Here is a 57,288-nt window from a genome sequence, read left to right on the forward strand (position 1 = left end):
GCATATTCCTTTAAGCTTGGTTGACACCGCTTTTGTTCATCTCATACCCCCTATAAAATTTATCGTAATATCATTTAATATAGTTTTATTAGCTAAAGCACTTGCTGGATATTTCAAATAATTCTCTCGATTATATTCCCGTAAATACATATTTATAAGTTCCGATAGTCTGTCCATTAATTGAATCAATCCATTGCGGATAGCCATCTTGCTATCAAACATATCCTTCGAATGATGGTCATATTTATTATATAAGTCTTGGAATAATTCTGGTAGAAAATCGAGAATATTATATAGTTTGCTAAACTCCTTAATCCACCTTTCTCTATGGCTTAGAAATAAACTAAATCCATTAAATATTGAAAGTCTATCAATTTCAAGAATTCTAGAGTAATTTTTTAAAGGGGATTTTATAAATAAATTTCTCTGAAAAGGTGACTTCTTTTCACTTTCAAAATATTTTTTTAAATTTTCAGCTTTCGATTTGATATCTGATTCTATATCGGCTAAATCAACTTTCAACAAAGTTAGTTTGTTAAAATAATCTTTTTTTTCAATTAATAGTCTTAATTCCTTCTCTTTTATTAATCCTTGATTGAATTGTGTTATTTGGATTTGGTTAGCTTTTATTTGCATATAAAAAGCTAAAAAAGTAAGTAAAACACCTGCTAAAGCAATAAATGGATTGACAATTCCACCTATTGTATCACCTATTTGCCCAGTTTCAGTAAAATCATATGCATAAGAAATAGAAGTTGATGTGAAAATTATTGGCGAAACAAAGGAAAATATAATTACAGAAATCGAAATTCCTAAAATCAATTTAGTAATACTGTCCCAATTTTTTATTTTAGTCTTTTCTTTATCGTTCATGAATTCTCAAATGTTACACAACTAGTTTCTAATAAAAGAACCATACTTCTTACTATTTGCTATATGGTTAGATATGGCTTAATAATTCTACAAAATTATACTTTATCAAGTCTTCCCCGGAAGGGCAAACTGCCAGCATAGCAGCCCTTGCCTCATCTAAGATATAAAACTTACAGTTGTATTTTCTAGTGGAGCCAATTATATATACCTCCTCTATATAGGAGATAGTTACAAGCTATCTTGCACGAGGGGTAATGCGTTTTAGCCGAAGAAAATAACGAGGATGAGGATGAAGAGGATGAAGAAGCTATACATGATCAGGTCGAGGGAGTAATTTTTATACTTTTCAAAAAGTTCTTTGAATCGTTTCATGTCCTAGCCTGTTGTATCCCTGCAAAAGTACGAAATTCGGGGCAAAGGCAAACGGGACACTTTGAGGTCTTCCCTCAAAAAAACCTTTTAAATAGCTACCTTTGCAGCCAATCGTTTGACGTGTAGCAGAAGCATATGGAGAAAAGGTGGGTATACAGCCAGGAGGCACCAGCAGAGGTAGTAGCACAGCTTTCGGAAAATCTCAAGATCAGCCCGACCCTGGCTGGCATCCTGTGCCAACGCGGCATCTGCACCTACGACGAAGCCAAACACTTTTTCCGCCCCAGCCTTGCTGACCTGCACGACCCTTTCCTGATGAAGGGAATGGACAAGGCCGTGAACCGCCTGAACGAGGCCCTGCACAAGAGCGAGAAGATACTCGTGTACGGCGACTACGACGTGGACGGCACCACCTCGGTGGCCATGATGTATGGTTTCCTGCGCGGCTATACCCACCAGATCGACTTTTACATTCCGGACAGGTATAAAGAGGGGTATGGCGTGTCGCAGCAGGGTATAGACTGGGCGGCAGAAGAAGGTTTTTCCCTCATCATCAGCCTCGACTGCGGCATCAAGTCGGCGGATAAAGTAGCTTATGCCTCAGAAAAAGGCATCGACTTCATTATCTGCGACCACCACCTGCCCGATGAGGACGTGCCGCAGGCCGTGGCCGTGCTCGACCCCAAGCAGGTAGACTGCCCATACCCCTTCAAAGAGCTCTCGGGCTGCGGCGTGGGCTTTAAGCTGATCCAGGCGTTCTGCATACAGAACGGGATAGACCAGGAGGAGGCCTACAAAATGCTGGACCTGCTGGTGGTGAGCATCGCGGCCGACATTGTGCCGATCGTGGACGAGAACCGCATTCTGGCCCACTTCGGCCTGCGCCACCTCAACGGGCCGCAGCCGATGCGCCCGGGCATTGAGGCGCTGAAGGAGCTGGCCGCTATCAACTACGACATGGACATCTCTAGCATCGTGTTTGGCTTTGCGCCCCGCATCAACGCGGCAGGCCGTATGGGCGATGCCAAAAACTCGGTGCGCATGCTGCTGGCCCAGACCAAGGATGAGGCCTTCCGGATGGCCAGCATCATCAACGAATCCAACAAAGAGCGGCGCACCAAAGACTCCAACATTACTAAGGAGGCGCTGCAGATGATCGAGGAGGACGATTTCCTGAAATCAGCGAACTCCACAGTCCTTTTTAAAGACAACTGGCACAAGGGGGTGATCGGGATTGTGGCCTCGCGCTGCATCGAAAAGTATTACCGCCCCACCATCATCCTCACGCAGTCGAACGGCAAGGCGTCCGGGTCGGCGCGCTCGGTGCATGGCTTTAACGTGCACAACGCCATCGAGAGCTGCTCGGATTTGCTGGAGCAGTTTGGGGGGCACATGTATGCCGCAGGCCTTACGATGCCCGTAGAGAACGTGCCAGCCTTCCGGGAGCGCTTTGAGGAGGTGGTAAGCAAGACCATCACCGAGGAGCAGAAGATTCCGCAGATACAGATCGATGGCGAGATCAAGCTGAACCAGATCACACGCAACTTCTACAACATCATTAAGCAGATGGAGCCTTTTGGGCCGGGCAACATGGGTCCGGTGTTTGTGTCGGAGTGCGTGTACGACACGGGCAGCGTGCGCGTGGTGGGCGAAACGCACCTGAAGCTGCGCCTGACGCAGGACGGTTCGCAGAGCATCGACGCCATCGGCTTTGGCCTCAGCGATTATTACAAGTCTATCTCCAAGGGCATCCCGTTCGACATATGTTATACAGTGGAGGAAAACATCTACCGCGGCGTCATCACGCTGCAACTCCGCATCAAGGATATCCGGATAAAGTAAGAGAGGCTCCTGAACGGGAGCCTCTCTTGCGGATTATACCATTATCAATTGAACATTGCGCAATGAAGCCGTTCAATATTTTACGCACTACGAAAACCCACCCCTACCCCTCCGAGGAGGGGAATTTTCAATAGGTGTATAAAATTGAATGCGCACGAACCAACTGATATGGGTATTATAGTGAGTTTGTGCAGAATAACCCAACCCTGCCCAAAGGGAATAGCACCAATAAAAGGCAGGGCTGTATACACTCATCAGTTGATAAAGGCATTGTAAGTCACAAGCGGACGCTTGCGCCATAGAGAGGCGCTATGATTTGTACCGCTTTTTCCGAAAAACAATCAACGATCAACGAAAAACGATTCTAAGGAAGCGGGTACATGTGCTTGAGTTGCTGAAGCGGACTTACCTGCTCCTGGGCCATCAGGTCGGGGATGCAAAGCTGGTTCAGGGTCTCGTAATCTCCGGCGAAGAAGTTCATGTCCACAGCTGTTTTGATGCCGGTAATCTTTCCTCTGTCGGTGTGTTGCCAGAACATCCAGCTGTCAGTATGGTGTACTTCGGGCTGCACCGCGCTGTAGCGGGCAATCCAGAAGTGATAGTCCTGAAAGTGGCCCTGCAGGTAGCGGCGGTAGTAATTTTGGCTGGTATAGATGATGGGTTTCACGCCATAATGCGCGGTTACAGCCTCCAGCCAGGTTTTGATGCCCTGGCGCAGCTGCGTGGCGCTTACGGTAGGGTCTGATACCTCCACATCCAGCACCGGAGGCAGGTCGCCGGGTTCCAGCACCACAGAGTTCGTGAAAAGCTCTATCTGGCACTGCACAGGCGCCTCGGGCTTATAGAAATGGTATGCGCCGCGCTTGATGCCATGGCGCTTTGTCTCTTCCCAGTTGCGCGAAAAGTAGGGGTCCTGCCGGAAGTCGCCCTGTGTGGCTTTCACAAAGGCAAAGGACACTTCATCCTCGCTCACCAGCGCCCAGTTCACCTCTTTCTGCCACCGCGACACATCCACGCCCTTGATTACCTTTGCGGCAGAAGTGGTGGAAGCGGTTTTGGTTTCGTCGTTCGCATCGTCGTGAGGGGCAACAGCGTCAGCGGCTGGCGCAAGCCCGGCATACCCTGCCAGGAGCAGCATACCTGAAAAAGCCAATTTTTGAAAAGCCGATAAAAGAAAGGGCAAAGGCATATAAAACACGATTAGAGGTGAAGCGAGTTATAAGTTAAATATTAAAACGCGCATATACAAGCCCTTGCCCTGAGGTTTGTCCAGAAAACAAAAGTTTTTTTACATAGGCCGTAACTTTGCCAGCGGTATTACGTGCAGCCTCGCTGCAGGAGGCTCAAACCAGGCAGCACCACAAGCGTTGGAGCCTGGGAAAGGGCTGGGCTGGCACCCGTTGCAGGATGCCGCCTTTATGCGTAAATTAGCCACAATGATACTAAGAGCAGAGAACCTGATAAAAAAATACAAATCGCGCACCGTCGTGAACGATGTGAGCGTGGAGGTGAACCAGGGGGAGATTGTGGGGCTGCTGGGGCCAAACGGTGCCGGTAAAACCACTTCGTTCTATATGATTGTGGGGCTCGTGAAGCCGAACACCGGCAAAATCTTCCTCGACAAGGAGGACATCACCAACCTGCCCATGTACAAGCGCGCCAAGCGCGGCGTGGGCTATCTGGCGCAGGAAGCCTCGGTGTTCCGGCAACTGACGGTGGAGGAGAACATTCTGGCGGTGCTGGAGATGACGGACCTCCCGCGGAAGGAGCAGCACGAGAAAGTGGAGGCGCTGCTGGAGGAGTTCTCGCTGACGCACGTGCGCAAAAACAAGGGCATCGTGCTGTCGGGGGGCGAGCGCCGCCGCACCGAGATTGCCCGCGCCCTGGCCGTAGACCCGAAGTTCGTGCTGCTGGATGAGCCTTTCGCCGGTGTAGACCCCATCGCGGTGGAGGAGATCCAGAGCATCGTGGCCAAGCTTAAAAGCAAGAACATCGGCATCCTCATCACCGATCACAACGTGAACGAAACCCTCTCCATCACCGACCGCGCCTACCTGCTTTTCGAAGGCAAGATCCTCAAATCCGGCACCGCCGAAGAACTTGCCGCCGACGAGCAGGTGCGCCGTGTATACCTCGGCAAGCACTTCGAGCTGAAACGGAAAGTTTGAGCAGGTAGCAATTATCAGTATTCAGTAATCAATTGTACAACTTTCCGCTGTTTATTCAGGTAGGTATAGCTTATCATATATGGACAGCAACAATCTTTATAAAAAGTGCTATGCTTTTGCTATTAGAATCGTAAAGGCACATCAGCACCTAAGCACAGAGAAAAGAGAATTTACGCTATCAAAACAGCTCTTGCGAAGTGGTACATCCATTGGGGCCAATGTGGCAGAAGCTAACGACGGAATCTCTGTTGCAGACTTCTCATCCAAAATATCATTGGCTTATAAAGAGAGCTTGGAAACAAAGTATTGGCTAAGTTTATTGAGAGATACGGGCTATCTGGATATCTCGGTTGCCGAAAGTATGTTAGGAGATGCCGATGAACTTAGTAAGATTTTATTCTCTATACTGAAGTCTACAAGGCTTAAAGCTAAAGATAGTGGGAAGTAGACTCCGCATCTGTTTACTGTTTATTGTTAACTGTTAACTGCAAAAGTGGAAATTATAAACTCAATCGTGACGTGGGTGATGAAAAAGCGCATCCACGACATTGATCTGTTCCGGAAATACCCGCACGAAGTACAGGCAGAGCTGTTTCAGAACCTGATCAGCACAGCCAAAGACACAGAATGGGGCAAGAAGTACGGCTACGGGGACAGCCTTTCGGTGCGCGAGTTTCAGGAGCGAGTGCCTATCTGCGATTATGAGGGGCTATATCCATACCTGGAGCGTGTGATGATGGGCGAGCAGAACCTTCTGTGGCCAAGCAAAATCGAGTGGTTCGCCAAATCATCGGGCACCACCAACGCCCGCAGCAAGTTTATACCGGTAAGCCCCGAGTCGCTGGAGGATTGCCACTACAAAGGCGGCAAGGACATGCTGTCGATCTACGTGAATCTATACCCCGAAACCAAGCTTTTCTCCGGCAAAGGCCTTTCTATTGGCGGCAGCCACCGCAAAAGCGAGCTCAACTCCAAAATGTCTTACGGCGACGTGTCGGCGGTGATTATGCAGAACCTGCCCATTTGGGCCGAGGCTATCCGCACACCGCCGCTTAAAGTGGCCCTGATGGACAATTGGGAGGAGAAGATAGAGAAGATGGTGGAGATAACCGTGGAGGAGAACGTGACCAGCCTGAGCGGGGTGCCCACCTGGACCTATCTGCTGCTGAAACGCATTCTCGAAGTAACGGGCAAAGACAATATCCTGGAGGTATGGCCGAACCTGGAGCTCTTTACGCACGGCGCTGTGGCCTTCGGCCCATACCGCCAACTGTTCCGCGACATCCTCTCGTCTGACAAGATGAACTACCTGGAGGTATACAATGCCTCCGAAGGATTTTTCGGGATACAGGACCAACTGGGCACCGAGGATGAGATGCTGCTGATGCTGGACTACGGGGTATACTACGAGTTCATCCCGATGGATCAGTTTGAGGAGGAGAACCCTAAAACCCTGACGCTGGACGAGGTGGAGCTCGACAAGAACTACGCCCTTGTTATCTCGACCAACGCCGGTTTGTGGCGCTATAAGATCGGGGACACTGTGCGTTTTACCAGCCTCAGCCCATACCGCATTAAAATTTCGGGCCGTACCAAGCACTTCATCAATGCCTTTGGCGAAGAGGTGATTGTGGAAAACGCCGAAGAGGCCATCACCAAGGCGTGCCAGGCCACAGGTGCCGTGATTTCGAACTTCACAGCGGCCCCCATGTACATGGAGAGCGGCAAGCGCGGCGGCCATGAGTGGCTGATTGAGTTTGAGAAGGAGCCCAATAACCTGGCCCGCTTCACGCAGGTGCTCGACGAGACCCTGCGGGAGGTAAACTCCGACTACGATGCCAAGCGCCAAAACGACATCGCCCTACAGGAACCGATCGTGCACGCCGCCCCCAAAGGCACGTTCATGAACTGGCTCCGGGACAAAGGCAAGCTAGGCGGCCAGAACAAGATTCCCCGCCTCAGCAACTCCCGCGAGTACCTGGAAGAGATTATGCAGGTGAGCGGGCTGTAGGAAGGTAGAAAGTTTGGGAGTTTGGGGGTTAAAGAGTCAGAAAAATTCCAACCACCCCCTGCCCCCTCCTTTTCTAAGGCGGGGAGTTTTCTTACTGCTTTCACCGACATAACATTTAGCTGTAGTCCTTGCTTTAATACAGAATTTAAAACCAAGATTATCTAATAGCTATATCACTTCTACCGTCAAGGTAGCAAAAGCAGACTCCCCGCCTTAGAAAAGGAGGGGGCAGGGGGTGGTTGGATAGCAGAAGCTTCAGAAAAGCGAGCGTCCCCGGCAGAATCATACCTGCCGGGGACGCTCGCTTTATACCTCCTCCTCAAAACCACAATCTCCTAATTCACAATTCGGAATTCGGAATTCGGAATTGGGAATTGGGAGCGAAGCGACCACCGTCTATTCCAGGAAACTACTCATAAAGCCGCCTTCCTTGTTGGCGTTCTCGCCGCGCGGCATCAGAGCTTCGATCAGTTTCTTCACCGGCATCGACTGAAGCCATACCCGGCCGGTGCCGCGCAGGGTGGCCAGGAAAATACCCTCGCCGCCAAAGATCATTGACTTCAGGCCACCGGCGCGCTGCACGCTAAAATCGATGCCCTCTTCAAACGCCACCACGCAGCCCGTGTCTACGCGCAGGGTTTGGTTGTTGAGTTGTTTCTCCACCACGGTGCCACCGGCATGTATAAAGGCCATACCGTCTCCCTGCATCTTCTGCAGTATAAAGCCCTCGCCGCCAAACAGGCCGGAGCCGAACTTCTGGTTGAAATGAATGCTGAGTTTCGTGCCCAGGGCGGCAGCCAGAAAAGCGTCTTTCTGGGCGATGAGGCTGCTGTTGCGCATCTGGCGCAGGTCGATGGGGAGGATGGTGCCGGGGTATGGCGCTGAGAAAGCCACACGGCTTTTGCCATGGCCACGGTGCGTGAAGTGCGTCATAAACAGCGACTCGCCCGTGATCATGCGGGAGCCGGCCGAAACCAGCTTGCCAAAAAAGCCCTGGTTGGGGTTAGAGCCGTCGCCCATCTTGGCCGCAAACTCGATGCCCTCTTCCATGTATACCATAGCGCCCGCCTCAGCAATTACCGTTTCCTGCGGATCGAGTTCTACCTCGAGTACCTGTATGTCGTTTCCGAAAATCTTGTAATCTATCTCGTGTGAGTTTATCATAGTTTTAGGTATGGATTAAACAATGGCGTATGTCGCACTGGGTATAGAACGCAATATTTCGTTGATTCTATATAAGTAGGGTATGGGTATTGAGCCGGGGAAAGGTTTTAAGGTATAAAACTCCATAATTCGGTTGCCTGGCGGAGGTGTTAGTCCTCCTCCTCAACGTCCGCTTCCTCGCCTTTTTTACCGCGTCGGCGGGCTTTAGGCAGGCTCTTGTCGTCTTCGTCATCGGATACCTCGGAGGTGCCGCGCACAAAGTCCTCGTCAGTTTCCTCTACTTCCTCGCCCTCCTCTATGTGGTAGGCCTCCTCTTCCTCGCGCTTTGCCTTTTCGGCGGCGTCGCGCTTCACCAGCTTCTTGTCTTCCACGTTGCGGTTCAGGAACTCGTTGATCTTGTCGATGCTGTAGTTGGAGATGATCTCCCCGTGCTCGTTCACTTTTATCTCGAAGCCCTCCAGGTCTTTGTGCACCTTGGACTTTTTGCTGCTGCTTTTGCTTTCTTTTTTATTCTTCGCCATGATAGTTCGGGTTTATACCTTGTTGTATAAGTATGCAGGGGCAAATTGTTGCATGGCCAATCCAAAGCGGGCAATAAAAAAGGCTAGCCGGTATGGCTAGCCTTTTGGGTATGGTATAGGAGCTGCGGTTAGGTGGTTGCGTAGCCGCTCAGCTTGTCGATGGCTGCGCCAAGGCGCTGTGCCGTCTCCTCACGGCCGATCACCTCGATGATGTGCATCAGGTCCGGGCCCGCCTCTGCGCCCGTCACGGCAAGGCGAAGCGCCTGCATGACCTGGCCCAGCTTCATGCCGTGGCGCTCCAGTATGGCGGTCAGCAGTTCTTTCACAGTGTCGGCGTTGAAGTTTTCCAGCGTAGGCAACTCGTTCTTGAAATCCTCGAAAACGGCAACCGAAGGGCTGTTCCACTTCTTAGACGCTACTTTCTCGCTATACTCAGTCGGGGCGATGAAAAAGTACTTCGCCTCTTGCCAGAAATCCTGCGGGAAGCTTACGCGCTCCTTCATCAGGCCAGCGATCTTCTCCGCCTTCTCATGCGTGGCGGTGATGTCGTGCTCGGCCAAGGCCTGCAGCAGGTAATCGGCCAGCTCGCTGTCGGGCTTGGCGCGCAGGTACTGCTCGTTAAACCAGCGGGCTTTCTGAATATCGAAACGCGTACCGGACTTGCCGATGCGCTCTACGGAGAATTCCTGGATCAGCTCGTCCATCGAGAAAAGCTCCTGCTGTGTGCCCGGGTTCCAGCCCAGAAAGGCCAGAAAGTTGGTGAAGGCCTCCGGCAGGTAGCCCGCCTCACGGTATCCTGACGATACCTCGCCTGTGTTCGGGTCGGTCCAGCGCAGCGGGAACACCGGGAAGCCCAGCTTATCGCCATCGCGCTTGCTCAGCTTGCCGTTTCCGTCGGGCTTTAGCAGCAGCGGCAGGTGGGCAAACTCAGGCATGGTGTCTTCCCAGCCCAGGTAGCGGTATAGCAGCACGTGCAGGGGCGCAGACGGCAACCACTCTTCCCCCCGGATCACGTGGGTGATGTTCATCAGGTGGTCGTCCACTATGTTGGCCAGATGGTAGGTTGGCATCCCGTCCGACTTCATCAGCACTTTGTCATCAATGGCGGCAGAGTGCACCATAACCCATCCCCGGATCATGTCTTTCAGGCGCACTTCCTCTTTACGCGGCACCTTCAGGCGGATCACATACGCCTCGCCGGAGGCCAGGCGCTGCTTCACCTCGTCTTCGGGCAGCGTGAGCGAGTTCTTCATGGTGGCGCGGGTGATGGCGTTATACTGCGGCGTGGCCACTTTAGCGGCCTTCAGGCGCTCGCGCATCTCGTCCAGTTCCTCGGCAGTGTCAAAAGCATAGTACGCGTGGCCACTCTCGATCAGCTGCATGGCATACTGCATATACATCGGCTTGCGCTCCGACTGGCGGTATGGCGCGTATGGGCCGCCTTTCCAGGGGCTTTCGTCCAGCTCAATGCCGCACCACTCCAGCGACTCGCGGATATAGTCTTCGGCGCCCGGCACAAAGCGGTTCTGGTCGGTGTCCTCGATGCGCAGGATCATTTTGCCGCCCGTTTTGCGGGCCAGCAGGTAGTTGTACAGGGCAGTGCGCACACCACCGATATGGAGAGGCCCGGTTGGGCTGGGGGCAAAGCGTACTCTAACTTCTCTTTCCATGTATAGTTGTCTGATTCAGATCGTTCAAATGAGGCACAAAGGTACGAAATAAAGTTCTATTCGGTAAGCCCTGCGGCGGCAAAGCCCATTTGCCTGTAAACAAGCAAAGCCCCTCTGGGTTAATTGCTTAGAAACATAATCGGATATTTGCGTATCTGCTTAGTAAAGAAGCCCCCGGGGAGTTATGGTAAAGAGCCGATTGACAATTGTGTGGTGCCTGTTAAAGGAGACGTGGCTGGAGTTTATGGAGAACAACTCCTGGCAAAAGGGCGCGGCACTGGCCTACTATACCATCTTTGCCCTGCCGCCCATGCTCATCATCATCATCAGTGCCGGAGGCTACTTCTTTGGCCGGCAGGCCGTGTCCGGCGAGATTTACTACCGCATCAAAGAGCTGATCGGGTCGGAGGGGGCATACTCGGTGCAGAAAATGGTCGAGAACGTGAACCAGTTCTCCGATGTCAGTGTGGCGGCGCTGGTGGGTGTGATTGCCCTCTTTGTGGCAGCCACGGGCGTTTTCATCTCGCTGCAAGACTCCCTGAACGAGATATGGTACGTAAAGCCCAAGCCCAAGCACGGCTACGTAAAGCTGGTGCTCGACCGGTTTCTGTCCTTCGGTATGATCCTGACCATCGCTATTGTGCTGCTGCTCTCGCTGCTGGCCAACGCCATCCTGGTAGCCATCGGCGACTTCCTGACATCGCGCTTCTCAGACTGGATCCTGTACGTTATCCACGTTGCCAACCTCATCTCAGCGCTTGTGCTGATGACTTTCCTGTTCGCCTGCATCTACAAGTTCCTGCCCGACGCCAAGATAAAGTGGCGTGATGTATGGGTGGGGGCGGTGGTAACGGCCCTGCTCTTCGTGCTGTTCCGGGGCCTGATCGGGTTTTACCTGGGCAAGAACGATGTCGGGTCGGTGTATGGGGCAGCGGGCTCTGTGGTGGTGATCCTGACGTGGGTGTTCTTCACGTCGCAAATCATCTTTTTCGGGGCCGTGTTCACCTTTGTGTACTCGCGCAAGTACGGCTACAACATCTACCCCTCAGAGTATGCCGTGCGCGTGATCCGCAAGCAGGTAGAGGTCGGAAACACAGCCGTTAACACCGATCCGGAGTTGCTGCAGACAGACAAAACGCCAGATATGGCAGAAGTAACAGAGGTGCCCGAGCCGGTGGAAGAGGAGAAGGAGGACACAGACGCTGCCTCGCAGGGATCGAATATTTAGAGCGAGGCGGGTGAGCGATGTATTTTGAAAGGCAATCAGGGAAAAGACAACGGAAGCAGAGGGTATACAGCGCTCCTGCTTCCTTTGTCTCCCGTCAAAAAAGATTCTATCAGGGTTTACTTTGCCGCGATGCAGGAAATCTCCACGTTCACATCCTTTGGCAGGCGGCTTACCTCCACGGTTTCGCGGGCAGGCGGGTTGCTGCTGAAATAGCTGCCGTAGGTTTCGTTGATGCGGCCGAAGTTGTTGAGGTCTTTCACAAAGATGCTGCACTTTAGCACATGCGTGAAATCCATACCTGCCTCGGATAAAATGGCCTGCAGGTTTTTCATCACCTGGTGCGTCTCGCTTTCGATGCTGTCGTTGATCAGGTTGCCGCTCTCCTGGTCCAGCGCAATCTGGCCGGATACATATAGCGTGCCGTTGGCTAAAGTCGCCTGGCTATAAGGGCCGATAGGAGCCGGGGCCTTGGAAGAGGTGATAATGGTATGTGCCATATATGGATTCGTTTAAAATTGTATCTTTACTAGCAAAAGTACTCAAAATTTATGCACATAGTTGTTTTGTCGGGGCCCGAAATGGCCGCAGAGTTTCAGCAAAAGTTCCCGGAGGGTAAGGAGGATGTCTCGTTTACCTTTCTGAGCAGCCTTAGTATGCAGGATGAGCTATGCCAGCCAACCGATGTCATTTTCGACTTTACCCTGCACCAGCACCCTGAGCGCCTGACCCAGTATGCGCCGGAGCAGGTGGTGTTCTGCCACGCTCCCACCGTGCAGCTGGCGGCACTGGTTAACGAAGTGGAGCTGGACCAACCCTGCACCCTGATCGGCTTTAACGGGCTGCCAACCTTGTTTAACCGCCCCGTGTTGGAGGTGAGCCTGCTGCGGCCGGAGCACGAGGAAAAGCTTCGGGAGGTATGCGCGGCGCTAGGCACCGAGTACCTGCTCGTGGACGACCGGGTGGGTATGGTAACGCCCCGCATCATCTGCATGATCATCAATGAGGCCTGCTATACCCTGCAGGAGCAAACCGGCAGCGTGGCTGATATTGACCAGGGCATGAAGCTTGGCACTAATTACCCGAAAGGCCCTTTTGAGTGGGCAAAACAGCTGGGTATACGCCATGTGTACGAGGTGCTGCAGGCCGTTTACGAAGACACAAAAGAGGAGCGTTACAAAATCTGCCCGCTACTGAAGACGAAATACCTGAAAGGAGAGGAGTTCTGAGGGTAACCAGACCTGGCTGTGCGGCACTGCCGCAGCGACTGCTTATTGCTAAAGCGACTGCTTATTGCTAAATTGTTAAATGGTTTAATTGTTGAAAAATTATCAGACATGAGGCCATTTAACAATTGAGCCATTTACCCATTTATTGACTGACTGGCTCTTTATTCCTTTTTGCGAAAGTCCATATATAAAACAGGAAAGGGCACCTCTTGAGGTGCCCTTTCCTGTTTTATATGGTATGGCCGTGCCTTACTCTACCGTCACAGACTTGGCCAGGTTACGCGGCTGGTCTACGTTGCAACCGCGCATCACGGCGATATGGTATGAGAGCAGCTGCAGCGGAATAACCGATAGCAACGGCATCAGCGGTTCGCTTGTCTCCGGAATCTCGATCACGTAGTCTGCCATGGATGGGATGGTGGTGTCGCCTTCGGTTACCACCGCGATCACTTTCCCCTTGCGGGCCTTTACCTCCTGCACGTTCGACACGATTTTCTCGTACGAGCTGTCCTTCGTCGCGATTACCACTACCGGCATGTGCTCATCAATCAGGGCGATCGGGCCGTGCTTCATTTCTGCGGCAGGGTAGCCTTCGGCATGGATATAAGAGATCTCTTTCAGTTTCAGGGCGCCTTCCAGGGCTACCGGGAAGTTATAGCCGCGGCCCAGGTACAGGAAGTTCGTCGCATCCTTGAACACCTTTGCAATTTCCACGATCTGGTCGTTCAGTTGCAGGGCAATCTCTACTTTAGCAGGGATATTCTCCAGTTCTACCATTAAACGGCGGAGGGCTGTTGTCTCCAGCATACCACGCTTGCTGCCGATGATCATGGCGATCAGCGTGAGCACGGTTACCTGTGCCGTAAAGGCTTTGGTACTGGCTACCCCGATCTCCGGGCCAGCGTGGGTATAGGCACCCGCATCAGTGGCACGAGCGATAGAAGAACCCACCACGTTGCAGATACCAAATATGGTAGCGCCTTTTGACTTGGCCAACTCCAGTGCCGCCAGCGTATCAGCCGTCTCGCCGGATTGGGAGATGGCGATCACGATGTCTTTCTCGTTGATAATCGGGTTGCGGTAACGGAACTCAGAGGCATATTCTACCTCCACCGGTATGCGTGCCAGATCTTCGAGCAGGTACTCGGCCACCAGGCCTGCGTGCCACGAGGTGCCACAGGCTACGATGATGATGCGCTTGGCTTTGGTGAACTTGTTTTCAAACTCACGGATGCCGCCCATCATCAGGTGGTTGTTCTCCGCGATCATACGGCCGCGCATGCTGTCCAGGATAGAGCGGGGCTGCTCAAAGATCTCCTTCAGCATGAAGTGCTCGTAGCCGCCTTTCTCAATCGACTCGAGGGCCATCTCCAGGCGCTGCACATAAGGGGTCTGCTTCACATCCTCGCGTGTGCGGATATCCAGCTCGCCGTTGTTGATTACGGCCAATTCGTAGTCGTTCAGGTACACCACCTCATTGGTATACTCGATGATCGGCGTGGCGTCTGAAGCCAGAAAGAACTCGCCTTCTCCAATGCCCACCACCAGCGGGCTGCCTTTGCGGGCCGCTACCAGTTGGTTCGGGCTATCCTGTGCCAGCACCACAATGGCGTAAGCCCCTACAACCTCGTGCAAGGCAAGGCGCACAGCCTCCGGCAACGTGCAGTGGCTGTTTGTACGGATATCCTCGATCAGGTTGATGAACACCTCTGAGTCAGTATCAGACTGGAAGGTATGGCCCTTCTCGAGCAGGAGCTTCTTGAGAGAGGCGTAGTTTTCGATGATGCCGTTATGGATGATCGCGATGTTTCCGGAAGTAGAGTAGTGGGGATGCGCGTTTGCGTCGTTCGGCTCTCCGTGCGTTGCCCAGCGCGTGTGGCCCATACCTATGTTGCCGTGCGTATCCACGCCAACCAGAGAGGCCTCCAGGTCTGCCACTTTCCCCTTCTTCTTAAAAACATTCAAAGAGCCATTCATCAGCGCCACTCCGGCGCTGTCATAGCCTCTGTATTCCAGGCGCTTCAGGCCTTTTATAATAACGGGGCAAGCTTCGCGGTGCCCGACGTATGCAACAATTCCACACATAATTCTATTATGAATATGAACAAAAAACAATAGGTACCACAAAAGTACCTATTATTTGAAAAAACCTATAATAATTATTTTATATAATTCAGATCATACCCGAGGCGCTACTGGCCAAGGCGATTATATAACTCATAGTAAGAATCCAGAAGGGTTTCGTCGGCACTTACCGTGCTGATATCCTTGGTTTTCATGTACTCGTTGAAGGTGGCGTTCATGCTGTCGCCAAAGTCCTCGTTGGTCTTGATTACAGAATCGGCGTACTTCATGCCACACTTCACGAAGCCGTCGCAGTCAGAGGATTGCAGGTCGGTCAGCATGCTGTCGTCAATGTCGAGCATCTTCACTTTCTCCAGCAGGCCCTCGTCGAACTTCTGCGTATAGTTGTGGTTGTAGACCGTGAACATCGACTTGGCATCCTTAAAAATTGGATCTTTTTTGTAAGTCGTCTTCAGGTACATCGGGATCAGGCCCGTCATCCAGTCGTTGCAATGTACAATATCTGGAGCCCATCCCAGTTTTTTCACTGTTTCCAGCACGCCCTTGCAGAAAAAGATCGCGCGCTCGTCGTTGTCTGCATGGAACTTGTTGTTTTTATCAACAAACACAGATTTTCTATGAAAATAATCCTCGTTGTCGATAAAATAAACCTGCAGCTTTGCATTTGGTATAGAAGCTACCTTAATTACCAACGGTTTCTCGTCTTCGCCGACAGCGATGTTGATGCCAGAAAGGCGTACCACCTCATGCAAGCGGTTCTTGCGCTCGTTAATCAAACCAAACCGCGGCACGAAGATGCGGATTTCCATCCCGCGCTCCTGCATCCCCTGTGGCAGCGTCTGAAGAAACTCGGCTACTTTGGTGGTCTGTAAGAAAGGGTTGATCTCGGTGGCGGCGTATAAGATTCGCAATTTTGACATGGATATGAGGTTAAAATTTAAATAGCAACAGTAATGGGACGTGCAAAATTAGTATTTTTTATTCTAATTTTCAATTTAAAACGTTATAACTTACTTTTGCCGGCTTTGAGCAATCCCAAATGTAAACAACACCGACATGGAAGTTATAGAGCAGGTTCATACCATCCGGGAGCGGGTGCAGGCATTACGCTGTAGCGGCAAGACCATAGGCTTCGTACCGACCATGGGTGCCTTGCACGAAGGCCACCTGCAATTGCTCCGGGCCTCTGCCCGGGAGAATGACGTCACGGTCTGCAGCATTTTCGTGAACCCGACGCAGTTCAACAACCCCGACGACTATACCCTTTACCCGCGCACGCTCACCCAGGACACTGAGCTGCTGCAAACTGTTGGCTGCGACATTCTGTTTGCACCGGCTGCAGCGGAGATATATCCACAACAACACGCGCTGCTGCAGTTTAGTTTCGGGCCGCTGGAGGCCGTGATGGAGGGCGCCAACCGCCCGGGGCATTTCAACGGGGTGGCCATCATCGTCAGCAAGCTGTTCCATCTGGTGCAGCCGCACCGGGCGTACTTCGGGCAGAAGGACCTGCAGCAGGTGGCCATTGTGCGGCAGCTTATACAGGGCCTGAGCTTCCATGTGCAGCTGGTCTGCTTCCCGACGGTGCGGGAGGAGGACGGCCTGGCGCGCTCGTCGCGCAACACGCGCCTGAGTCCGGCGCAGCGGCAGGCGGCCCCCAGCCTGCACAAGGCTCTGAAGATGGCGGAGACGCAGCTAAAGCACCTGACCGTGGCAGACATCAAGGCCCAGGTATCCGATTTGCTCGGGCAGGTAGACGGCGTGGAGCTGGAGTATTTTGAGATCGCCGACCCGGCAACGCTTCAGCCAATAGCTGACTTACGCGACGTGCAGGAAGTGGCCCTTTGCGTGGCGGCGGCGGTAGGCCCCGTGCGCCTGATCGACAACATTCTGGTGAATTTAAACGAAGGGTAGCTTGTTGCTTTGGTAGTGCGCAGGCGGGCGCCCGGGCGTGGGTAGTATATCTGCCGTCAATTCCATAACTTTGCGCATTATTACAAAGCAAGCCATGTATATCGAGGTTTTAAAATCCAAAATCCACCGTTGCAAAGTAACGCAAGCTGAGTTGCACTACGTAGGCAGCATCACCGTCGACGAAGACCTGATGGACGCCGCCAACGTGGTGGAGAATGAGAAAGTGCAGATCGTGAACATCAACAACGGCGAGCGCTTCGAGACATATGTGATCAAAGGTGAGCGCGGCACGGGCACGATTTGCCTCAACGGCCCCGCCGCCCGCAAGGTGCAGGTAGGGGATGTGGTCATCATCATCTCTTATTGCAGCATCAAGTTCGAGGATGCCAAATCCCATACCCCCACGCTGGTGTTCCCTGACCAGCACAACCGCCTGGTGTAGCCTTCCTGCATGAAAAAACTGCTTTCCGTCTTAAAGCCTGCCGCGCTGCTGGGTGTGTCCGCGTTCCTGATGTGGTATGCCCTGAAGGAGCTGGACTTTGAGAAGATGTGGGCAGAGTTCCTCCGGGCGGATTACGCGTGGGTGCTGGTGTCGCTGGTGATGGGGGTGCTGGCCTACGTGAGCCGCGCCATCCGCTGGCAGATGCAGATCCGGCCCACCGGATACCGGCCCTCGCTGCGCCATACCTACAATGCCATGATGATCGGCTACGTGGCCAACCTGGTGCTGCCCCGCGCAGGCGAGGTGGTGCGCTGCAGCGTGCTCAGGCGCACCGACGGCGTGCCCGTCAACACCGGCTTCGGCACCGTGATCGCGGAGCGGATGATCGACGGCGTGATGCTGCTCCTGGCCATCGGGATAGCCTTTTTGCTGGAGTTTGGCCGTGTGCAGGAGTTTTTGCTCCGACTTTTTTCTGACAAGTACAATTCACTGGAGCACGGCATGAGCTCGCTCTATTGGCTGTTCTGGGTACTGCTGGGCTCTGTGGCTGTGGTGCTCTTTTTCGGGCTGCGCTACCTGAGCCGCCTGCGCAAGAACGCGTACTTCCGGAAGACGATGGCCTTTGTGCGAGGCATGCTGAAAGGCGTGTTCAGCATCACGAAGCTGGACAACCCGGCAGCCTTCTGGGGCCACACCGTTTTTGTGTGGAGCATGTACTATGGCATGAGCCTGGTGGTGTTCTTCGCGCTTCCGGCCACGGCGGGCCTGTCGTGGGGCGCGGCTTTGTCGGTGCTGGTGATAGGCAGCCTGGGTATGGCGGCGCCGGTACAGGGCGGCATCGGGGTATACCACCTGCTGGTGCAGGCCACGCTGCTGCTGTATGGCGTGCCCAAAGAGGCCGGCATGGCGTATGCCCTGCTGGCGCATACCTCGCAAACACTTTTGGTTGTTCTGATGGGAGTGCTTAGTTTTATGGGAAGCATGCTGCGGCGCAACGGCGTGGGCATGCGGCTAACCCAAACCAAAGCAGAACCCCATGAACTCAACAGATAAGATTTATACCCTCCCGCAGCTGCAGGAGCAACTGCGCCGCTGGCGGAGCCAGGGCCAGAAGGTCGTTTTCACAAACGGCTGTTTCGACCTGCTTCACCTCGGCCACGTCGATTACCTGGAGAAAGCCCGCCACCTCGGCGACAGGCTGGTGCTGGGCCTGAACACCGACGCCTCCATCAGCCGTATAAAAGGCCCGGACCGCCCCCTGCAGGACGAAATGTCACGCGCCCGGATTATGGCATCCCTTTTGTTCATAGACGCTGTGGTGCTGTTCGACCAAAACACCCCGCTGGAGCTGATTGAGGCCGTGCAGCCAGACATACTAGTGAAAGGAGATGATTATTCCGTAGAGAGCATTGTGGGCCACGAGGTGGTGCTGGCCAAAGGCGGCGAAGTGAAGACGGTGCCGCTGGTGAAGGGCTATTCCACAACCAATATCGTAAAGAAAATAGAGAAGCAGTTTAACCAACAATAAAGGATAAATTAACCATGATCGGGATATATTTCATAGGTATAGTTTTCATGCTCATCAGTATGTGGGTGAGCAGCAAGTTAAAGAGCAAGTTCAAAGAATACTCCCAAACGCCGCTAAGCTCCGGGCTGAGCGGCCGCGAGATAGCAGAAATGATGCTGGCAGACAATGGAATCACGGATGTGCGCGTTATATCTGTAGCGGGCCGCCTGACGGACCACTACAACCCCGCCGACAAGACCGTAAACCTGAGCGAGTACGTGTACGAGGCGCGTAGTGCCGCCGCCGCAGCTGTGGCAGCTCACGAGTGCGGGCACGCCGTGCAGCATGCCAAGGCATACAGCTTCCTGAAGTTCCGCTCGGCGATGGTGCCAGCGCTTAGCATCGCCTCGCGGTACATGCAGTGGATCATCCTGATCGGGATCCTGCTGCTGCAGACAACACCGTTGCCATTAACCATAGGCGTGGTTCTGTTTGGGCTTACAACGATTTTCAGCTTTGTAACACTGCCTGTAGAGTTTGACGCCAGCAAGCGTGCCCTCGCCTGGATCGACCAGCGCGGAGTGGTAACGCCGCAGGAGCACGGTATGGCCAAGGATGCCCTCAAGTGGGCCGCTCTGACGTATGTGGTGGCAGCCTTAGGCTCATTAGCGACACTTTTATACTATGTTTCGCTGCTGATGGGGCGACGCAACTAAATTGCCTCAACCTGCCTGATTAAAAAGCGCTGCTTGTACTGTGTGTATGGGCAGCGCTTTGTTTTTTCATAAAATTGGCCGAAACCAGCCAAAACACATGCTCTAAGTGCTATAAAAGCAGCAGAACTTGACAATTAACGGTATATTCTGTATAGTTAATGCAGCAGATTCCTTAGTTTTGTACCAGATAACATAAATAGGACATTTCTATATATAACTACCATGAACTTTCAATTCACAGAAGAACAATTGGCCGTGCAGGCTGCCGCCCGCGACTTTGCACAGACAGAATTGCTGCCCGGCGTGATAGAGCGCGACGAGCACCAGAAGTTTCCTGCAGAACAGATTAAGAAGATGGGTGAGCTGGGGTTTCTGGGCATGATGGTAGACCCCAGGTATGGCGGCGGCGGAATGGACGCTGTGGCTTACGTGCTGGCCATGGAGGAAATCTCGAAGGTAGACGCCTCTGCTTCGGTCGTAATGTCTGTGAACAACTCCCTGGTGTGCTGGGGCATTGAGAATTTTGGCACAGAGGAGCAGAAGCAGAAGTACCTGACGAAACTGGCAACCGGCGAGATCATCGGCGCGTTCTGCCTCTCAGAGCCGGAGGCTGGCTCCGACGCCACCTCGCAGCGCACCACCGCCGAGGACAAAGGCGACCATTACCTGCTTAACGGTACCAAAAACTGGATCACGAACGGCAGCACCGCCTCTGTGTACATTGTAATTGCCCAGACCCACCCGGAGAAAAAGCACCGGGGTATAAACGCCCTAATTGTGGAGCGCGACATGGAGGGTTTTGTGGTAGGGGCGAAGGAGAACAAGTTGGGTATCCGCGGCTCCGACACCCACTCCCTCATGTTCACGGATGTGAAGGTGCCAAAGGAAAACCGTATCGGAGAAGACGGCTTCGGGTTTAAGTTTGCGATGGCCACCCTGGCGGGCGGGCGCATCGGTATCGCTTCGCAGGCGTTGGGCATTGCATCCGGTGCCTATGAGCTGGCAGTAAAGTATGCCAAAGAGCGCAAAGCTTTCGGTGTGGAGATTGCCAAGCACCAGGCGATTCAGTTTAAGCTGGCCGATATGGCCACAAACATCGAGGCTGCCCGCCTGCTTTGCCTACAGGCCGCCTACGATAAGGACACCCATCAGGACTATGCAAAATCCGGGGCCATGGCCAAGCTTTTTGCCTCTAAAGTAGCCATGGACACCACGATTGAGGCAGTGCAGGTGCATGGCGGATACGGCTTCGTAAAAGAGTACCATGTGGAGCGCCTGATGCGCGATGCTAAAATCACACAGATATATGAGGGTACTTCGGAGATACAAAAAATAGTAATATCAAGAGAATTGTTGGCGTGATAACATGGTTAAAACACTGTGCATCTGTTGTTTAGCCTTTAGATATGCTTTTTCTAATTTAAATTTAAATTAATATTTTTTTTGAATTTTATAAAGATAAATCTTAGCTTTAGGCCAAATTTAAGGGTTTTATAGTATAAAAGTAAGTAGGTAATATACATGGAAGATTACAATAAGATTATTGAGTCGCTTGGGGTGCGATTCATTAAAGCTAAAAATCTGGTGTTGCAGCAGCCGTTTACGGTGCGCAATTACTACGATGTTGGTAACAATTTGATTCTGCTCCATAAGGGCAGCATCTTTTTCGGCAACGAGGAACAGATGGTAGATGAAGGGGAACTTCTATTCATCCCGGGCGGCCGAAGCACAAAAGTTACCTATGGGCCGTCAGGCGATGGAAAATCCATCACAAACGACGACCTGATCACGAACCGCGAGAAGTTCTTCAGAAGCAACAACGATCTTGATCTGATCGGTGATGCAGAGGAGAGCCACAGCTACGTGAGCTTCGAGGCCAAAGTGTTCGACTCGGTTAACTTTTTCGCTTCGCTGGACCTGCCAGCGTTCCTGATCTCTAACAACAGCAAGCTTGCCAACCTGGTAATCAAAGTGGTGGAAGAGAACATGCAGGAACTGCCGGGCAAGGAGCGCCTGATCACGCTGTATACCGAGCAAATCGTGGTAGAGATCGTGCGCCATATCCTGCGCAACCGTATGTTTGTCGAGCAACTGGCCACAAACAGCACCTACTTCAAAGATCCTCGCCTCATCGACCTGTTCAACTACATCAAGGAGAACATCGGCGGCGACCTTTCCAACAAGGTGTTGTCTAACGTGGCCAACGTATCGGAGGACTATGTGGGCCAGTACTTCAAAATGCTGACCGGCATCAACCCGCAGGATTATATTGAGTACCAGCGCATGGAGCGCGCGGTGTTCCTGCTTCGCACCACGAAGAAGAGCATTCGCGAGATCGGCAAGGAAGTGGGCTACAAAGACACCGCTTACTTCTGCCGTCGTTTCAAGATGATGTTTGGTATACCAGCCGGCAAGATGCGCCGTCGCGAATCAGCGATGAACATCTAAGGCAACATTGTAAGAAGAGACAAGTGAAGAAACCTCGGCCAGAAAGCCGGGGTTTTTTTCAATGTGGTTCCCGATCACGATCACGTCGGCACCAGCCTCTAAAGCAGCCTTTGCTTTCTCGGTCGTGTTGATGCCGCCTCCCACCACCACAGGCACATCTACCGCCTCACGCACGGCAGCAATCATCTCGGGGGCCACGGGCCTGTGCGCGCCACTGCCGCCATCCAGGTAAATATACCGCAGCCCGAGCAACTCGCCGGCCAGGGCCGTGCAGGCCGCAATGGCAGGCTTGTCATACGGAATCGGGATGGTACCGCTCATATAGGACGCCGTGGTCTGGCGGCCGGTGTCTATCAGCATATAGCCGGTGGGGTATACGCGCAGCTTGCTGGCCTTTAGTGTAGGGGCGGCAAGCACGTGCTGGCCGATCAGGAAGTCTGGGTTGCGGCCTGAGATGAGGGAGAGCAGCAAAATGCCATCCGCCGCCTTGTCGATGTGCTGACTGTTACTCGGGAAAAGAATGACGGGGGTAGAAGTGTGCTCTTTCAGAAGCCGGATGATACCGGCCTGGTTTTCGGTGGTGATCAGGCTGCCGCCCACGAAGAAGAAATCCACGGAGTGGTCTGCGGCCAGGGTGATAAGATGCAGGCAGGAGGCCTCCGTGAGATTGTCGGGGTCGAGCAACACCGCGAAGTGCTTCCTGCCTGTTTGGTGTGGGGTGTGGCGAAGGTCTTTAAATGGCATCCTCTTTTGGAACGATATACTCAGTTGTCTCTATCTCGGTAACTTCTGCAGGCCTTGCTGCAATATCGTTATTTTCAGAGACACTATGTAAGTATTCTTCCAGCTTTTTGCCCGCATACACCAACAGGAAGGCCACAGCCTGCTGTGTCAGCACTTTGGCCACGGCAGAATCTCGAAGGCCGCCGGTGGAGGCTTCTGCTTCTGCTTCGTCTTCAGCGGGTGTATGGGCGTGGTGCATCCGCTCCGAGGAGAGGGTATACCCGTCTTCCTGCTCGTGCAGCATCGAGTCATAGTCGATAATAGGCGTGGAGACCACATGCACTACGGACGGTTGCTCGCCCTTTTCTTCCTGCTTTTTAAGCTTCGCCTTCTTCTTTTTTTCGGCCTTTACGGTTTTGTCCTTTTTTTTCCCGCCGCTGAACATGCGCTTCAGCAGGTAGCCCGCCAGGAGAGCGCCGCCAGCCATTGCCGCTTTCTTGCCAATTTCCTGGCCCTGGGATTTGATCTGGTCCACGTCGCCCATCAGGGCATTTTTATACTCTTCCTTCTGCCGCTCCAGAAACTCCCGCTCGTTGTTGAAAATAGGGTTGTATAACTCGCTCATATGTTTTTCTCTCTTTTATCGGATTTATAAATTGTGTTGTCGAACGCCTTGTCGGCGATACCCTGAAACACCTTCTTGTCTAAGCCCACTACGAGCACCACCAGCATAATGACATAGACAAGTGCCACGATGCCAAAGCCCCAGAAAGAGCTGTCGAGCAGGTGGTTGAGTACCAGGCCCAGAAAGATGCTCACGAAGATCACGCTCATGAAGGCGGCAAAGCCAAGAAGTGCGATGTGGATGGAGCTGACAAAAGCCCCTTTCAGCTTTTCCTGTATTTCCAGCCGTATAATGTCAATGCGGGTGTCCATGTAACCCATCAGGTTCTCGATGAGGTTGTGGTTTCGTTCCCGTGTGCCGTTGTCTTGTAATGCCATAGTTTATTTCAGCTTTTGTAGCGTTTCACCTATATACGAGGGTATAAATAAAAATTTGCGTAATATATGAGAAGTTAGAAATGTAGTACGGAAATTGAGGTATATTGTCCGGGTTTAGTTAAATTTATCGTTGACTTTTTCAGCGTTTCATCTATTTGGATTACAATTTCTATAGCATTTTAGGGGTAAGCCCGGTTGCCTCTGCCAAAGAAGTGAAGGTTGCTTACAAGCAACTCGCGCTTAAATACCACCCCGACAGGAATCCCGGGAACACGCGGGCTGAGGAACTGTTTAAGCTCGTGAACACGGCCTACCAGACCCTGTCTAACCCGACCAAGCGCGCCCGCTACGACATCCGCCTGCAACTGCAGCGCCAGCGCCAACATGCCATGTCGCAGCGCCAGGTTACCTACCACGACCCGCGCTACGCGCCTACGCGCCCACCGGCAGGCGTGGCCGAGCGCCACTACCGCAAGATAAAGCGCAAAGACAACCGCTTCTCGCGCAAAGACTGGTACATCACGTTCGGCTTTGTGGCGGGGCTTTTCTTTTTCAGCCTGCTGCTGAAAATGGCCATGGACCACATCACAGGCGAGGACAAGTACAAGACAGCCCTGACTTATATGGGCGACGGAAAATACACCAGCGCCCACCGCCTGCTCACCGATGCCATTCATTTCATGCCCGATAATGCGGCGGCCTACGAGGCCCGTGCAGACATCGCGCTCAACAACTTCGAGGATTACAAAGCGGCCCTGCGCGACCTGGATAAGGCCATTGCCTTGCGGAGTCGGCCCTCGGCCCAGCTATACTATATGCGCGGGCGCTGCAGGCAGCAACTGGAGCAGTATCAACTGGCCCAACAGGATCTGTCGAGAGCCATTGAACTGGACGCAGAACTTTGGGTGGCCTATCTGGCGCGTGGAGAGGTGCGCCTCTTTTACCTGAAAAAGTATGAGGCGGCCATCGCGGATTTATCTGCCTTTCTAAAAAACAGCGGCAAGGGGCCGGCTCGCGTGAGTGCCCTAACCTCGCGGGGCTTTGGCTATTTCAAGCTGGGGGATTATGTGCTGGCAGAGCAGGACTACCGCGAGGTGCTTGCCCTGGACAAGGAAAACGGGCGGGTATACTACCTGCTGGGGCGGCTGGAGCTGGCGCAGATGCAATCAGACACAGCCTGTGCCCATTTCTCGGAGGCTTACCAACTGGGCTATTCGGCGGGCCTGGCCGAGTACCGCGCCAACTGCGAGAACTGAGCATGCATAGCGTTACGCTGGCTGCGAAGAGGGGAGGACTGCGGTGCAATTAAATTTGCAGCCCACGCGCGCAAAACACGGTTAGCAGAACAAGCGAAAAGGCCTTTAAACAGAAAACCCCCACGTTTTCACGTGAGGGTTTGCAGTGGTGATGATTGGAATCGAACCAACGACACAAGGATTTTCAGTCCTTTGCTCTACCAACTGAGCTACATCACCAGCTCTTGTTGTGTCCCCCTTTTCCGTAAGGGTATGCAAAAGTAGCAACCAATTTTGAAGTAGCAAATATTATCCTGAAAATTATTTTAAAAAATGCCCCAGCGTACATTATTCTCAATATTCTGCTATCTTTAGCTATAAATTAGTATGTATAACGAATAGTTTGCCGTGATAGGAATAGAGAACATTGTCTTTTTGCTTGTGGCTGCCCTGGGCATTGGCCTGTTTGTGTGGCAGATCCGCAAAATCCGTAAAAACGTGCTCTTGGGCCGCGATGTGGAGTTGGCAGACAACCCCTCGGAGCGCATCAACAAAACGCTGCTGGTAGCCTTTGGGCAGCAGAAAATGTTCAAGCGCATGCTGCCGGCGGTCCTGCACCTGTTTGTGTATGTGGGCTTTTTGGTGATCAACATCGAAGTGATCGAGATCCTGATCGACGGCATTTTCGGCACGCACCGCATCCTGGGTTTCGCGGGCATACTCTACAGCGGCCTGATGGCTGTGAACGAGGTGCTGGCGGCGCTGGTGATCGTGGCCTGCGCGATTTTCCTGTGGCGCCGAAACGTAACCGAACTGCCCCGCCTGAAAGGGGTGGAGATGCGCGCCTGGCCAAAGATGGACGCCAACATTATCCTGATCGTGGAGATTGTGCTTATGGTGGCGCTGTTCGTGTTCAATATCTCCGACCTGAAGCTGGCACAGCTGCGAGGCGCGCACATAGCGGGCGCATACCCCATCAGCTCGCTGCTGGTGGATGCCCTGGGCAGCGACGAGGCATCGTTGCATGTGATCGGGCGCGTGGGCTGGTGGTTCCATATACTGGGTATCCTGGCGTTTATGAACTACCTGCCAAGCTCCAAGCACTTCCATATCATCATGGCGTTCCCGAACGTGTATTACTCTAAGCTGGTGCCCAAGGGCAAGTTCACGACCAACCCCGCCATTACCCAGGAAATTAAAGCGATGCTGGACCCCAGCTTCCAGCCGCCTGCTCCTGAACTGGACGCCGAAGGCAACCCGATCATCCAGCGCTTCGGTGCCAAGGACGTGGAGGACCTGACCTGGAAGCAGCTGATGGACTCCTATACCTGCACCGAGTGCGGGCGCTGCACCTCGGTGTGCCCGGCCAACCTGACAGGCAAGCTGCTCTCGCCGCGTAAGATCGTGATGGACACCCGCGACAGGATGGAGGAGAAAGGCGAGCACCCGGCTATATACCACCCCAACCACTACAAGGAAATGGGGGTAGAGCGCGTAGACGTGACCGAGGAGAAGACGCTGCTGCGCGGCTATATCACGCCGGAGGAACTGTGGGCCTGCACAAGCTGCAACGCCTGCGTGGAGTCCTGCCCGGTAAATATCGACCAGCTGTCCACGATCATGGACCTGCGCCGCTACCTGGTGTTGGAAGAGTCTGCCGCCCCGGCCTCGCTGAATGCCATGTTCACCAACATCGAGAACAACGGCGCGCCATGGGCCTTTTCGCCTTCAGACCGCTTCAACTGGGCCGATGAGTTGTATGTGCCAAGCAAGAATTAAGTTTTAGACATAAGACATTAGACACAAGATTTTAGACTGTATTAAAGGCGAAGGCAAATTTCTAAGAGAATGTCTTGCGTTTTATGTCTTGATACTTGTGTCCTTTTCAAAAAGAATCAGATGGAAGAGAATAAAAGATTAGTGAAAGTGCCAACCATGGCCCAAATGGCTGCGAACGGCGAGGAGCCGGAGATTCTGTTCTGGGTGGGATGCGCCGGGGCCTTCGACGACCGTTATAAAAGAGTAACCCGTGCCTTTGTGCAGATACTGGAGCACGTGGGCGTGAAATATGCCGTGCTGGGCACCGAGGAAAGCTGCACCGGCGACCCGGCCAAGCGCGCGGGCAACGAGTTCCTGTTCCAGATGCAGGCCATCACCAACATAGAGGTGCTGAATGCCTATAACGTGAAGAAGATCGTGACGGCCTGTCCGCACTGTTTCAACACGCTTAAGAACGAGTACCCAGATTTAGGCGGCAATTACGAGGTGATTCACCACTCCACGTTTCTGCAGCAGCTGATTAACGAGGGCAAGGTGGCAGTAGCGGGCGGCGAGGCTTTTAAAGGCAAGCGCATCACTTTTCACGACTCCTGCTACCTGGGCCGCGCGAACAATATCTACGAAGCGCCCCGCGAGGTGCTGGCCGCGCTGGATGCTGACCTGGTGGAGATGAAACGCAGCCGCGCGAACGGCCTTTGCTGCGGCGCAGGCGGCGCACAGATGTTCAAAGAGCCGGAGCCGGGTGCCAAAGACATCAACATAGAGCGCACCGAAGAGGCACTGGCCACACTGGGCACCGCCGGGAAAGGGGTGATCGCCACGGCTTGCCCGTTTTGCATGGTGATGATGAACGACGGCGTGAAGAACAAGGAACAGGAAGAGAACGTACAAGTTTTCGACATCGCAGAACTGATCGCGCAAGCCGAGGGGCTTGGGAAATGATTGTTGGCTGGTAATTGTTGATTGCTAAATCGTTAGTTGTACAAAATCATATATAACTCTCCATTTAAAATTCAGATCATATATAATTTGATCCTCCCCTTTGAAGCATGTAACTATATTGGAATGAAGCACAAAGCCATATATGGAGGAGATAGTAAGCGATATGCATTCTAAAAGGCAATCAACAATTTAACCATGCAGCCATTTAACCATATAGCCATTTAACAATCAGCAATCAACAAGTAATATGTATATTCCTCTGAACGAATTGCCGCCCCATGCCCGCCTCTGGATATACCAGGCCAACAGGGCGTTAACGGCAGATGAGCAGGCTAAAATAAAACCAATGCTGCAGCGTTTTGCAGAAGAGTGGAGCAGCCACGGCCGGGAGTTACAGGCTTCGGCGGAGCTGCTGCACGACCAGTTTCTGGTGCTGGCCAACAACGAGACGGCCTCCTCGGCCAGCGGATGCTCCATTGATAAATCCGTGGCTTTTGTGCGCGAGCTGGAGCAACTGCTGCAGGTAACGTTTTTTGACCGTACCCGGCTGGCTTTTCTGAAGGAGGGCGAGGTGGCGCTTGTGGGCATGCAGGAGATGAAAGGCAAAGTGGCCGCAGGCGACATTGATGAGAACACGCTATATTTTGATACTCTGGTAAATAATCTCGGAGAGTTACAGGCGGCCTGGCCACGGCCAGCCGGCACCAGCTGGCTTTCCCGTTACTTCTGATCCGGCCATACCTTAAAAAGACTTGTTCATGCATTCAACGCTGCGACTCCAATATCCCGTGCGACAACTGAAAACCCTAAGCGCCTTCCTATTGCTGCTGCTGTTTTTAAGCGGATGTGCTGGCCAGTACCTCAGCAAAGGCGATAAACGCTTTGGAGAAGAGCAGTATGAGCGGGCCATAGAATTTTACAAGCAGGCACTTCCCAAGGCAGGCAATGCCGGGCTGGTAAACTACAAGATTGCGGAGGCCTATCGCCTGTCGAATCGGCTGGCGGAGGCATCGCCCTTCTACAAAGCCGCGCTAGACGCCAATTTCCGCAAAGAAGACACCTACTACTATTATGGGATGGCCCTGAAAGCTAACGGGCAGTATGAAGAGGCCCTGCGACAGCTAAAAGACTATGCGCGCATTGGCACCAGCACACGGCTGAAGGCACTTGCCGTACGCGAGGTGGAGAACCTGAGCACGCTGAGCACCATCCTGCAGAAAAGCTCGCCATACAGTGTTCAGAGCCTGGAGGCCCTGAACACGGAGGCCTCGGAGTTTGCGCCATACGTACTGGAAAATGAGCTGGTCTTTTCCTCCACACGCGGGCCTGGCAAAGAGTATATGGGCAACGGAGAGGGTTTTCTGAACCTATACGCCACTACCCTCACCGACTCTGCCGCCGAGATGGGCGGCGCTGTGCGGGCTTATGAGGGCATCAACAAAGAAAACATACATGATGCCCTGGCTACCTTCACCAACGAAGGCCGCACCATGATTTTTGCCCGGGGCAACGAAGGCACCAAGAAAGGCCGCCAAAACGTGGACCTCTTCCTCTCCAACCTCCGCTCCGGCACCTGGACCGAGCCCCAGAAACTGAGCATCAGCGACCGGGATGCCTGGGACTCTTCGCCGGCTTTCTCGCCGGATGGCAAGACGCTTTACTTTTCCTCCAACCGCAAAGGTGGCCTGGGCGGAAACGACATCTATAAAACAACCCTTGATGACAACGGCCGCTTCTCCAGACCGGAGAACCTCGGGCCGGACATTAACACGCCGGGCAACGAGAGCTTTGTGTCGGTAGGCCCGGATGGTACACTGTACATTGCCTCAGACGGCTTGCCTGGGCTGGGCAACCTCGATTTGTTCCAGGTTGAGGACGGCAAGCCCGTGAACATGGGCCCGCCCATCAACTCGCCGGGCGACGACTTCGGGATATACATAGGCAAGGGCAACATGGGCTTTTTCTCCTCTAACCGATCAGGCGGCAAGGGCGGCGACGACCTCTACCGGTTTGTGAAAAGCGCCCGCAAGCAGGTCAACTTCTTTGTGGATGGAACCCTCTACCAGCTTCGGGACGGGGCCCGGCAGCGTGCCACGGTGCCAAACAGCGCAGTGGTGCTGCAAAGCGAGCGGGGTGAGGTGCTGCGCACCGCTACCACAAACGCGAACGGGCAGTTCACATTCGCCCTCGACTCGGCCACTGCATACGCTTTAGTCGCCGAAAAGTCCGGCTTCTTCACGGCCCGCCAGCAGATCACGACCGTAGGCAAAATGCCCACGCAGGAGGAACTGACAGCAGAGCAGAACGAAGTGCGCCTGACGGCAACACTGGTGCTGAATGAGATTGTGAAGGAGAAGGCCATCGTGCTCGACAATATATTCTACGACTTCGACAAAGCCGACATCCGTCCGGATGCCGCATTGGAGCTGGACAAGCTGGTGCAGGTGCTGAAAGACAACCCCGGCATTTCGATAGAGCTGAGCTCGCATACCGATGCCCGGGGCACTGACGCCTACAACCAGGATCTGTCGCAGCGCCGCGCCGAGTCTGCCGTGGAGTACATCATTTCGCAGGGCATCGACCGCGACCGCATTACGGCGAGGGGGTATGGCGAGAGCCGCCTGGTAGTGAAAAACGCCACCACAGACGAAGCGCATCAGCGCAACCGCCGTACCGAATTCAAGGTGGTGCGTATACAGGAGTAATCAGTGTAGCGCTACAAGCAAAAAGAGCCGCAGGAGTTAACAACTTTTGCGGCTCTTTTGGTATCGTGGCACAGGGTAAGGTTGCGTTGGCTGTGGGGCTGTGTTTTGAAGAACTGGAGTGGGAACTAAACATATCTATATGAAAGCAATCCATGGTTCAGAAATGCGGCGGCCAAACAGCGGGGCGCCAATGTTGCTCCTGTTTAGCACGTTAATTCTTGCTCCCAGCAAACTCATCGCACAAGAAAGGCATTTCACGCCGCCTGCCCTGGCCATGCCGCTGCACACCCAAAAGAATCAGCTGCACGCATCAGCGGGGGTAGGCCGTGGAAGTGATCTTGCCTTATCGTATGCTTTTAGCAACCACATGGCCGTTTTCGCGACGGGCATACGCAACAGCGGAAGGGCAAGACGCATGACTTTGCTGGGAGGAATGTTAGGAGGAGGCCCCACCTTCTACGAGCAGGATGATTGGGCTTATACGGGAGGCATCGGGTACTTCTGGAAACCTGGCACCAACTCACCGAGACTATTTGAGACCTATATAGGAGCAGGCAGGTTCTTTGTTGGTAACTACCGCCACGCTGGAAAAAGAGGCGGATATTTTAGCTCAAGAACAAAGACGAACTACTCAAGCCTATTCTGGCAGTTTAGCAATAGCAGGAAGATGAATAAATTTGAAATAGCCTATGGGGCGAGGCTCTCCTACTCAAATTACGATGACTTGTATTTCGAAAACGACGGAGGGATGTATAAGCCAACTGTAGCCAAAGGGCTATGGGGTATAAACATAGACCCTGTGGCAAGTTGCAGTTACCTGTGGCATGATTTTAAGCTCAATGGCCAGGCCGGGTTCTCGTTGCCGGTTTTTGAGGCAGCGGCCGAAGAGACCCGTACCGAGTATTATTTAGGGGAAGAAATTGTAACCACGGAATCAGCCAAATATGCCTTAGGGGCGTTGCTGGTGAGGCTGAGTGTGCAGTATACGCTTAACTTCAGCCCTAGGGTCACCCAGTAAACTCCCTGTGCTTCAGGCACTCGCTTGTAGTGCTTTTGGGCATTCAGGGAGTTTGCCGCAACTGCCCCGTCAGCTCCTCGCAGATGCGAACCAACTAACTTCCCTCATCTTATCAGGTATTTTACGCTGAGTCCCACTGTATTAATCCGTGAGAAGCCGATATAGTTGAAGGTGTCGGTATTAAGCCCTAGGAGCGTATGGCGGTAATCAAGAGATAGGGCAAGCGGGACTTTCGGAAATGTGTATTCTACCCCGATAGTTGACAGGAGCACGGCGCCAACCTGCATGTCTTGCCTTTCAAAGTACCGGCCACGACCGATGCCTACTGCGCCCACGCCAATGCCTGCATAAGGCCGCAGCCGATTGGAGGTAAGCAGTTGGGGTTGCCACAGATAGTGCAGAGAGGCCTGGAAAGATTCCTGGAAGCCCAGCTTGCCCACCTGCAACTCCAGTGCGGTTTCCGGTTTTACAAAATACTTCAGTCGTAGCTCGGGCAATGTGCCTGCAGGGCCACCAGTGCTGACCCGCAAGCCAGCAGAAAACTTGTAGGGCGCCACGGCCTGAGGTCTGGAGGTGGGTATATCTTGGGCGCGCAGGGGAGAGGCTGCCAGCGCCAACGCACTCAGCAAGGGGAGAATCAGTTTGTTTTTCATGGGGATTCAGGGTTTATAGGATGGTTTATATATAGCAGGAGCCAAAATGGGGAGGAATGGTTGCAGGCAGCATCGGAAAACAGTGAGACACGATATCTGCTTAATTTATACCCTTTCCTGGCGCGAATGCCGCCGTCTTTCGTAATTTTGTAGGCAAACCATCCTGCGTTATGGAAAATAGATATTTGCGCCGCGGCGTTTCTGCGTCCAAGGAAGATGTGCACAACGCCATCAAGAACATCGATAAGGGCCTTTTCCCGAAGGCTTTCTGCAAAATCATACCCGACATCCTGACCAACGACCCGGAGTATTGCGCTATCATGCACGCCGACGGGGCCGGCACCAAATCATCGCTGGCCTATATGTACTGGAAAGAGACCGGCGACCTGAGCGTGTGGAAAGGCATTGCCCAGGATGCCGTGGTAATGAACACGGACGACCTACTGTGCGTGGGCGCGACAGATAACATCCTGCTTTCCTCCACCATCGGAAGGAACAAGAACCTGATCCCGGGCGAGGTGATTGCCGCCATCATCAATGGCACCGAGGAAGTGCTGCAGATGCTCCGCGACAACGGCGTGGGCATATACAGTACCGGTGGCGAAACCGCTGATGTGGGCGACCTGGTGCGCACCATCATCGTGGACAGCACCGTGACGGCCCGCATGCGCCGCGACCAGGTGATCTCGAACCATACCATACAGCCCGCCGACGTGATCGTGGGTTTCGCCTCTTATGGGCAGGCCACTTACGAAGACGAGTACAACGGCGGTATGGGCAGCAACGGCCTCACCTCGGCCCGCCACGACGTGTTCCATAAATACCTGGCGGCATCCTACCCTGAGAGTTACGACCACGAGTTGCCCGCCGATCTGGTATACTCGGGCAGCAAGCGCCTGACCGATATCGACAAGGAAACGGGGCTGGAGATAGGCAAGCTGGTGCTGTCGCCAACCCGCACGTATGCGCCCATTGTGATGGAGATACTAAAGGCACACCGCCAAAACATACACGGTATGGTGCATTGCAGCGGCGGCGCGCAAACCAAAGTGCTGCACTTCACCGACAAGGTACACATCATCAAAGACAACCTGTTCCCGGTGCCGCCCCTGTTCCGCATTATTCAGGAGCAGAGCCACACCGACTGGAAAGAGATGTATAAGGTGTTTAACATGGGCCACCGCCTCGAGATATACCTGTCCGAGGAGCACGCCCAGGACCTGATCGACATCTCGAAGGACTTTGGCGTGGAGGCGCAGGTGATTGGCCGCGTGAAGAAAAGCAACAGCAACGAACTGACCATCCGGAGCAAGTACGGCGAGTTTTATTACGAAGGATAAATCGCGCATTAAATTTTACGGAGCCAGCATTGTTTGGCTGGCGATAAAGTACAGACCACAGGCAAAGCGCCTGTGGTTTTTTTCTGCGGTTGATGTTGCAAAACTCCTTTCGGTTGCCAAAAAGAAAGTGCATTGACGGGCATATTTAGGCAGTATTCGAATATTCTTCTTAGCGGATAGATGCCTTTCCCATGTTACAAAGCCCTCGAAAAAGGCTTTTTATATAACAAAGCTGCGACATACATTTCATCACGCTTCACCATTCTGTTTTATGAAAACAGCTTTGGCAGCGCTTGCTTTTTTAAAGCGCATCTGCTAAAGGCGCAGCTCCCTATGAAAACACTTATATTTCTATCGCTCTCTCTATTCTTGTCGCTTTCAGCAACAGCCCAATCATCTCCAGCACCTGATTCTACAGAAAGCAAGTACTTTGTGGGGCTAAACCTGAGCAGTAACAGCTATCCTGTTATGGGCGAACGAAAATACAAAACTTTTGGTAGCGTTATTCCGATTGCGAACTTGTATTATGGCTATCGGCTTAGCAAAAGAGCAACAGTGCAAGTTGGCATTGGATACGGTGCAAATGCATCTGGAGGAGGGTGGTACAGCGAATATGTATCAGCTGACAGCATCTATGAGGTGTATGACTACAAACGCATACGAGGAATAGCTCTGCCCATCACGTTTAAATTCACGCCATTCAATCCGCACAAGCGGCTGCAGCTTTATGCCCATGCCTCTCTGTCCCCGATTTTTGGCCACATTAAGGCCAATGCGATAATGAAATACGAAGGCGCAGAAACGGTGCTGTACGATGAACAGTCCCTGACTTTTGACCTAATCGCCACCAGCGGCCTGACCCTCAACTACCGCGTCAGCAAGCGCCTGGATCTATACGCGGATGCAACGCTGCTCTACAAGAACTTCTACTTCAGCCGTCCGGCCTGGAATTATTATGAGGGCAAATCAGCAGGTATAGGTATAAACTACAACCTAAAGTAGCTCTCTCTACTCTGGCATAATAATTGGCTTTATCGGAAGTATAAGCTAAACCCTATACTTCCGATGAAAAAGCTTCTACTTCCGCTCCTGCTGGTGCTGCTGGCCTTGCCGGTATTCGCACAAAACGCCGTCGTTACCTTCACCGCCGAACGGGGCGAGGCCTTCTACCTGAAGCTCGACGGCCGCACCATCAATCCTACCGCCACCAACTTTGTGCGCATAGCGCCGCTGCGGCCGGGCATGCATTACGTGGAACTGAAAGTCAGGACGCGGCAGGGGCTATACCAGATGGGCCAGCGGATTTTGGTGCCCGATGGCGTGGAGGCTACCTATGTGGTGCGTACCCACGGCAGAAGCGGCAAAGCCTACCTGCGCCTGGTGAGCGAGGTGCCCCTGGCGCCGCCCATCGGCAGGCCCTTGCCCCGCTACCCCGACCGCTACGAGGACTATGACCACCCCAGCCCCCGCGATCCATACCCCCCGCGCCACGACGACCGCTATACCCCTCAGTGCCATAATCTTTTAACAGGCCGCGAACTCGACCGACTGCTGGGAACCATGCGCAGCCGCAATTTCGAGCGCACCAAACTGAGCATCGCCCGCGACGCCGTGCGCAACAGCAGCCTCATGGCCGAAGACCTCAAGCGCATCCTGCAGGAGTTCGACCATGAAACCACCCGCGTAGAATTCGCCAAATACGCCTACGATTACCTCTGCGACCGCGAGCACTTCTATTACATCTACAACCTCTTCCGCTTCGACAGCAGCGTGCGCGAACTGGAGGAGTATAGCAGCCATTATTGAGTTATAAAGTTTGGGAGGTATGGAATTAGAAAGTTTAAATTTGAGAAGGGAATTCCTTAAAACTCGCTCAATCTTTAGAATTGGGTGTAACAATAAGGCTGAGTCTGTGACTCAACTGGGCCGCAGGCACAAGAAAAGCATTGCACGGATGGGGATGAAGTCGTGATCTTCAAAAAGCAATACCTACTCAGTTAATTACGAGCTTAAACGGAACCAACAGGTTTGGCCCTTAGAGCCAGTCGAGTCGCAGACTCGACATTATAAAAAGGCACAATTCTGAAGAATTGCGCCAGCTTTCGGAGTAGCTAATACCAGATTGAATTAGCAATGACTTATACAAAAATTTAGAAAGGGATTGTTGGCTTATTTAACCACTAATTTCTCCTGGGTTATACGTCATCCTTGAATCAATCTGGTATAAATCCCCCCTTTCAGGTATACTTTAACAAGCCAAAACCACTAAAATCAAAAAAGCCGCTCCCGGATATCATATCCAGGGCGGCTTCTTATTAGGAGTGACATAAAATTCACTCATTCAAAATTCAGTTATTCAAAATTACCTCAGCCTATCCACTGACCGTACCAGATCCTCATCGCGCTTGATGAAGCGGTTGGAGAGGGCGTTGAGCAGCAGGGCCAGCAGCGGCATATAGAAACCGGCGTGGTAAGAGCCGTTATCGGCAGCCTGCACCATGTCGGTGCCCACATACAGAGCGTAGTAGAGCGTGGTGCCGATGAGGGCAGCCACAACCAATGTGTTCAAAAGGCCGAGTTTCATCTGCGTCAGGCGGCTTTTGTACTGGAAAATCTCGTAGGCGGCAACAAGCGCGGCGGCGATGGCCAGTATACCGATGGCGAAGGTGCCGTGCTGTGGAAGCGTGCCGGGTGCAGTAGGCTCGCCAGCTTCGCTCAGGATGGTAGACTTGAGGTTCCAGGCCGAAAGCACGACGGTTTCGCCGGTAACGGCATCCGTTTTAGACCAAAGCGGCAGAAAAAGCATGGAAACCATCGCCACAATTAGCAGGAACAGAAATACGGTTTGAATTCTTTGTATCATAAAGGGGTTAATTTAACTTGCAATTACGATGCAAAATTAGACAAAGACCTGTAAAACAAAAATCAGATGCACACAGCTTATATTGTTGATATACTCAGAACCCCGGTTGGTAAGTTTGGCGGTGCCCTGAGCGCGGTGCGTCCCGATGATATGGCGGCGCATGTGCTGCAGGCAATCATCGCCCGCAACCCCAGCCTGGACCCAACCTTGATAGAGGACGTGGTGCTGGGCGCTGCCAACCAGGCTGGCGAGGACAACCGCAACGTGGCCCGCATGGCGCTGTTGCTGGCTGGCCTGCCCAAAGAGATTGGCGGCGTGACTGTGAACCGCCTGTGCGCTTCCGGCCTCCAGTCGATTATCGACTCTTCGCGGGCGATCTCGTGCGGCGATGGCCAGGTATACCTTGCCGGTGGCGTGGAAAGTATGACGCGCGCCCCTTTCGTGATGGGTAAGTCGGAGACGGCCTTCGGGCGCACCGCCGAGGTATACGACACCACCATTGGCTGGCGCTTCATCAACGACAGACTCTCGAAACTGCACTACCCCTTCGGGATGGGCGAAACGGCTGAGAACGTGGCAGAGCGCTACGGGATTTCACGTGAAACGCAGGACGAGTTTGCCCACAGCTCGCAGGTGAAGTACAAAGCAGCGGCCGACGCAGGCAAGTTTAAAGACGAGATCGTGCCGGTGTCCATACCTCAGCGTAAAGGCGGGGATATCGTGTTTGATACCGACGAGCACCCGCGCTTGTCGTCGGTGGAGAAGCTGGGCAGCCTGAACCCGGCCTTTAAGAAAGGGGGCAGCGTAACGGCAGGCAACTCATCGGGTATAAACGACGGCGCTGCCGTGTCGATCGTGGTAAGCGAGGAAGTGCTGAAGCGCTACAACCTCACCCCGATGGCACGCGTGGTGTCGGCGGCCGTGGCCGGTGTGGATCCGGCGCACATGGGCATCGGTCCGGTGCCAGCCACCCAAAAGGCCCTGAAGCGCGCCGGGCTGACCGTCAACGACCTCGACCTGATCGAACTGAACGAGGCTTTTGCCTCGCAGGCGGTGGCCTGTATGCGCGAACTGAACCTCGACCCGGCAAAAATAAACGTGAACGGCGGCTCTATTGCCATCGGACACCCGCTTGGGGCCAGCGGCACCCGCATCTCCGCCACCTTGCTCCACGAGATGCAGCGCCGCGACAACGTGCGCTACGGGCTGGCCACTATGTGCGTGGGCGTGGGCCAGGGCGTCGCGGTGATCTACGAGAAGGTATAAAATCGTGGCAGGAGACACCCACCCTGTGCGTGTCTTCAGAAGTAAGTTAAAGACAAGCTCACGGCCAAAGATCATACAACCCGCAACTGATTCGAACGTGCGGGTTGTATTATTTTATACCTTTGCCATATGCGTTATTTCTTAGAGATCGCCTACGACGGGACGCGCTACCACGGCTGGCAAACACAGCCAAACGCCCTGGCGGTGCAGCAGGTGCTGGACGATTGCCTGAGCAAGGTGCTGCGGCAGTCCATTAGCTCGACAGGCAGCGGCCGCACCGATACCGGCGTGCATGCCAGCCAGCAGTTTGTGCATTTCGACGCGGTGCAGGAGCTGGATACCCAGCAGGCTGTGTTCCGCCTCAACCGCATCCTGCCCAACGATATCTCAGCGGTGAATTTATACCGGGTGCCCGACGATGCCCACGCCCGCTTCGACGCCCACGCCCGCACGTACCACTACCATATCACCTTTGCCCGGAACCCCTTCCGGCGTTTCCATGCCTACTACCACAGCCGCTCTCTGGATGTGGCGCAGATGAACGCGGCGGCCGCCAGTCTTTTGGCACACGAGGATTTTACCACTTTCAGCAAAGTAAAGGGCGACACCAGGCACTACCGCTGCAACATCTACCAAGCGGTATGGCAACAGGAGGGCGAGGAACTGGTGTTTACCATCCGGGCCAACCGCTTTTTGCGGGGCATGGTGCGCCTGGTTGTCGGCACACTGGTAGACGTGGGCCGGGGCAAGCTGACGGTAGCGCAGTTTGAGCAGATCATCGCTAGCCAGGACCGCAGCAAGTCGAGCGGCGCGGCACCGGCAGAAGGCTTGTTCCTGGCAAAAGTGGAGTACCCGGAGCAGCTGCTCTAAAGACCTCACAGTGTTTGCAAAACCTGTGCGTGTCTGCTGCCGCCAGCCTTCGCGAGGCGTGTATGAAGCCGAAGGCCACTGCCTTGCCGCAGCCAAGGTGCCACAGGCCTGAGCAAATTCCGCACATCGCACAAATCCTGAAAACCCTTCCCGTAAAACTATTAACTTTACAGCCGGTTACACAGGAGGCCCTAAGGGCTTCAAACTCTGCAATCAATTATATATTGATTATACTATATTGGAAGATAAACCTAAAAACACAGGTAAGGCATTCGACTCGGATGTGCTGAAGCGGCTCTTCACGTTTGTGAAGCCCTACATCCGAATCTTTTACTTTATCATATTCCTCACATTTGCCTCGGCTATACTGGGTGCCCTGCGCCCTTTCCTGATTCAGTATACCGTAGACCACGAGATCCTGAACAACGACTGGGATGGCCTGAACCGCATGTTCGTGATCCTGGGCGTGCTGCTGGTGCTGCATGCCATTGTGCAGTACCTCCATACCTATTTTGCGGGCTGGCTCGGGCAGAACGTGGTGCGCGACATCCGCATCAAGCTATACCGCCACATCCTGGACCTGCGCCTCAAGTTCTTCGACCGCACGCCCATCGGCACGCTGGTCACGCGCAACGTGTCGGATGTGGAGACGCTGTCGGATGTGTTCAGCGAGGGATTGGCGGCCATGATCGGCGACATCCTGCAGCTGGTGTTCATCCTGGGCTTTATGTTCTACATCGACTGGGAGATGACGCTGGTGAGCCTTTCCACGTTCCCGATCATGATCATCAGCACCTATATCTTTAAAGAGAAGATAAAGGGCACGTTTCAGGAGGTGCGCACGGCGGTGGCAAGGCTGAACTCGTTTGTGCAGGAGCATATCACGGGTATGAGCATCGTGCAGATCTTCAACAACGAGGACCGCGAAATGGACAAGTTCAAGGCCATCAACAAAGAGCATACCCGCGCCAACATCCGGTCGGTACTGTACTACTCTATCTATTACCCGGTGGCGGAGATTATCGGGGCGGCCGGTCTGGGCCTGCTGGTATGGTATGGCGCGCACGGCGTGATCGAGAACGAGACCTCGCTGGGTACGCTGATGGCGTTTATTTTATACATCCAGATGTTCTTCCGCCCGATTCGGATGATCGCTGACCGGTTTAACACGCTGCAGTTAGGTGTGGTGAGCACCGAGCGCCTCATGCGCCTGCTCGACAGCAAAGAGCTGATTGCCGACAACGGGACGTATGCGCCCGAGAAGATAAAGGGAAACGTGAGCTTCCGGAACGTGTGGTTTGCCTATCAGGAGGAGGAGTGGGTGCTGCGCGACATCTCGTTTGAGGTGAAAGCCGGGCAGAGCATTGCCTTCGTGGGGGCCACAGGCGCGGGCAAAACATCCGTGATCAACCTCCTCAACCGCTTCTACGACATCAACAAAGGACATATAATTATAGATGGGCACGACTTGCAGGAGTATGACCTGAGCGTGCTGCGCCACCACATCGGCGTGGTGCTGCAGGACGTGTTCCTGTTCTCGGGGTCTATCGCCGACAACATCACGCTGGGCAACAAGGCCATTACCGCAGAGCAGATATGGGAGGCCGCCGACATGGTGGGTGCGCGCAAGTTTATTGAGCGCCTGCCCGGCGGGCTGAATTACCCGGTGATGGAGCGCGGGGCCACCCTGTCTGTGGGGCAGCGCCAGCTGATCTCGTTTGTGCGCGCCATGGTGTATAATCCCGAGGTGATTATCCTCGACGAGGCCACCTCCAGCGTAGACTCCGAGACCGAGGAGCTGATCCAGTTTGCCATCGACCGGCTGATGCATGGCCGTACCTCCATCGTGATCGCGCACCGCCTCTCTACCATCCAGAAGGCAGACAAGATTATTGTGCTCGACAAAGGCGAACTGAAGGAGATAGGCAACCACGAGGAACTGCTGGAGCACGACGGCTACTACGCGCAGCTCTACAAGATGCAGTACAAGAACATGATCGATTTATGAAAAAGCTCTTTTACATAACAGCCGGAATCGCCACCATCCTGCTGGTGCTGTATACCTATATTGGCGGCTTTACGGCGCCAGAAGTTTCCCTCACCACCTCCGAAACCCTGTATGTTGCAGGGCAGCCATACCATGGGGCCGTAGACGACGCGGCGCTGGGCAATGCGTTTAAGAGAGCTGCGGAGGCGCTGGACAATAAAGAGTTGGAAGGCGTGCCCGGCAACATCTTCTACAACGACCCGGATAAGAGCGGAGACAGCCTGCGGGCCTTTATCGGGGTGATCATCCCAGACGCAACCGTAGCCCTGCCTGCGGGGTATGAGTTGCGCACGGTGCCGGGTGGCCGCCAGGTGATACACGTGGAGGTGAACGCCAACATTGCCATCGCCCCTAAAAAGCTGTATGGCGCCGTGGCAGACTACGCCAAGGAACAGGAACTGCAGTTCGAGGATTTCTATGTGGAGTGGTACCCGGCCAGCGACAGAGCGGTAGTGGAAGTGCCCGTAAAACAATAGCTGCACAGCATTTCGTAAAAACATATAAAACGCTATATTTGAGTGAGGCTGCGGGTTGTCTGACCAGCGGCCTTCTACCATAGCGGCAAAATTTTGGGCAAGAAAGCAGAGGCGAAGAAAGAACTCATACTACAGTCAGCGAAAGCGGTGTTTGGCAAGCTGGGGTACAGCAAAGCCACGCTGGACGATATCGCGGAGGCGATCGGTATGAAAAAGCCGTCGCTGTACTACTATTACAAAAGCAAGGAGCTGCTGTTTGTCGAGGCCTTTTCGGAAGAGTGGCGCGAGAGCCTGTCGCGCATCAAGCGCATCGCCGACGAGGAGGCAGACCCACGCGAGCGGCTGCTTTTATACATCCGCTCGTCGCTGCGCTACTACCAAAAGATCGTGACGCAGCATACCATCTCCATCAGGGTGCTGATCGAAACGCGCGTTACCTTCCAGGAGCTCTTCCGGGAGTCGCGGGGCAAGGAGACCAACTACTACGCCTCTGTGATAAAGGAGGGAATGGAGCGGGGTGTTTTTGTGCCCTGCGAGGCCGAGCGGGTAGGCTACTCGATGATGGTGGTGAAAGACCTGATCCAGTTCGAGGAGTTCCAGCGGGCCGACTTCCATAAACTGCCTTCCATCGATTTCGAGAAAATTGAGCACGATGTGCTGTTTACCATCAACCTCATCCTGAGCGGCATCAGCAAAACTTGATTGCTGGTTGTTGATTGCTGAATGGTTGAATGGTTGGATGGTTGAATTGTTATGCCAATATCAATTGATCAGCTCTTCTCTGGCGCAAGCGTCCGCTTGTGCCTCACCATGAGTTTAACCTGATAATTAAGGCACAAGCGGACGCTTGCGCCAGAACAGTGAAGCTGTTGGAAAGTTGATTGGGTAGCCCCTGAGGGGGTATGGCAGTTTGTATCAATGCTGCACGAAAATACCCCAAAACGCAAAACCCATTCGGTAATGGTATAAATTGTTAGTGATTAAACCATCAGTAGAGTATACTACAATATGAAACAAAAATGCAGCGCCTGATTTGCAGGCGCTGCATTTTTTATGTTCAGTATATCTCAGGACTTAGGCCGGCGAGAGTTGTTTGGTATGTTCCTTTCAGCTGCCAGCCACTAAAGTGAATCTTAACAGCTATTCAATTTAAACATTCAACCATTTAACACTCAGCTTAATGCGCCGCTTTGTAGGCATCCAGCTTAGCTTTTAGCGCGTCCACATCGGCGTGGTGCCCTTTGGCTACCTCGGCGGCGTCCAGTTCCTGCAGCATTTCTTTCATCTGGCCCAGGTAAGCGGCTTTGTCTTTCTTCAGGAAGCCTTTCTGCCCGTCCTTGCAGGTGCCGTCCTCGCTCATCGGTTTAAACATGCTTCCCTCGCCATATATAAGCCATTGGGTGTTCAGGTCGTCGAAGTGTTTCACTATCGCCACGAGCTCGTCTAAGGCGTAGTTCTGCCCGCAGATAATGTTGGAGAGTGTGGTTTCGTCGCTGCCGGTCATGGCCTTTAACTGTTCCATTTCCAGTTCCTTCAGGTTGGTGTAAAACCTGAACCTCTTACCGATTTGTTGTAAATCAACAGCCATATACAAGGTGTGTTTGGTTTTTCAGAATTGCTATACGTGCTTATAACAGAATCTGCTTTAAAAAAATCCCACAAACCTTATTCTGCCGTCTAGATAGTATAAGCGGCAGGTGAACGGAGCGAAAACGGGGGCGAACCTACTCCGAGTCTTCTGACTGCAGCTGGCGTTCGTACAGCGCCTTGTACAGGCCCTCCTGGTTAATGAGCTCCTCGTGCGTGCCGTGTTGCACAATGCCCCCGTCCTCCATCACCAGGATGCGGTTTGCCAGCTTCACCGACGACACCCGGTGCGAGATGATGATGCTGGTGCGGTTGTGCATGATGCGCTGCAGGCTGTTGAGGATGGCGTTCTCAGTCTTGGTGTCCACTGCCGAAAGCGAGTCGTCGAGGATGAGGATGCTGGGCTCCCGCACCAGCGCCCGCGCAATAGACACCCGCTGCTTCTGCCCCCCCGACAGCGTGATGCCGCGCTCGCCCAGCTTGGTCTCAAACTTCTCGGGGAAGCGCGCGATGTTCTCATACACGTCAGCGTCTTTCGTCGACTGGATCATCTGCTCCTCCGTGATCTCGGGCAGGCCAAAGCCGATGTTGTTGCTGATAGTGTCGGAGAACAGGAACACGTCCTGCGGCACATACCCGATCTGGCTGCGCAGGCTCTTGATGTTGTAGTCGCGCACGTCCACGCCGTCAATCAGGATGCGGCCCCGGGTGGTGTCATACATGCGCGGCAGCAGGTTGGCGATAGTGCTCTTGCCCGAGCCGGTGTTGCCGATCACGGCCAGCGTCTCGCCGTGGTTGATGCTGAACGACACGTTCTTCAGCGCCTGTATGTTGGTGTCGGGGTAGATGAGGTCCACGTTCTCGAACACAATGTCGCCCTTGATCGGTTTACTGATGTTTTCACGGGAAACAATGTCGTTTTTGGTGTTCATGAACTCGTTGATGCGCTCCTGCGAGGCCGCCGCCCGCTGCACCAGGCTGGCCGTCCAGCCGAGGGCAGTCACCGGCCAGGTCAGCATGTTCACGTAAATGATGAACTCCGCGATGTTACCCGTGGTGATGCTGCCGTTGATCACCTCCTGCCCGCCAATGTATACCGTGATGATGGTGCTGAGCCCCACCAGGAACAGGATCAACGGAAAGAACAGCGAGTTCACGAAGTTCAGCTCCAGCGACTTGTCGCGGTAGGTGTTGCTGGCCTTGGTGAAGTTGTTGTGCGAGTCGTTCTCGCGCACAAAAGACTTGAGCACCCGGATGCCGGAGAACGCCTCCTGCACAAAGGTGGTAATGCCCGAGAGGCTGCGCTGTATCTCATCAGACTTGCGCTGGATGATGTTGTTAACGTAGTAAATACTGATGGCCAGCACCGGCAGCGGGATGAGGGTATACATAGTCAGCTTCACGTTTACCGACAGCATATAAGGGATCACCATCAGGAACAGCACGATCAGGTTGATGCCATACATGATGGCCGGGCCCACATACATGCGCACGCGGCTCACGTCCTCCGAGATGCGCGCCATCAGGTCGCCTGTGTTGTTGCGGCGGTAAAAGCTGAGGGGCAGGCTCTGGTAGTGCGCGTAGATGTCGTTCTTCAGGTCATTCTCGATCAGGCGGCTCATCACGATGATGGTCTGCCGCACAAAAAACAGGAAGATGCCGCGCAGCAGCGCCATCATCAGGATCACGACGCCATACACCAAGATGCTCTTGGCAAAGATATTATACACCAGCTCCTGCTGGTCCAGGCCTTCGTACAAATTAAACAGGCTGATCCCCTCCTTGATCAGATTAAAAGCGTGGCGCACGATCTGGGCTGGCAGAATCTGGAAGAAGTTGGAGATGATCGTAAACACAATGCCAAGCAGAAGCCTGTATTTATACCTGATCAGATATTTGTTGATGTAACGTAATGATTTCACAGTATATGGTTGCAGCCTAGGGGCTTTTACGTACTCTTAGAAGAGCACAAATTGAAATACTAAAAAAAAGAATTAATTTTGCAGCTTGAAAAGGGGAGGGATACCGAAAGCCCCTTTGCAAAGATAGAACAACCCATAAGGAATAGCTAAATGGTCAAGTTAAAAGAAGTCGGGTTGAAATCAGATAAATCAGTCTTCGGTCAGATAGCAGAACACAATCACGAGCAAGTTGTTTTCTGTCATGACCAGGACACGGGCCTGAAGGCCATCATCGGTATCCACAACACCGTGCTGGGCCCTGCCCTGGGCGGCACCCGCATGTGGTCTTACGCGTCTGAGGCTGAGGCGTTAGCGGATGTGCTGCGCCTGTCGAGGGGGATGACCTACAAAGCCGCCATCTCCGGCCTGAACCTGGGCGGCGGCAAAGCCGTGATCATCGGCGACGCCAACCAAGACAAGAACGAGGCCCTGCTCCGCAAGTTCGGGCGCTTCATCAAAAACCTGAACGGCTGCTTTATCACCGCCGAGGATGTGGGCATGACCACCAAGGACATGGAGTACATCCGGATGGAGACCAAGCACGTGTCGGGCCTGCCCGAGGCCATGGGCGGGGGCGGCGACCCGTCGCCCGTGACGGCCTACGGCACCTATATGGGCATGAAGGCGGCGGCCAAAAAGGCCTTCGGCTCCGACTCGCTGCAGGGCCGGAAAATAGCCGTGCAGGGCGTAGGCTACGTTGGCGCCTACCTGGTGGAACTCCTGAGCAAGGAAAACGCAGACATTTACGTGTCCGACATATATGAGGACCGCCTGCGCGAGGTGGCCAAAAAGTACAATGCCCAAGTAGTGAGCATGGACAGGGTATACGACCTGGACGTGGATATTTACTCCCCCTGCGGGCTGGGAGGCACCATCAACGCCGACACCATCGGGCGCCTGAAGTGCCAGGTTATCGCGGGCTGCGCCAACAACCAGCTCCGCGACGAGCAGGTGCAGGGCCCGGCCCTGGCCGTGAAAGGCATTGTGTATGCCCCGGACTTCCTGATTAACGCCGGCGGCCTGATCAATGTATACGCTGAGATTGGGGGGTATAACCGCGAAAGCGCCTATGCCCAGACCGAGCGCATCTACGGCTTCACGCTGGATGTTTTTGACCTGGCCGAGAAAGAGGGCCTGCACAACCAGCAGGCAGCCATGAAGATGGCCGAGCAGCGCATTGAGCGGATCGGCAAAGTGCGCGCTACCTTCTAGAGGCCGCGCTTTTTGGCGCAGGGCGCGCACGGAACTATAGTATGCTTTCTTCCCTTTAGTAGAGGACTGAAAAATAGAGTGGCCAGGCGCTGTAGCCTGTGTAGTTAAAGATTTACCCAACTTACGTTCTTTTAAATATGCTTAACCGCAGAACACTACGAATTAAGGCCATGCAGGCGATCTATGCCTATAAGCAAGCCGTAGGTTCAGACTATCTCCTGGCCTTAGACCAAATTAGCGAGGACTTTGCCCCGGACCTGAACTCCATGGAGGTGCAGGACCGGAAACTGCTGGAAGGCAGAAAGCAAATCGCGACCCTGCTCTTCAAGGAGTGGCGCGAAACTCAGCAGTTCGAGACCGAGGAGTCCGACAAGGAGACAATCGATGCGGTGAACAGAGCCATCGTGTACTACCAGAACCTCCTCAAGAAAGACTATACCTACTACGGCAACCAGATGCTGAGCGCGGTGGAGCGCATCTACGACCACTACCTGGGCACGCTGCAGATATTGCAGGTGCTGGTGAGCCTGATCGAGGAAGAGGAGGAGAAGAAGGAGAAGCGCTTTACGGCCGCCACAGGCCCTGATGTGCAGCGCTTCCTGCAGAACCGCGTGGTGCAGCACCTGCTCCAGAGCAAATCATACCAGCAGCACATCATCCGGCGCAACATCAGCTGGGGTTCCGACATCAGCGAGATCAAGGCGGTTTACAAGAATATCCTGAAGCAGGATGAAGCCTTCCTGGCCTATCTGGCACTGCCTCAGCCCACCCTGGAAGAGGACCTGGAGGTAGTGAAACATATTTTCAAAAACATTATCTTTAAAGAAAAAAACTTACAATCTTTGTTTGAAGAGCAGGATCTGAACTGGGTCGAAAACAAGTCCATTGTAAAGAGCCTTGTAAATAAAACCATCAAGATTTTTGGCGAGGAGGCACAGGAAGATGTGCAACTGCTGGACCTTTCGGCCAACTGGGAAGACGACAAAACCTTCTTCGAGGATCTCTACTTCCAGACCGTGAAGGAGGAGGGCCGCTACGAGGCGATGATTGCCGAGAGCGTGAAAAACTGGGATGTGGAGCGTGTGGCCATGCTGGACAAGATCATCCTGAAGATGGCCCTCTGCGAAATGCACATTTTTCGCAGCATCCCCGTGAAAGTGACCATCAACGAGTACATCGAGATTTCGAAGCTCTACAGCACACCAAAGAGCAAGCAGTTTGTGAACGGCGTGCTGGACAAGATGGCGCAGGAACTGATCCTGAAAGGAGAGATCCGCAAGTCGGGCCGTGGCCTGATCGACAACAAATAGAACACCGCTTACCCGAGCCGACCGCTGCGGCAGAATTGCCGTAGACATACGTGAAATCGACTCGCTAGCTAAATAAGCATATACACTATGAGCAAAAAGACGACCGTACTATTGGCTTTCACATCGGGCGCTGCCGTAGGCGCCCTCACCGGCATACTGTTCGCCCCGGAAAAAGGAAGAGAAACCCGCAGCTGGCTCAGCTATCGCCTGGAGAAATACCGCGACACGCTGGCCGACCTGACGCAGCAGCTGGTTGCCAAGAGTGATAGCCTGCCATCCAGCGCAAAATCCGAGGGGCAGCGCGTGATACAAGACGCTAAACTGAAAGCGGAGAAGTTGCTGGGCGATGTTGATTCGCTTATCAACGAGATTAACAGCAGGAAAGAAATTTAATATATGAAACAAGTTACCCTTATACCCGGCGACGGGATAGGACCTGAGATTACAGAAGCTGTAAAAGCTGTTTTTAGTGCTGCCAACGTACCCCTAACCTGGGAAGAGGAAAACGCCGGGCAGACAACCTTTGATGCGGTTGGCGAGCTGATCCCTCAGACGCTGATTGACTCTCTCAACAAAAACAAAGTGGCCCTGAAAGGGCCCATCACCACACCGGTAGGCAAGGGCTTCAAAAGCGTGAATGTGCAGCTCCGCCAGATGTTCGACCTGTACGCTAACGTGCGGCCCGCCAAAACCACCCCCGGTATCCATACCCGCTTCGAGAACGTGGACCTTGTGCTGTTCCGCGAGAACACCGAAGGGCTATACTCCGGCCTGGAGATATTTGACGAGCGCCTGCAGATCGCGGACTCCATCTCCCGCGTGACCCGCGTCGGCTGCGAGAAAATTGTGCGCGCCGCCTTTGAGTATGCTAAAAAGCACAACTGCGGCAAAGTGACCGTGGCCCACAAGGCGAACATCCTGAAGAACGCAGGGGCGCTACTGCTGCGCGTGGCCAGCGAGGTGGCCAAAGACTACCCAAGCGTGCAGATGGAAGACAAGATCATCGACAACATGTGCATGCAACTGGTGATGAAGCCGGAGCAGTTTAAGGTGATCGTGACGACAAACCTGTTCGGCGACATCCTCTCTGATCTCTGTGCCGGACTGGTGGGCGGACTCGGCGTTGTGGCCGGGGCCAACATCGGCGACGAGATCGCGATATTTGAGGCCGTGCACGGCTCTGCCCCGGACATAGCGGGCAAAGGAATCGCAAACCCAACGGCCCTGCTCCGCTCGGCCATCATGATGCTGCACCACATCGACCTGAAAGAGGAGGCGAGCCGCATCGAGGCCGCGCTGGAAGCAACACTGGCAAACCAGGAGGAATGCACCGGCGACCTGGGCGGAAAAGCGAACACGACTGAGTTCGCGCAGCACATCATCTCTAAATTAAAGTAAATTAAACTTTCACGTAATGGATATGAAAAAGAGCCTATTTTTAGCAGCAAGCTTTGCTGTAGCTGTTTTCACTACAAGCTGCGACAACACAGCAGGCAACGATACGGTAGCCAGCGAAGCAGCGGTTGCAGACAACAACGCGGTGCAGCCCATCGAAAACCCCAACGTGGTATCGGGTACTGAGACTGCCGGGCCAGCGGATGCAAACGCGCCTGTCATCACCTTTCAGGAGCAGGAGTATGACTTCGGCACGATCAAGCAGGGCGATGTGGTAAACCACACGTTCAAGTTCACCAACACAGGCAAGTCGCCGCTGATCATCGAGAGCGCCACGGCCTCTTGCGGCTGCACGGTGCCACAGCCACCGACAGAGCCCATCGCGCCGGGAGAGTCCAGCCAGATCGAGGTGAAGTTTAACAGCGCAGGCAAGATGGGGCAGCAGTACCCTACCGTGACGGTGCGTGCCAACACACAGCCGAACATCGTGAAAGTATCCTTGAAAGGCAACGTAGAGACCAGCAGCATTCCAGCCGCCGGTGCCGACGGACCCGTGCGCCGCAACTAAAGCGCCGCACTGTTATATAGCGTAACCCCCAGTATATATGAAAAATATTTTATTGCAAGTACCGGATGCGGGCATGCTGCCGCAGCTGCTCATGTTCGGTGCCATAATCCTTGTCTTTTATTTCTTCATGATCCGGCCGCAGCAGAAAAAGGTGCGCGACCAGAAGAAATTCCGCGAAGAGCTCACCAAAGGCATGACGGTTGTTACGATCGGGGGAATGCACGGCAAGATAACGGCAATAGATGACGACACAATCACGTTAGAAGTTGACAAAGGCGTTCGCCTGACGTTTGACAAATCTTCCGTATCTATGGAAGCCACCATGAAAGTGCAAAATCCCTAACAGCGTTGTTGGTTGAGAAGACAAAAAATATAGCTCTATGGTTTATGAGGCCATTCCAGCCACGGACAAAGCAATACTGGCGTGTAGTATTGCTTTGTTTTGTGGCGGCCTCTACCTTTTGGCTCCTCAACGCGCTCAATAAAAGTTACTCTACGCAAACCACATACCCTATCCGGTTTGTGTATGACCAGAGAAGGCTGATCCCGATCAAGCCGCTGCCCGAGGAGGTTTCCATTAACGTGACGGGCAAAGGCTGGAAGCTGCTGCGCAAAACCCTGCGCCTGGAGGTGCAGCCCGCCGAGATCTATATCCGTAACCTGCCCCGCAACAATTATTTGCTGGGCTCCGCGCTGCGGCCGGCCCTTGTCAACTCGCTGGATGGCCTGCAGCTCAACTTTGTCGTGACGGACACGGTCTACTTCAATTTCAACACGCGGGTGACGGCACGCATCCCGCTGCGCCTCGATACCTCCAGCCCCCTGACAGACGACCAGCACCTGGTGGTAGGGCCGGTGCGCATCACCCCCGACTCCGTCACTTTTGTCGGGCCTTCCTCACTGATCGACAGCCTGCCCAATCCTTTCGTGCTGCGCCTGCCAGAAAAGCAAACTCTTACGGAGTCTGCCAAAATATCGGTGCCGATCGACTACAACTATGCTTCGCTGATACAGGCCAGTATAAAAGAGGCCCAAATCGCGGTGGCTGTCAAGCCGCTGGTGCAAGACGAGCGGCAGGTGGCCCCAGACCTGATCAACGTGCCCAAAGACGTCAGGCTGTCCATCCGGCCCCCTCTTACTATGGTGCGGTATCAACTGCTGCAGGACTCGCTGCCGCTGCTAAACCGCAATGGCTTTAAAGTGATTTTAGACTACAGCAAGTTCAACCCAAATGACTCCACCTTGGTGCCGGAGTTGGTGCAAAAGCCACGCGGCATCCGGAATGTGGTGATGTGGCCGGAGCGGTTTAAGGCTGTCCAACAACAATAGCGTATGCTCAAAGTAGGTTTAACCGGCGGAATCGGGGTAGGGAAAACAGTGGTTGGCCGCATGTTCTCGCTGCTCGGCGTGCCTGTTTACGACTCTGACGCACGGGCCAAATGGGTGATGCGCCACGACGAAACGCTTCGCCTGGAGTTGGTGGATGCCTACGGGCTGAAGACCTTTACCGAGGAAGGTGACCTGAACCGCGATTACCTGGCACCGCTCGTGTTTGGCAACCCCGTGCTGCTGGAGCAACTCAATAGCCTGGTGCACCCGCATGTGCGCAACGACTTCACGAAATGGCTGGACTTGCAGGCCAAGGCGCCCTACGTGCTGAAAGAAGCCGCCCTGATGTATGAGTCGGAGGCCTGGAAGCAGATGGACCAGATCATCACGGTGCACGCGCCCATGGACGTGCGCATGAAACGGCTGCTGCAGCGCGATACGCACCGCACAGAAGCAGACATCAAAGCCATCATGGGGAAGCAGCTGAACGAGGACGAGCGGATGTCCCGGGCCGACCATATCATTTACAACGACGGTCAGCAGGCCGTTATCCCACAGGTGCTACAGCTACACCAGCTCTTCCTGAGCCCATCGGCCTAAAGCCTTACTGAGATTTGCCCTTCGAGGCGCTGCCAAAGAAGACGGCAGCGCCGGATACTGATTGCCCTGTTTACAGCGTTCCCTTGGTATAAAGAGGCTGCAAATGAGATGGCATGCAGGCAGTTATGGAAGGATTTGAAAAAATGAGGACATAAAAAAAGGACAACTTTGCAGTTGTCCTTTCGTGGGGCGTACTGGATTCGAACCAGTGACCCCCTGCTTGTAAGGCAGGTGCTCTGAACCAGCTGAGCTAACACCCCGTTTTGGTGTTTCAGAGACCTTTTGTCCCTGTTTGATGATGCAAATATGGGGCATATTTTTTTAATCGCAAAACATTTGGAAAAAAATTCTTAAATTTTTTTTCGGGGCGGAGGGCCTCTTGTTCGCGTGTTTTAACTGGTGTACCTTTGGTTTCTGTAAGGTGCTAAAAATCTGAACTTTCGGTTAGTGAAAAAAGGAGTTGTTAAAAAAGTGCTATTTTATGTTGTGGCAGGCATCACGGCTGCGATGGGAATAGCGTTTGGGTTGGTCTACACTTACCAGGATAAAATAATAGAGCTTTTTGTGGACGAGGCGAACAAGCACATCAAAACGAAGGTGGAGGTGGGGCAGATTTCGCTTTCGCTGTTCGACAAGTTTCCGCATGTGGCCGTGAGCCTGGACCAGGTGAACGTGCATGAGGGCTTGCCGGAGAGCACAGAGTCGCTGGCGCGGGCCGACAAGCTGTACTTTACCTTCAGCCTGCTGGATGTGCTGCGCGGCGCCTACAGCGTGAAGGAGTTTTATATGGAAAAGGGCGAGGTATACGTGAAGGTGCTGCCGGACGGAAGCGTGAACTACGAGGTGATCGCCTCCGACACGACCGCCTCAGACGATGAAGGCTTCTCCTTTGACCTCGAGAAGATCAGTCTCAGCGAAGTGGCGCTGCATTACATAGACCAGCAGCTGCAACAGACCTACGAGGTAGACGCGCGCCAGCTGGTAGCCGCGCTGGCCATCACCCCGGAGACTATTGCGATAGAGGCAAACGGAAGCACATCCATCCATACCATAAAAATAGGCACAGGCGAGTATTTTAAGGGCAAGAAGGTGGAGCTGGCCACAGCGCTTCGCATCGACAGGGCGGCGCGCACGATACAGCTTGAGCCCTCGGTGGTGCAGGTGGAGGGGGCAGCTTACGAAGTGGGCGGGACCATCGCCTATACCGGCCCCACGGCTCTTGACCTGAAGCTGGAGGGAAAGAACACCAGTATCCAATCCATCTTGTCGCTGCTGCCGCAGGAGATAACCCGCGAGCTGAGCCAGTACCGCAGCGAAGGAGAGGTATACTTTGCCGGAACCGTGAAAGGCAACGCCTCCTCCAAAGAAACACCCCTGATCAACATCAGCTTTGGGGCCCGAAACGCCTCCTTCTATCACCCGGACGCCAAGCAGAAGGTAGAGAAGGTTAACCTGAAAGGGAGCTTCACGAACGGGGAAAAGCAGATTGCCGCCACCTCTGCCCTGAAACTGGAGAACCTGAGCGGCGTGCTGAGCGGGAGGCCCTTTAAAGGCAACCTGACCTATCGCAACTTCAACAACCCGAACATTGCCTTCGATGTGCAGGGGATGCTGGATGTAGGCTACGTGCTGGGGCTGGCCAAGCTGGAGCAGGTGCGCAAAGGCAGCGGCCTGGCCGATGTGCGCATCGCCTTCTCGGGCAACCTGAATGAGTTTAAGGCGCGCCCCGGCAACAGCACCGTGAGCACAACCGGAGACATTACGCTGCACAACGTGTCGCTTACGCTGCAGGACCTGCCGTTGCCCCTCAGCAACCTGAGCGGCAACTTCATGTTCAAGCGCAACGATGTGGCGGTGTCTGATTTTAAGGGCAAGCTGGGCGAGTCTGACTTTGTGGTGAACGGCATGTTCAAGAACATGATGGCCTGGCTGCTGCTGGACCGGCAGCGCCTGCTGGTGGAGGCTGATTTCAGCAGCCATTACCTCAACTTCGACCAGTTGCTGAGCGAGGAGCTGAATACGGCCGAGGCCGACCGCACGGGCAAAGGCAGCGGCGACAATTACAAGTTCGTGGTCTCGCCCAACATTGCCTTCGACCTAAGCGCCTCTATCGACCGGTTGCGTTTCAGGCGTTTCAGAGGCAAGCGGATGCGGGGCGAGGTGAAGCTGCGCAACCAGGTGCTGTCCACGCCAAACATCTCCTTCAGTGCCGTGGGCGGCGAGTTTTCCGTGCGGGGCACGCTCGACGCCCGTACCCGCGACCATATCAAAGTGAGCACGGCGGCCAAGCTGACCAACATGAGCGTGGACAGTCTGTTTTACGTGTTCGAGAACTTTCATCAGGACTTTATAGAAGAGCGCCACCTGCGCGGCCAGCTGACGGCCAACATTGTCTCGGATGTGTTTCTCAACAGCCAGCTAGACCCCAAGACGAACCTGCTGCAAGCCGAGATAGAGGCTACCGTGCGCAACGGGCAGCTTGTCGGCTTTGCGCCCATGCAAAAGATGTCGGCGTTTGTGAAGCGCTCCGAACTGGCCAACATGCGCTTTGCGGAACTGCACAACAACTTCTGGATACAGCAGCGCACGATCTATATCCCCGAGATGGATATCCGGTCCAACGTGTCGGCGGCCCCGGTGGTGTCGATCTCCGGCACCCATACCTTCGACCAGCGGATGGACTATAAGATAAAGCTGCCTTTGCTCGGGAGCCGCCGCCCAGACAAGGACGCCGTGTTTGGCGTAGTGGCCGAAGACCGCGATGCCGGAGGCAGCAGCCTCTTCCTGACCCTGAAAGGCAATGAGAGCGACTTTAAGATTGCCTACGACAACGAGCGGGTGCGCCAGAAAGTGAAAGCCGACCTGAAAGAAGAAGGGAGAGAGTTGAAAGACCTGCTTCGCGGCAAGAAGCCAAAAGCAAAGGAGAAAGAAATACAGCTGGCGGAAGATACCTATTTTGACTTCGATTAGCAGCCGTGAAGCGCCATTCTATTAAATAGTATAATTCATATAGTTTGAAAGCTGAATTTACGTTGGCATGGTTATTTGGGCCATTCACCCTTAATATCAACCCCTGTCAATGGTATTTGTATTATTGCTGTAACTATGGCTCGTGCGGGGCGTTAAAGATATCAAAACTGCAATAGAGCAGAGTTGCAGTAAGAGATTTGAAGTTTAAAACTACAGCTGTTTTTAAGATAAATACTCGGGGCCGGCAATCAGCGCCAAGTATAATTTAAATAAGATTAATAATATAAGGGTGAAAAAAAAGCCGGAGCTTCTCCGGCTTTTTTGTGTTTATACCTTTCCGGTTACTCCATGTCAGACTCTTTTGCAGCGGGGTATGGCGACGCGGCGGTAAGCGGAGGGGTATGGGTGGGCCGCTGCAGATGCAGGGTCTGTGTCGGGAAGGCAAACTCAGCCCCGTTCCGCTCCACGATTTCCACAATCTTGTAATTGACCTCCTCTTTCACATCAATAAACTCATTCCAGTCCATCGTGTCCACAAAGTACAGGATCATCACATCTTTGGAATGGGCCCCCAGGTTCAGGAAACGGATGCGGCCCTCCTGGTTGGTGCGGGGATGATGGTCTATATACTCCTGGATTTCGCGGCTAATGGCCCGGATCTGCTCCGAAGTGGTGCCATAGGTCAGGTTGATGTCGAACTTGGCGCGACGGAAGGTGCGCAGGGTCAGGTTGTCCAGCGGCTTGTCGATCATGAACTTGTTGGGCAGCGTCACGAAGCTTTTCTCCAGGGTGCGGATGCGTGTGCTCCGGAAGCCGATCTTCTCCACCACGCCCAGCAACTCTCCCACTTGCACCAGGTCGCCGATCACAAAAGGCTGATCCAGGAAGATGGTGAAGGAGGCCAGCAGGTTCTCAAGGCTTTCTTTGGCGGCGAAGGCAATGGCCAGGCCACCCACACCCAGTCCGGCCACGAGCCCGGCCACATTCACGCCAAACACCAGCCCCAGCATCGACAAGAAAGAGAAGATGACGAGCAGCACCTTCGAGAAGTCCTTGAAGAAGGGCACCAGCTGGTCGTCCAGCTTCGAGGCAGTTTGCTCGGCACGGTGCTTGAAAATCAACCCGACGAAATCGACGAAGCGAAGCACCACCCAGGTGAGGGCCACAATCACGAACACCTGATAGGTGCGGAACGCGAATGTTTTGACAAAAGGGTCGCCTTTGCGGATCTCGGTGGGGTCGAGGGGATAGTCCAGCACCAGGAACGCGAAGTACAGGAAAAACAGAAACAGCAGCACCTCCAGCGGCTGTATGAGCAGGTGCTTGAAGGCCGACTGGTTGTCGTTGCCGTTAGAGAAGCGGTTGACCAGCTTGTAGAGCACCCCGGACAGAAGTCTGGACAGTAGCGTCTTGAAGATAAAGCCAAACAGCAGGATGCCCGCAAAAATCAGGAACTCTTGTACGGTGTTGCCCAGAAACTCATAGGCAAGGATTTCTCTCCAGTTCATATCGGTTAAAGCAACTGGCTCAACGCTATTTCAAAACTTGTCTTGGCGATCTCGGTTTTCTGGCCGCTCTTCTCAAAGGCCTTTTGCAGGGCCGCGCGGATGGTAGCGGAAATGTCCGTGAAGATAGCCTCGTCGGTAATCTCCACCTCACTCTCCATAAGGTAGGCAAACACGCGCGCCATACCGCAGTTGGCGATAAAATCGGGAATCACGGCCAGGTTGTGGTCGGCAAACTCGCCGGTGGGGCCGAAGAAGATCTCCGGATCCTGGAACGGCACGTTGGCGCCTGAGGAGATCACCTCCATGCCACTGCTGATCATTTGCTCTACCTGCACCCTGGACACAAGTCGGGACGAGGCGGCAGGTATAAAGATCTCGGCCGGGAGCGACCAGATGCGCGCGTCCACCTCCTCAAAAGGCAGCAGCCCCGCCGGGTTCAGGGCATTGCCCTGGCGGTTGAGAAACAGCTCCGTCACTTCCTCAAAAGTAAAGCCCTCCTCTTTTATCAGCCCGCCGGCCCTGTCGATGATGCCCACGACCCTGACGCCCCTGGAGGCAAGGTAATAGGCTGCCGAGGCACCCACGTTTCCCCAGCCCTGTATAATGGCCCGCTTGCCGGCGTATGTGCCGCCCCATATATCATAATACTGGCACACAGACTCCGCCACGCCATACCCCGTGATCATATCGGCAATGGTGTATTTGCGTGCGGTGGAGGGGGAGTAATGCGGGTCCTCGATAACCTTCACGACTCCCTGGCGCAGTTGCCCGATCTTGTTTATCTTTTGCGGCTCCGTTGCGTTGAAGTGGCCGTTCACGATGCCCTCCTGCGGGTGCCACAGGCCATACTCCTCCGTGATCGGGATCACCTCGTGTATCTCATCCACATTCAGGTCGCCGCCGGTGCCGTAGTAGTTTTTGAGCAGCGGAATCACCACTTTATACCAGCGCTCGAGCACCCCGCGCTTGCGCGGGTCGGCGGGGTCGAAGTTGATGCCGGACTTGGCGCCGCCAATGGCTGGGCCGGACACGGTGAACTTTACCTCCATCGTCTTTGCCAGCGACTCCACCTCGCGCTTGTCGAGGCCTTTGCGCATGCGCGTGCCGCCGCCTGCCGCCCCGCCCCGCAACGAGTTGATCACAACCCAGCCCTCTGCCTCCGTCTCGGCGTCTTTCCACTCAAAGACGATCTCAGGTTGCCTATTCTCAAACTTAGCCAGTAGTTCTTTCATCTGTTTTTATGTTTGTGCCTCCGTTCCCCAAAGGTACAAAAATAGATCGGAGCGTGCAGGCAAAGCGCGCTCAGCACAGGTAGATGGAGCCGCCGATATTGTCGTGGGAGGCTCCGGTGACGCTGCGCAGGCAGTTGTGCTCCCCTCGCCAGCGCAGCACGCCCAGAAAGGCGAAAATCAGCGCTTCCTTAAACGCCACCACCACCGGTTCTGGCACCACCACCTGGCACTGCTCCCCCAGGTACTCCTGCAGCACCTGCACCAGGTAACCGTTGAAGGCGCCCCCACCCGTTAGCAGCAGGCGATGGGTGCCCCCATGGAGCGGTGGCAGGGCCAGCCTCAGCTGCTCCGCAATGTGGTGGCAGACGGTGTGCAGCTGGTCGGGGATGGAGGCTTCGGAAGCCTGCAGGGTATGGAGGCTGTGCGCCAGCACCCACTCCTTGCCCAGCGACTTGGGGGCCGGGGCGGCGAAGTAGGCCGGGGCGTTCAGTTGCTGCAGCAGCGCGGGCG

General features: G+C 53.9%; 54 protein-coding genes and 2 tRNA genes (1 of these 56 only partly in view). 36 read left to right on the forward strand and 20 right to left on the reverse strand.

All coding sequences use genetic code 11. The features are described 5' to 3' along the window. Positions 1-36 precede the first annotated feature (36 nt). Complete coding sequence (locus MKJ04_RS18280) at positions 37-873, reverse strand: hypothetical protein (RefSeq protein ID WP_241643113.1); 837 nt, start codon at positions 871-873, stop codon at positions 37-39. A 507-nt stretch (positions 874-1,380) separates the two neighbouring features. Here MKJ04_RS18280 and recJ point away from each other — a divergent pair. Next, positions 1,381-3,087, forward strand: a complete 1,707-nt coding sequence (gene recJ / locus MKJ04_RS18285) for a single-stranded-DNA-specific exonuclease RecJ (protein ID WP_241643114.1) — start codon at positions 1,381-1,383, stop codon at positions 3,085-3,087. Between the two features lie 364 nt (positions 3,088-3,451). Here recJ and MKJ04_RS18290 read toward each other — a convergent pair whose 3' ends face one another. Next, positions 3,452-4,225, reverse strand: coding sequence for a glycoside hydrolase family 25 protein (locus MKJ04_RS18290; RefSeq protein ID WP_241643115.1), 774 nt, complete (start codon positions 4,223-4,225; stop codon positions 3,452-3,454). Positions 4,226-4,523: 298 nt separating this feature from the next. On the opposite strand from MKJ04_RS18290, the gene lptB reads away from it, so the two are divergent. From lptB to MKJ04_RS18305, 3 genes are all read left to right on the forward strand, one after another. Then, a complete protein-coding gene (gene lptB / locus MKJ04_RS18295; protein WP_241643116.1) occupies positions 4,524-5,255 on the forward strand; it encodes an LPS export ABC transporter ATP-binding protein in 732 nt (243 codons plus the stop codon). Positions 5,256-5,334: 79 nt separating this feature from the next. Continuing rightward, positions 5,335-5,703, forward strand: coding sequence for a four helix bundle protein (locus tag MKJ04_RS18300; RefSeq protein ID WP_241643117.1), 369 nt, complete (start codon positions 5,335-5,337; stop codon positions 5,701-5,703). A gap of 78 nt (positions 5,704-5,781) precedes the next feature. After that, the gene (locus MKJ04_RS18305; protein ID WP_241643173.1) at positions 5,782-7,266 is read left to right on the forward strand and encodes a GH3 auxin-responsive promoter family protein; all 1,485 of its coding nucleotides are present in this window, start codon (positions 5,782-5,784) and stop codon (positions 7,264-7,266) included. 396 nt (positions 7,267-7,662) lie between these two features. On the opposite strand, the gene MKJ04_RS18310 is transcribed toward MKJ04_RS18305, so the two are convergent. The 3 genes from MKJ04_RS18310 to gltX form a co-directional block, all read right to left on the reverse strand. Next, the gene (locus tag MKJ04_RS18310) at positions 7,663-8,430 is read right to left on the reverse strand and encodes a TIGR00266 family protein (RefSeq protein ID WP_241643118.1); all 768 of its coding nucleotides are present in this window, start codon (positions 8,428-8,430) and stop codon (positions 7,663-7,665) included. A 149-nt stretch (positions 8,431-8,579) separates the two neighbouring features. Continuing rightward, complete coding sequence (locus MKJ04_RS18315) at positions 8,580-8,951, reverse strand: hypothetical protein (RefSeq protein WP_241643119.1); 372 nt, start codon at positions 8,949-8,951, stop codon at positions 8,580-8,582. A 128-nt stretch (positions 8,952-9,079) separates the two neighbouring features. Beyond that, positions 9,080-10,621, reverse strand: a complete 1,542-nt coding sequence (gene gltX, locus MKJ04_RS18320; protein ID WP_241643120.1) for a glutamate--tRNA ligase — start codon at positions 10,619-10,621, stop codon at positions 9,080-9,082. A 184-nt stretch (positions 10,622-10,805) separates the two neighbouring features. Between gltX and MKJ04_RS18325 the strand changes: the two genes are divergently transcribed. Then, complete coding sequence (locus tag MKJ04_RS18325) at positions 10,806-11,849, forward strand: YihY/virulence factor BrkB family protein (protein WP_241643121.1); 1,044 nt, start codon at positions 10,806-10,808, stop codon at positions 11,847-11,849. 116 nt (positions 11,850-11,965) lie between these two features. Here the strand turns inward: MKJ04_RS18325 and MKJ04_RS18330 are convergent, their stop codons facing one another. Beyond that, positions 11,966-12,346 (reverse strand): RidA family protein, encoded by a 381-nt coding sequence (locus tag MKJ04_RS18330; RefSeq protein WP_241643122.1) that lies wholly within the window; start codon positions 12,344-12,346, stop codon positions 11,966-11,968. A 51-nt stretch (positions 12,347-12,397) separates the two neighbouring features. On the opposite strand from MKJ04_RS18330, the gene MKJ04_RS18335 reads away from it, so the two are divergent. Further along, positions 12,398-13,075 (forward strand): 3-hydroxyacyl-CoA dehydrogenase family protein, encoded by a 678-nt coding sequence (locus tag MKJ04_RS18335; protein ID WP_241643123.1) that lies wholly within the window; start codon positions 12,398-12,400, stop codon positions 13,073-13,075. 249 nt (positions 13,076-13,324) lie between these two features. Here MKJ04_RS18335 and glmS read toward each other — a convergent pair whose 3' ends face one another. Together glmS and MKJ04_RS18345 are read right to left on the reverse strand one after the other, a co-directional pair. After that, entirely contained in the window at positions 13,325-15,160 is a 1,836-nt protein-coding gene (gene glmS, locus MKJ04_RS18340) for a glutamine--fructose-6-phosphate transaminase (isomerizing) (protein WP_241643124.1), read from the reverse strand. 107 nt (positions 15,161-15,267) lie between these two features. Next, positions 15,268-16,080, reverse strand: a complete 813-nt coding sequence (locus tag MKJ04_RS18345; RefSeq protein WP_241643125.1) for a glycogen/starch synthase — start codon at positions 16,078-16,080, stop codon at positions 15,268-15,270. A gap of 136 nt (positions 16,081-16,216) precedes the next feature. Between MKJ04_RS18345 and panC the strand changes: the two genes are divergently transcribed. The 7 genes from panC (at position 16,217) to MKJ04_RS18380 (ending at position 22,187) form a co-directional block, all read left to right on the forward strand. Next, the gene (gene panC / locus MKJ04_RS18350; protein ID WP_241643126.1) at positions 16,217-17,074 is read left to right on the forward strand and encodes a pantoate--beta-alanine ligase; all 858 of its coding nucleotides are present in this window, start codon (positions 16,217-16,219) and stop codon (positions 17,072-17,074) included. Positions 17,075-17,168: 94 nt separating this feature from the next. Beyond that, on the forward strand, positions 17,169-17,516 hold the full coding sequence (gene panD, locus MKJ04_RS18355) for an aspartate 1-decarboxylase (protein WP_241643127.1): 348 nt from the start codon (positions 17,169-17,171) through the stop codon (positions 17,514-17,516). Between the two features lie 9 nt (positions 17,517-17,525). Next, entirely contained in the window at positions 17,526-18,569 is a 1,044-nt protein-coding gene (locus MKJ04_RS18360; RefSeq protein ID WP_241643128.1) for a lysylphosphatidylglycerol synthase transmembrane domain-containing protein, read from the forward strand. Then, positions 18,553-19,044 carry a D-glycero-beta-D-manno-heptose 1-phosphate adenylyltransferase gene (gene rfaE2 / locus MKJ04_RS18365; protein WP_241643129.1) on the forward strand — a complete coding sequence of 164 codons (492 nt, stop codon included), beginning with the start codon at positions 18,553-18,555 and terminating at the stop codon, positions 19,042-19,044. Before MKJ04_RS18360 ends, rfaE2 begins: the two co-directional genes overlap by 17 nt. Positions 19,045-19,058: 14 nt before the next feature. After that, positions 19,059-19,739 carry a zinc metallopeptidase gene (locus MKJ04_RS18370; RefSeq protein WP_241643130.1) on the forward strand — a complete coding sequence of 227 codons (681 nt, stop codon included), beginning with the start codon at positions 19,059-19,061 and terminating at the stop codon, positions 19,737-19,739. Positions 19,740-19,961: 222 nt separating this feature from the next. Further along, positions 19,962-21,101, forward strand: a complete 1,140-nt coding sequence (locus MKJ04_RS18375; RefSeq protein WP_241643131.1) for an acyl-CoA dehydrogenase — start codon at positions 19,962-19,964, stop codon at positions 21,099-21,101. Between the two features lie 159 nt (positions 21,102-21,260). Then, positions 21,261-22,187 carry an AraC family transcriptional regulator gene (locus MKJ04_RS18380; protein ID WP_241643132.1) on the forward strand — a complete coding sequence of 309 codons (927 nt, stop codon included), beginning with the start codon at positions 21,261-21,263 and terminating at the stop codon, positions 22,185-22,187. Here the strand turns inward: MKJ04_RS18380 and MKJ04_RS18385 are convergent. Genes MKJ04_RS18385 through MKJ04_RS18395 form a run of 3 tightly spaced genes read right to left on the reverse strand, consistent with a single transcriptional unit; the run spans position 22,170 to position 23,912 of the window. After that, positions 22,170-22,931: a geranylgeranylglyceryl/heptaprenylglyceryl phosphate synthase gene (locus MKJ04_RS18385; RefSeq protein WP_241643133.1), complete on the reverse strand. Its 762-nt coding sequence runs from the start codon at positions 22,929-22,931 to the stop codon at positions 22,170-22,172. The two genes, MKJ04_RS18380 and MKJ04_RS18385, sit on opposite strands and share 18 nt — an antisense overlap. Beyond that, complete coding sequence (locus MKJ04_RS18390) at positions 22,921-23,535, reverse strand: hypothetical protein (protein WP_241643134.1); 615 nt, start codon at positions 23,533-23,535, stop codon at positions 22,921-22,923. The genes MKJ04_RS18385 and MKJ04_RS18390 overlap by 11 nt, the downstream gene beginning before the upstream one ends. Continuing rightward, complete coding sequence (locus MKJ04_RS18395; RefSeq protein ID WP_241643135.1) at positions 23,532-23,912, reverse strand: phage holin family protein; 381 nt, start codon at positions 23,910-23,912, stop codon at positions 23,532-23,534. Before MKJ04_RS18395 ends, MKJ04_RS18390 begins: the two co-directional genes overlap by 4 nt. A gap of 155 nt (positions 23,913-24,067) precedes the next feature. On the opposite strand from MKJ04_RS18395, the gene MKJ04_RS18400 reads away from it, so the two are divergent. Next, positions 24,068-25,168 (forward strand): J domain-containing protein, encoded by a 1,101-nt coding sequence (locus tag MKJ04_RS18400; protein ID WP_241643136.1) that lies wholly within the window; start codon positions 24,068-24,070, stop codon positions 25,166-25,168. A 146-nt stretch (positions 25,169-25,314) separates the two neighbouring features. Here MKJ04_RS18400 and MKJ04_RS18405 read toward each other — a convergent pair. Then, positions 25,315-25,387 (reverse strand) — tRNA-Phe (locus tag MKJ04_RS18405). Positions 25,388-25,555: 168 nt separating this feature from the next. Between MKJ04_RS18405 and MKJ04_RS18410 the strand changes: the two genes are divergently transcribed. The 5 genes from MKJ04_RS18410 (at position 25,556) to MKJ04_RS18430 (ending at position 31,591) form a co-directional block, all read left to right on the forward strand. Further along, on the forward strand, positions 25,556-26,926 hold the full coding sequence (locus tag MKJ04_RS18410) for a 4Fe-4S dicluster domain-containing protein (protein WP_241643137.1): 1,371 nt from the start codon (positions 25,556-25,558) through the stop codon (positions 26,924-26,926). Between the two features lie 156 nt (positions 26,927-27,082). Next, positions 27,083-27,868, forward strand: a complete 786-nt coding sequence (locus MKJ04_RS18415; protein ID WP_241643174.1) for a (Fe-S)-binding protein — start codon at positions 27,083-27,085, stop codon at positions 27,866-27,868. 247 nt (positions 27,869-28,115) lie between these two features. After that, positions 28,116-28,598, forward strand: a complete 483-nt coding sequence (locus MKJ04_RS18420) for a hypothetical protein (protein ID WP_241643138.1) — start codon at positions 28,116-28,118, stop codon at positions 28,596-28,598. Positions 28,599-28,626: 28 nt separating this feature from the next. After that, positions 28,627-30,573, forward strand: coding sequence for an OmpA family protein (locus tag MKJ04_RS18425; RefSeq protein WP_241643139.1), 1,947 nt, complete (start codon positions 28,627-28,629; stop codon positions 30,571-30,573). A gap of 139 nt (positions 30,574-30,712) precedes the next feature. Continuing rightward, positions 30,713-31,591, forward strand: coding sequence for a hypothetical protein (locus MKJ04_RS18430; RefSeq protein WP_241643140.1), 879 nt, complete (start codon positions 30,713-30,715; stop codon positions 31,589-31,591). A 104-nt stretch (positions 31,592-31,695) separates the two neighbouring features. Here the strand turns inward: MKJ04_RS18430 and MKJ04_RS18435 are convergent, their stop codons facing one another. Next, positions 31,696-32,244, reverse strand: coding sequence for a hypothetical protein (locus MKJ04_RS18435; protein WP_241643141.1), 549 nt, complete (start codon positions 32,242-32,244; stop codon positions 31,696-31,698). Positions 32,245-32,414: 170 nt separating this feature from the next. Between MKJ04_RS18435 and MKJ04_RS18440 the strand changes: the two genes are divergently transcribed. The 3 genes from MKJ04_RS18440 (at position 32,415) to MKJ04_RS18450 (ending at position 35,390) form a co-directional block, all read left to right on the forward strand. Beyond that, the gene (locus MKJ04_RS18440) at positions 32,415-33,584 is read left to right on the forward strand and encodes an AIR synthase related protein (protein WP_241643142.1); all 1,170 of its coding nucleotides are present in this window, start codon (positions 32,415-32,417) and stop codon (positions 33,582-33,584) included. Positions 33,585-33,764: 180 nt separating this feature from the next. Further along, positions 33,765-34,586, forward strand: a complete 822-nt coding sequence (locus MKJ04_RS18445) for a hypothetical protein (RefSeq protein ID WP_241643143.1) — start codon at positions 33,765-33,767, stop codon at positions 34,584-34,586. Positions 34,587-34,649: 63 nt separating this feature from the next. Beyond that, entirely contained in the window at positions 34,650-35,390 is a 741-nt protein-coding gene (locus tag MKJ04_RS18450) for a DUF4476 domain-containing protein (RefSeq protein WP_241643144.1), read from the forward strand. Positions 35,391-35,946: 556 nt separating this feature from the next. Here MKJ04_RS18450 and MKJ04_RS18455 read toward each other — a convergent pair. Then, positions 35,947-36,447, reverse strand: a complete 501-nt coding sequence (locus MKJ04_RS18455; protein ID WP_241643145.1) for a DUF4293 domain-containing protein — start codon at positions 36,445-36,447, stop codon at positions 35,947-35,949. Positions 36,448-36,513: 66 nt separating this feature from the next. Between MKJ04_RS18455 and MKJ04_RS18460 the strand changes: the two genes are divergently transcribed. From MKJ04_RS18460 to MKJ04_RS18480, 5 genes are all read left to right on the forward strand, one after another. After that, positions 36,514-37,713: a thiolase family protein gene (locus MKJ04_RS18460; protein ID WP_241643146.1), complete on the forward strand. Its 1,200-nt coding sequence runs from the start codon at positions 36,514-36,516 to the stop codon at positions 37,711-37,713. Positions 37,714-37,842: 129 nt separating this feature from the next. Then, positions 37,843-38,583 carry a tRNA pseudouridine(38-40) synthase TruA gene (gene truA / locus MKJ04_RS18465; RefSeq protein ID WP_241643147.1) on the forward strand — a complete coding sequence of 247 codons (741 nt, stop codon included), beginning with the start codon at positions 37,843-37,845 and terminating at the stop codon, positions 38,581-38,583. A gap of 238 nt (positions 38,584-38,821) precedes the next feature. After that, positions 38,822-40,591 (forward strand): ABC transporter ATP-binding protein, encoded by a 1,770-nt coding sequence (locus MKJ04_RS18470; protein ID WP_241643148.1) that lies wholly within the window; start codon positions 38,822-38,824, stop codon positions 40,589-40,591. Beyond that, a complete protein-coding gene (locus MKJ04_RS18475; protein ID WP_241643149.1) occupies positions 40,588-41,106 on the forward strand; it encodes a GyrI-like domain-containing protein in 519 nt (172 codons plus the stop codon). The genes MKJ04_RS18470 and MKJ04_RS18475 overlap by 4 nt, the downstream gene beginning before the upstream one ends. Before the next feature lie 93 nt (positions 41,107-41,199). After that, positions 41,200-41,808, forward strand: coding sequence for a TetR/AcrR family transcriptional regulator (locus MKJ04_RS18480; RefSeq protein WP_241643150.1), 609 nt, complete (start codon positions 41,200-41,202; stop codon positions 41,806-41,808). A gap of 475 nt (positions 41,809-42,283) precedes the next feature. Here the strand turns inward: MKJ04_RS18480 and MKJ04_RS18485 are convergent, their stop codons facing one another. Next, on the reverse strand, positions 42,284-42,694 hold the full coding sequence (locus tag MKJ04_RS18485) for a hypothetical protein (RefSeq protein WP_241643151.1): 411 nt from the start codon (positions 42,692-42,694) through the stop codon (positions 42,284-42,286). A 136-nt stretch (positions 42,695-42,830) separates the two neighbouring features. After that, the gene (locus MKJ04_RS18490) at positions 42,831-44,615 is read right to left on the reverse strand and encodes an ABC transporter ATP-binding protein (protein WP_241643152.1); all 1,785 of its coding nucleotides are present in this window, start codon (positions 44,613-44,615) and stop codon (positions 42,831-42,833) included. Between the two features lie 150 nt (positions 44,616-44,765). On the opposite strand from MKJ04_RS18490, the gene MKJ04_RS18495 reads away from it, so the two are divergent. From MKJ04_RS18495 to coaE, 8 genes are all read left to right on the forward strand, one after another. Beyond that, positions 44,766-45,866: a Glu/Leu/Phe/Val dehydrogenase dimerization domain-containing protein gene (locus MKJ04_RS18495; RefSeq protein WP_241643153.1), complete on the forward strand. Its 1,101-nt coding sequence runs from the start codon at positions 44,766-44,768 to the stop codon at positions 45,864-45,866. Between the two features lie 170 nt (positions 45,867-46,036). After that, positions 46,037-47,176, forward strand: a complete 1,140-nt coding sequence (gene nusB / locus MKJ04_RS18500) for a transcription antitermination factor NusB (RefSeq protein ID WP_241643154.1) — start codon at positions 46,037-46,039, stop codon at positions 47,174-47,176. Between the two features lie 87 nt (positions 47,177-47,263). Next, positions 47,264-47,569: a YtxH domain-containing protein gene (locus tag MKJ04_RS18505; protein WP_241643155.1), complete on the forward strand. Its 306-nt coding sequence runs from the start codon at positions 47,264-47,266 to the stop codon at positions 47,567-47,569. A 3-nt stretch (positions 47,570-47,572) separates the two neighbouring features. Next, entirely contained in the window at positions 47,573-48,574 is a 1,002-nt protein-coding gene (locus MKJ04_RS18510; protein WP_241643156.1) for an isocitrate/isopropylmalate dehydrogenase family protein, read from the forward strand. Between the two features lie 22 nt (positions 48,575-48,596). Next, the gene (locus MKJ04_RS18515) at positions 48,597-49,139 is read left to right on the forward strand and encodes a DUF1573 domain-containing protein (RefSeq protein WP_241643157.1); all 543 of its coding nucleotides are present in this window, start codon (positions 48,597-48,599) and stop codon (positions 49,137-49,139) included. A 37-nt stretch (positions 49,140-49,176) separates the two neighbouring features. Beyond that, positions 49,177-49,482 carry a preprotein translocase subunit YajC gene (gene yajC, locus MKJ04_RS18520; RefSeq protein ID WP_241643158.1) on the forward strand — a complete coding sequence of 102 codons (306 nt, stop codon included), beginning with the start codon at positions 49,177-49,179 and terminating at the stop codon, positions 49,480-49,482. Between the two features lie 44 nt (positions 49,483-49,526). Further along, positions 49,527-50,468 carry a hypothetical protein gene (locus MKJ04_RS18525; RefSeq protein ID WP_241643159.1) on the forward strand — a complete coding sequence of 314 codons (942 nt, stop codon included), beginning with the start codon at positions 49,527-49,529 and terminating at the stop codon, positions 50,466-50,468. A 3-nt stretch (positions 50,469-50,471) separates the two neighbouring features. Then, positions 50,472-51,068, forward strand: a complete 597-nt coding sequence (coaE, locus tag MKJ04_RS18530; RefSeq protein ID WP_241643160.1) for a dephospho-CoA kinase — start codon at positions 50,472-50,474, stop codon at positions 51,066-51,068. Positions 51,069-51,253: 185 nt separating this feature from the next. On the opposite strand, the gene MKJ04_RS18535 is transcribed toward coaE, so the two are convergent. Further along, positions 51,254-51,328 (reverse strand) — tRNA-Val (locus MKJ04_RS18535). 211 nt (positions 51,329-51,539) lie between these two features. On the opposite strand from MKJ04_RS18535, the gene MKJ04_RS18540 reads away from it, so the two are divergent. Next, a complete protein-coding gene (locus MKJ04_RS18540; RefSeq protein ID WP_241643161.1) occupies positions 51,540-54,038 on the forward strand; it encodes a DUF3971 domain-containing protein in 2,499 nt (832 codons plus the stop codon). Between the two features lie 341 nt (positions 54,039-54,379). Here the strand turns inward: MKJ04_RS18540 and MKJ04_RS18545 are convergent, their stop codons facing one another. The 3 genes from MKJ04_RS18545 to MKJ04_RS18555 all read right to left on the reverse strand — a co-directional run. After that, on the reverse strand, positions 54,380-55,546 hold the full coding sequence (locus tag MKJ04_RS18545) for a mechanosensitive ion channel family protein (RefSeq protein ID WP_241643162.1): 1,167 nt from the start codon (positions 55,544-55,546) through the stop codon (positions 54,380-54,382). A 5-nt stretch (positions 55,547-55,551) separates the two neighbouring features. After that, positions 55,552-56,778 carry a Glu/Leu/Phe/Val dehydrogenase dimerization domain-containing protein gene (locus tag MKJ04_RS18550; RefSeq protein WP_241643163.1) on the reverse strand — a complete coding sequence of 409 codons (1,227 nt, stop codon included), beginning with the start codon at positions 56,776-56,778 and terminating at the stop codon, positions 55,552-55,554. Positions 56,779-56,848: 70 nt separating this feature from the next. Next, positions 56,849-57,288 carry the 3' end of an anhydro-N-acetylmuramic acid kinase gene (locus MKJ04_RS18555; RefSeq protein ID WP_262918101.1) on the reverse strand. Its footprint extends 634 nt past the window's final position, so only the last 440 of its 1,074 coding nucleotides appear in the window; the start codon falls outside the window, past its right edge; the stop codon is at positions 56,849-56,851.

This window comes from Pontibacter sp. E15-1 (assembly GCF_022601975.1).
Taxonomy (GTDB): Bacteria; Bacteroidota; Bacteroidia; order Cytophagales; family Hymenobacteraceae; genus Pontibacter.

Bases quoted from the DNA above. Each gene is read 5' to 3' on its own strand.
- panD (WP_241643127.1), top strand. From the start codon at position 17,169: ATGTATATCGAGGTTTTAAAATCCAAAATCCACCGTTGCAAAGTAACG.
- MKJ04_RS18415 (WP_241643174.1), top strand. From the start codon at position 27,083: ATGGCCCAAATGGCTGCGAACGGCGAGGAGCCGGAGATTCTGTTCTGG.
- MKJ04_RS18475 (WP_241643149.1), top strand. From the start codon at position 40,588: ATGAAAAAGCTCTTTTACATAACAGCCGGAATCGCCACCATCCTGCTG.
- MKJ04_RS18280 (WP_241643113.1), bottom strand. From the start codon at position 873: ATGAACGATAAAGAAAAGACTAAAATAAAAAATTGGGACAGTATTACT.
- MKJ04_RS18525 (WP_241643159.1), top strand. From the start codon at position 49,527: ATGAGGCCATTCCAGCCACGGACAAAGCAATACTGGCGTGTAGTATTG.
- recJ (WP_241643114.1), top strand. From the start codon at position 1,381: ATGGAGAAAAGGTGGGTATACAGCCAGGAGGCACCAGCAGAGGTAGTA.
- nusB (WP_241643154.1), top strand. From the start codon at position 46,037: ATGCAGGCGATCTATGCCTATAAGCAAGCCGTAGGTTCAGACTATCTC.
- rfaE2 (WP_241643129.1), top strand. From the start codon at position 18,553: ATGAACTCAACAGATAAGATTTATACCCTCCCGCAGCTGCAGGAGCAA.
- MKJ04_RS18485 (WP_241643151.1), bottom strand. From the start codon at position 42,694: ATGGCTGTTGATTTACAACAAATCGGTAAGAGGTTCAGGTTTTACACC.
- MKJ04_RS18305 (WP_241643173.1), top strand. From the start codon at position 5,782: ATGAAAAAGCGCATCCACGACATTGATCTGTTCCGGAAATACCCGCAC.
- MKJ04_RS18505 (WP_241643155.1), top strand. From the start codon at position 47,264: ATGAGCAAAAAGACGACCGTACTATTGGCTTTCACATCGGGCGCTGCC.
- gltX (WP_241643120.1), bottom strand. From the start codon at position 10,621: ATGGAAAGAGAAGTTAGAGTACGCTTTGCCCCCAGCCCAACCGGGCCT.
- MKJ04_RS18360 (WP_241643128.1), top strand. From the start codon at position 17,526: ATGAAAAAACTGCTTTCCGTCTTAAAGCCTGCCGCGCTGCTGGGTGTG.
- lptB (WP_241643116.1), top strand. From the start codon at position 4,524: ATGATACTAAGAGCAGAGAACCTGATAAAAAAATACAAATCGCGCACC.
- MKJ04_RS18345 (WP_241643125.1), bottom strand. From the start codon at position 16,080: ATGTCAAAATTGCGAATCTTATACGCCGCCACCGAGATCAACCCTTTC.
- glmS (WP_241643124.1), bottom strand. From the start codon at position 15,160: ATGTGTGGAATTGTTGCATACGTCGGGCACCGCGAAGCTTGCCCCGTT.
- MKJ04_RS18315 (WP_241643119.1), bottom strand. From the start codon at position 8,951: ATGGCGAAGAATAAAAAAGAAAGCAAAAGCAGCAGCAAAAAGTCCAAG.
- MKJ04_RS18395 (WP_241643135.1), bottom strand. From the start codon at position 23,912: ATGGCATTACAAGACAACGGCACACGGGAACGAAACCACAACCTCATC.
- MKJ04_RS18300 (WP_241643117.1), top strand. From the start codon at position 5,335: ATGGACAGCAACAATCTTTATAAAAAGTGCTATGCTTTTGCTATTAGA.
- MKJ04_RS18510 (WP_241643156.1), top strand. From the start codon at position 47,573: ATGAAACAAGTTACCCTTATACCCGGCGACGGGATAGGACCTGAGATT.
- MKJ04_RS18375 (WP_241643131.1), top strand. From the start codon at position 19,962: ATGAACTTTCAATTCACAGAAGAACAATTGGCCGTGCAGGCTGCCGCC.
- MKJ04_RS18460 (WP_241643146.1), top strand. From the start codon at position 36,514: ATGCACACAGCTTATATTGTTGATATACTCAGAACCCCGGTTGGTAAG.
- panC (WP_241643126.1), top strand. From the start codon at position 16,217: ATGGAAGTTATAGAGCAGGTTCATACCATCCGGGAGCGGGTGCAGGCA.
- MKJ04_RS18390 (WP_241643134.1), bottom strand. From the start codon at position 23,535: ATGAGCGAGTTATACAACCCTATTTTCAACAACGAGCGGGAGTTTCTG.
- MKJ04_RS18545 (WP_241643162.1), bottom strand. From the start codon at position 55,546: ATGAACTGGAGAGAAATCCTTGCCTATGAGTTTCTGGGCAACACCGTA.
- MKJ04_RS18385 (WP_241643133.1), bottom strand. From the start codon at position 22,931: ATGCCATTTAAAGACCTTCGCCACACCCCACACCAAACAGGCAGGAAG.
- MKJ04_RS18435 (WP_241643141.1), bottom strand. From the start codon at position 32,244: ATGAAAAACAAACTGATTCTCCCCTTGCTGAGTGCGTTGGCGCTGGCA.
- MKJ04_RS18440 (WP_241643142.1), top strand. From the start codon at position 32,415: ATGGAAAATAGATATTTGCGCCGCGGCGTTTCTGCGTCCAAGGAAGAT.
- MKJ04_RS18445 (WP_241643143.1), top strand. From the start codon at position 33,765: ATGCCTTTCCCATGTTACAAAGCCCTCGAAAAAGGCTTTTTATATAAC.
- MKJ04_RS18455 (WP_241643145.1), bottom strand. From the start codon at position 36,447: ATGATACAAAGAATTCAAACCGTATTTCTGTTCCTGCTAATTGTGGCG.
- MKJ04_RS18370 (WP_241643130.1), top strand. From the start codon at position 19,059: ATGATCGGGATATATTTCATAGGTATAGTTTTCATGCTCATCAGTATG.
- MKJ04_RS18325 (WP_241643121.1), top strand. From the start codon at position 10,806: ATGGTAAAGAGCCGATTGACAATTGTGTGGTGCCTGTTAAAGGAGACG.
- MKJ04_RS18380 (WP_241643132.1), top strand. From the start codon at position 21,261: ATGGAAGATTACAATAAGATTATTGAGTCGCTTGGGGTGCGATTCATT.
- MKJ04_RS18430 (WP_241643140.1), top strand. From the start codon at position 30,713: ATGAAAGCAATCCATGGTTCAGAAATGCGGCGGCCAAACAGCGGGGCG.
- MKJ04_RS18420 (WP_241643138.1), top strand. From the start codon at position 28,116: ATGTATATTCCTCTGAACGAATTGCCGCCCCATGCCCGCCTCTGGATA.
- MKJ04_RS18310 (WP_241643118.1), bottom strand. From the start codon at position 8,430: ATGATAAACTCACACGAGATAGATTACAAGATTTTCGGAAACGACATA.
- coaE (WP_241643160.1), top strand. From the start codon at position 50,472: ATGCTCAAAGTAGGTTTAACCGGCGGAATCGGGGTAGGGAAAACAGTG.
- yajC (WP_241643158.1), top strand. From the start codon at position 49,177: ATGAAAAATATTTTATTGCAAGTACCGGATGCGGGCATGCTGCCGCAG.
- MKJ04_RS18495 (WP_241643153.1), top strand. From the start codon at position 44,766: ATGGTCAAGTTAAAAGAAGTCGGGTTGAAATCAGATAAATCAGTCTTC.
- MKJ04_RS18515 (WP_241643157.1), top strand. From the start codon at position 48,597: ATGAAAAAGAGCCTATTTTTAGCAGCAAGCTTTGCTGTAGCTGTTTTC.
- MKJ04_RS18550 (WP_241643163.1), bottom strand. From the start codon at position 56,778: ATGAAAGAACTACTGGCTAAGTTTGAGAATAGGCAACCTGAGATCGTC.
- MKJ04_RS18450 (WP_241643144.1), top strand. From the start codon at position 34,650: ATGAAAAAGCTTCTACTTCCGCTCCTGCTGGTGCTGCTGGCCTTGCCG.
- MKJ04_RS18290 (WP_241643115.1), bottom strand. From the start codon at position 4,225: ATGCTGCTCCTGGCAGGGTATGCCGGGCTTGCGCCAGCCGCTGACGCT.
- truA (WP_241643147.1), top strand. From the start codon at position 37,843: ATGCGTTATTTCTTAGAGATCGCCTACGACGGGACGCGCTACCACGGC.
- MKJ04_RS18330 (WP_241643122.1), bottom strand. From the start codon at position 12,346: ATGGCACATACCATTATCACCTCTTCCAAGGCCCCGGCTCCTATCGGC.
- MKJ04_RS18425 (WP_241643139.1), top strand. From the start codon at position 28,627: ATGCATTCAACGCTGCGACTCCAATATCCCGTGCGACAACTGAAAACC.
- MKJ04_RS18335 (WP_241643123.1), top strand. From the start codon at position 12,398: ATGCACATAGTTGTTTTGTCGGGGCCCGAAATGGCCGCAGAGTTTCAG.